This window comes from Actinoplanes sp. NPDC020271 (genome assembly GCF_044388125.1).
Lineage (GTDB): Bacteria > Actinomycetota > Actinomycetes > Mycobacteriales > Micromonosporaceae > Actinoplanes.
On record NZ_JBIRWQ010000027.1, the window covers coordinates 1 to 57671 of the forward strand.

Consider the following 57671-nt stretch of genomic DNA (forward strand, 5'->3'; position numbering starts at 1 on the left):
CAGCCGAACACGAGGCATCACACGCGATGACCCAGCCGATCACCGCACCGCTGGAAACCAGCTAATCAACTCTCCACCAAACCCGGGGCTTGACACTCGGGCTGGCCACCGTGTACGGGATCGCGACCGCCGCGGGCGGCGACGTACACCTGTACTCCGAGGCGGACATCGGCACCACCGTCACCATCATCCTGCCCGCCGTCGAAGCACCCAGCAGCGAACATCCCGCACCCGTAGTTGTTCCGGCCGCCGCGACGACCGCCGGAACGGCATCGCACCAGACCATCCTCATGGCCGAGGACGAAGACGATCTGCGCCAGATCACCGCCCGCGTACTGGCCCGTGCCGGCTACCACGTTCTGGCCGCCGCCGGTGGCGCCGAGGCGATTCACCTCGCCCAGACCTACCCTGGTCCCATTCATCTGCTGCTCACCGACGTGATCATGCCCAAGATGATGGGCAACGAAGTCGCTGCCCAAGTCGAGCAACGGCGGCCCGGCATCCCGGTGCTGTACATGTCCGGCTACGCCGAACCCGTCCTCACCGAGAACGGCACCCTTCCCGACGGCGTCACGCTCGTGGAGAAGCCGTTCACCAGCCGCGAACTGCTCGACCGCATCCACACCGTCCTGCACTCCGCCACGGCTGCCCGATCGGATCTCCCGCAAGCGCCCCACCCCGCCACGAAGCAACACAATCCCGTCGTCTGATGTCGCACGGGTCGTCACCGCGCCGGGGTACTCACGAGAAGGCCGCTGCTCAGCCCGGCTGACGACTGCTTGCGGGGTAAGGGCCAGAATGGGTATCTGAAGCATTGCCAGCGATGCCGGTGGGGTAAGGGCAGCGGCCGGAGTGAGGGGGCGCGGTGAACCCGTGGAAGCCCGCAGCTAGCGAGGCCGTCGACAAGACCGATCTTCCCTTGGCAGCCGTGCCCGCCCCGAGGCGAACGACTCAGGACTTCACCGCCCAGGAACTACCATCCCTCCGACACGCGGTCCACGACAGCGCTCTCGCCTACGGACTCACCGGGGACGTACTCGACGACTTCGTCATCGCGGTTCATGAACTCGCCACGAACGCCGTCCGTCACGGCGGCGGCCGCGGCACGATCGACCTACACGTTGACGGCGACACCTTGCTCTGCGACATACGCGACCACGGACCAGGCTTTCCCGACGGCGTACCGGCAACCGCGGAACCGCCGTCACCACAGACGCCGGGCGGCCGCGGCCTCTGGCTGGCCCGGCACCTCACCGACACCCTGATGATCACCGACGGCCCGGGCGGAGTGACCGTCTCCATCACCGCATGCCTACCTGCTCCCCAACACCACGGCATGCCAACCGCCACGGTGGCCGACGAGCAGAGCAACGCACAAGTGGAGATCTCGCCCGGCGTGATCATCCAGGCCACATCGAACTCCGTTCCGGCGCCACACCCGCTGATCGCCGCCGGCCCGGACACTGCCGAAAGCACCGCGGAAGCAACCGGCTCACTCGAAGGCTGACCGCAGGAGGGCCGGCAATCAACACAACCTGGCAGTACCACAGCCACCTGGACAGCGACGCATACCTCATCAGGCTCAGCGGCGAACTCGACTACGCGGTAGCTCAGGAACTCACCGAGGTACTCGCCGCGAGCACCGGCCGATCCGGGGTCACCGCGATCCACCTCGACATGGCCGCCGTCACGTTCCTCGACGCCACCATCATCACCGTGCTCGTCCACGCCCATCAGGCCGCCGCCCGGACCGGGCGGCAACTTCGTGTGCACGGACCGCAGGGCCGCGCCCGGCGGGTACTCGACCTGACCGGAGTGCTGCTCTTCCTCAGCCCAGATACCGCCACCCCGGATACCGGCCCCCGATGACAAACCCCGTCCGCGGAAGTCTCGATTTCTACGCAAGCGACCGCGAGGACGTAGCCGAGGCGGGCCGCGACGAAATGCCGCACGTCAGCCCGCACCGCAGCGTGATCCCGATTCGCCCGGCCGATCACGTCCTGCGTGCCGCCGGGGCCGCCGTCACCGGAGTAGTGCACCTCGGACGGGCCGGGGGACGACCGCCACTACAGCACATTCCAACTTATGATGACGGGCACCCCATTCTCGTAACCCAACGAATTCATCGAACCTGGATGGGGGTGCCCGAACCGCCGTGCCGATGACGCATCGAGCCCGAGCCAGCGCGCAGCGATGACGCGTGATAGGTGGCCGTGCGCGACAACGGCCACGTCGCCCTTGTCCAGCGCCGGCCGGACCCGGCCGAGAAAAGCGTCGACCCGCAAGGTCACTTGCCCGAGTTCCTCGCCGGCGTCGACGCCGTCGCGCCACAAGTCCCAACCGGGCTTGAGCTGCTGAATCTGCCCAGCGGTCAAACCTTCATAGCGCCCATAGTCCCACTCGACCAGGTCGAGGTCAGGCTCCGCGCCGCTCAGCCCCGCCAACTCGGCCGTCCGCACGGCCCGAGTCAGCGGGCTGCTGTAGACAGCGGCGAACTCCCGTCCGGCCAGCCGAGGGGTGAGCGCACGCGCCGCTTCCTCTCCCGCCTCGGTCAGCGGCAGGTCGGTGCGGCCGGCATGCTGCCCCGTCCGGCTCCACCCGGTCTCGCCGTGCCTGATCAATATCAACTCACCCATGGCCAGGACCATATCCGACATAGAAAAGGGCAAACGTAACGGAGCACTGCCGTGAGCTACTTACCGCAGATCGCGACTCAACGGTGGTCAGGACGGATCTCCTGCTGGAGTACTAAGCAATTTCACGGCATCGGCTCCAACTCCACACCCCGTGATAACGAATACGACTTTCTGGAATTCGTCGAAAGCGTCAGACGCGCGGATAGAACCGGCTCCGTACTCTCATGGCACCCCGCTGTGTCAAGGGGCGGCCAGAAGTGGTGTTCTGAACCGGGTTCGGCGGGTCCGTCACCGCGGTGACGGTCAGTCCGCCCGAGACGGCGCCAAGATCAACCGAACAGCGGAGCGGGACGGATCGATCGTCGCTCTAGGCTTCGATGTCGACGGCTCAACCCGCTGTGGCTGTGTTACGGCACGTCAGACCGAGGAGCGCAGTGCCCGATTCGTCCAGGACCCGGTCGGCCTCGGAGGTCAGGCATGGTGAGAAAGCGGCATCGGGGCCGCCGCCCGATGAGCGCCGGCATGCGTGACGCCCCGCGGACGGCGCCGGCGATGGCGGCCCTGCTCGCATCGTTGAGCTTCGCTGTATGCGGGTCCGCGGAAGCCGGCCCCGCCGCACCGGCGGGTTCCCCCGCTGGACCATTGGACCCGATTGCTTTGGTCGGCATGTGGAAGCCGGTCGGTAGAGGCGCAGAGCCCGCCTCGGTAGTGGGCCTGACCCCGCGGGAACTCACGGTCTACCAGACTTGCGGGGAGTTGCAGGCTGCTTGGAAGGCCGATTCTCAGGGCCTGTTCGTCGCCGACGTCGTGAGCAGCACCGGCGGATGCGACCTGGACGTTCCCCTCCACTGGCTGGACAGAGCCGCCGGCTACCGGCTCGACGGGCGTACCGTGGTGCTGGTCGACGTCGACGGCGCGACCGTCGCGCACCTGGTTGCCAGCGGAAAGCCGCCGCGGCCCGACCGGGAGTCGTTCACGGTGACCGACGAGTTCCGCCGCTCCGTTGCCCCGCCTGCCGTGCTGCCCGCCGGTCTGACGCCGGTTACCCGGCGCGACCTGCCCGGCCGATGGATACCGGTCGGTGATGGACCGAAGCCACCCCACCAGCCGTTCCTCAGGTTCGGCGCTGATGGCCGCTGGGCGGGCTCGGACGGGTGCAACGGGTCCGGGGGTGGCTGGCTCTCGGGCCCGGCGGGCACGATCTTGACCACGAGTGGGATGACGACCCTGGTGGGCTGTGACAACGTACCGGTTGACGGCTGGTTGTCGTCGGCGCGGCGGGCCGGATTCGACGGAGCGATCCTCGTGCTGCTCGATCAGAACGGCGCGGAACTGGGGCGCCTCCGTCGTGACGACGGCGACCCGGGCATCACCACAACGCCATCCGGTGACTGACCGGTCACGGGGTGCGGCATGGTCGTTCTGTCAGGAGCTCGATCGCGGGAGGCATGAATGGGATTGTCAGGCCGGGACTGCCCTGACTGCGGTCGCCGTGTCCGCGAGCCGTTCGAGAAGACGATCACTGGGCGCGAGGTGTGCCCAGACTGCGCGAACGCCCTTTTCATGGGCTCGGCTGCGGGTGCGATCACCGGAGATGTCGGGTCCGGCTACGGGGTCTGGGCGATGCTCATGCGCAGGATTCGGCGCTCCGGCTGAGCGGGGCGATTTTCCCCGATGGCACGGCGGGGGTGGGCGGCCGGCAGTGGCAGCGCGGCCGGTGGGCGGCCGGCAGTGGCAGCGCGACCGGTGGGCGGCCGGCAGTGGCAGCGCGGCCGGTGAGGCGCAAGCGGCCGCGCGGAGAAACGCCCCGACCGAGCTCGCGGGGAGGCCGGGAGCCGGCACCGCGACAAGGATCGGACCACGTCTCGCCGGGAATGCCCCGGATGCTGCGGGTCGGCCTGGAGTGGGCCGCAGCGTCGCGCTGCTCGGCGGGCGTGGGCAAAAAACGTACTATATAAGCTTTTGATCTGGCAGTGTGAAGATCACCTGAGTGCCGCCGCCCGGATTCTCGGCGACCCGGATGGTGCCGCCGTGGCGGTCGACGATGCGCATGCAGCTGGAGAGGCCGATGCCGTGCCCGGCCGCGGAGGTGCCTTCGAGGCGGGTGAACATGTCGAAGACGCGGCTGCGCTGTTCCGGGGGGATGCCCATGCCGTTGTCGGCGACCGTTATTGCCCAGCAGCCACCGTCGCGGCCGGCGGTGACCTCGACGTGGGGCAGGCGGTCCGGGTGGCGGTATTTGATCGCGTTGGCGACCAGGTTCTGCAGGAGCTGGCGGGCCAGGACCGGGTCGCAGGAGACCTTGGGGAGCGGGTCGGGGGCGATGACCGTGGCGGTTCCGGCGCTGATCTCGGCGTGCAGGTCGGCGACGACGCTGTCGAAGACGTCGCCGAGGTCGGCGGTGACGCAGCGGATCGGCGCGCTGCCGGCCTGGGCGTATTTGAGCAGCGAGCCGATCAGGTCGCGCATGCGGGTGACCGCGCGGGAGGCGGCGTCGACCCAGTTGCGGGGCTGGCCCTCGACGACGTCCTCGAGCAGTTCGAGGTAGCCGCCGACCGCGCCGAGCGGGGCGACCAGGTCGTGACTGACGGCGCCGGCGAAATTGGTCAGGTCGGTGTTGGAGCGGCGCAGTTCCTCGTTGGCGGCGGCGAGTTCACGGCGGGCGTTCTCGATCACGCGTTGCTGGGCGCGGTCGGTGGTGACGTCGTTCATCGCGACGACCGCGCCGATCGGGGTGCCGTCGGGGGCGATCAGGGCCCGCCCGCTGACGGTGGCGTGGATCGGTGCGCCGCTGTGCCGTCGGATGATGATCTCGGCGTTGCTGACCGTGCCCTCGTGCAGGGCCCGGAGCAGCGGGATGCGTTCCGGGGCGAGCGGGGTCTCGCCGTCGGCCTCGAAGAGCGCGTAACGGTCGGAGTAGTCGGCCGGATCGACGCGGGGGTCGGCGTCCACGCCGTGCCACTCGCGCGCGGTACGGTTGAAGAGCGTGAGGTGCCCGTCGCGGTCGCAGGCGACCACGGCCACGTCGATCGTCTCCAGCAGCGTGTCGGTCCAGCGCTGCCGGGCCTCGGACATCGCGGCCAGCTCGGCGTTGATCCGGGCCTGGCGCCGCCGCTCGAAGAGCGCCACGATCACCTGGGCGAGATCCTTGAGCCGGGCGACCTGCTGATCGTCGAGCGTCGCAGGCTGGTCGTGGAAGACGCAGAGCGAGCCGAGGGCGTAGCCGTCCGGCGTGATCAGCGGTGCCGACGCATAGAACCGGACGTTGGCGTGCACCCCGGTCACCCAGGGATTTTCGCGGTACGTGTCGTCGACGCTCGCGTCCGGGATGTAGGTGAACTCCCCGGACTCGAAGCGGATCGCGCACATCGAGTCGGAGCGCGCCGAGTCGCCGCCCTCGAACCCGACCGTGGTCAGCTGGCACTGCCGGTCCTCGTCGATCAGGTTGAGCGTGGCGGTCGGCACCCCGGCGACGGTCGCCGCGACCCGGACGACGGCCTCCAGCTCGTCACCGGCCGGCGAGTCGAGCAGACGGTACTCGTGGAGCGCGGCCAGTCGCCGCTGCTCCCGCTCGTCCACCGGGGTGACCAGGTCCACCTTCACCCTATCGGCGGGTGGCGGCGGTACCTGAAGAACGGGTGGCCAGCGCGTCCGCGAGCAACCCGTCGATCACGTCGCGCATCCGGACCACCTCGGCCGAGCCGGCCACCGCGTCCGGGTAACCCTCGCAGGCGAGCAGGTCCAGGTAACCGCCGACCGCGGCGAGCGGCGCGATCAGGTCGTGGCTGACCGCGGCGGCGAAGTTGGTCAGGTCCGCGTTCGAGCGTTCCAGTTCGGCGTTGGCCGCGGCGAGCCGCTCCCGCGCTTCCTCGATCATCTGGCGGCGACGGCGGTCGGCGGTCACGTCGATCTGGGCCAGGACCGCACCGACGATCTGGTCCTGCGCGCCGCGCAGGGGGCTGGCGTTGACCCGTACGTACACCGGGTCGCCGTCCGGGCGACGGATCACCATTTCCTTGCCGGTGACGACGGACGCGCTGCTCAGGGCGACGCGCAGGGGTAGCTCGTGGTCCGGGACAGGGGTCACGCCGTCGGCCTCGAACAGGCCGAACCGGGCGGCGATGTCGGACGCTTCCCGGTCGCCCTCGCCGGTGCGCCCGTGCCAGTCGCGGGCCGCGCGGTTCCAGAGCGTCACCCGGTAGTTCTCGTCGCAGGCGATCACCGCGGCGTCGACGGTGTCCAGGAGCGTGTCCATCCACTGCTCCTTGGTGTGTGCGGCGACGGCCAGATCGGCGGTCAGCCGCGCCTGGCGGCGGCGCTCGAAGAACGCGATGACGATCCCGGCCAGGTCACTGAGGTGCTCCTGCTGCTGCGCGGTCAGCTCGTGCGGCTCCTCGTCGAAGACGCAGAGCGTGCCGAGCGCGTGCCCCTGCGGGGTTACCAGGGGCGCCGAGGCGTAGAAGCGCAGCCGGCCCTGACTCCCGTCGACCCACGGATTGTGCTGGTAGAGCTCGTTCTCCGAGGCGTCCGGCACGTACACGAGCGCGCCCGACTCGAACTGGACGCCGCACATCGAGTCCTCGCGGGCGCACTCGATCGGCGCCCCGCCGACCCGGATCAGCTGGTACTGCCGGTGCTCGTCGATCAGGTTCAGGCTCGCCGACGACACCCCGGCGATCATGGCGGCGACCCGCAGCACGGCCCGCAACTCCTCCTCGGGCGGGGTGTCGAGAAGGCGGTACTCGTGCAGGGCCGCCAAGCGCTCCTGCTCCATACCCCTTCCTTTCGCCCGCCCCCACCGGAATCTGAGGAACGTTAAACTCCGTCGATGGAATTCCTGAAGCCGTTTGTCCTTCCGGTCGAAGCCCGCACCCCGGAACGTCACGAGTTCCACGACCTCTACCTGCCCGACGACCTCGCCACGCCACGGCCGGCCATCCTCGTCGTGCCGGGTGGACCGCTCCCGGCCGAGGTCAAGCCGGCCCAGCGCGATTGGCCGGTCTTTCAGGGGTACGCACTTCTGGCCGCCGGCCGCGGAGCGATCGGCGCGATCGTCGATCATCGTCTGTACAGCCCCGAGGCGTACGCGGAGGGCGCCTCGAACGTGGAAGCCGCGCTGGAGACGCTGCGCAGTGATCCACGAGTGGACGAGAACCGGCTGGCGCTCTGGTTCTACTCGGGGAGCGCGCTGTTCTCGGCCGACTGGTTCCGGGAGCCGCCGTCGTGGCTGCGGGCCGTGGCGTTGAGCTATCCGCTGCTGGCGCCGTTCCCGGGGTGGCCGGACCTCGGGGCGCGGTTCGATCCGATCGCGGCGGTGGCCGAAGCCGGGGAACTGCCGATCGTGTTGACGCGGGTGGGGCGGGAGAATCCGTTCATGGCGCAGGCGGTGGAAACGTTCGTCACCGCGGCGGCCAAGGCGAATCTCGAGATCGTGGACGTGCCGGACGGGCAGCACACGTTCGACGCGAAGGATGACACCGATGAGTCCCGGGAGGCGATCTCGCGGGGGATGGAACTGGTGTTGGCTCAGTTGGCGTGAGGGTCGATCGAAGCGGCCGGCCGGAGTTCCCGGCCGGCCGCTTCGTTGCCGTCAGACGGCTACGGAGTCGTCGTTGGTTTCGGGGCCTTCGGCGCCGGCGCTTTCGACGGCGTCCGGCTTTCCCGGCATTGCTGACTCGCCCTGGGCACGGGAGTCATCTTCGGCGCGCGTTTCATCCTGGTCGCGCGTCTCGTGCTCGGCGCGCGCGTCGTGGTGGTCGCGCGTTTTGTCCGGTTTCTGCGTCTGCCGGGCTGTGTGCTGGCGGTGCTCGCGGTGGTGACGTGGCCGGTCGCGCTCACCGGTGCTCCCAGCGCTGCGCCCCAACTCGTCGCCCCAGCCGAAGACCCCGTCGTCGCCGAACAGCCCGTCATCGCCGAACAGATCGGGACCGCCGTCCCCGGGCTCGAAGCCGTCGTCGCCGTTCCAGCCGCTGAACGGGAACGACTGCGGGAACGGGACATGATCGGCCGAGCGCTTCATCGCGATCGGCATCCCGGCGTGGCTGAGCCGGACGATCTGCGAGTCCATGTCGTCGAGGCCGGGGTCGAAGCAGAAGTTCGAACCGGCCGTCCAGCCGAAGTCGGTCGCGCCGCTGCAACTGCGGTCGGCGTTGATCGGCCGGTCCAGGTCGCGGACCCAGGCCGGACGGTTCCGGGTGGCGTGGTGCTGCGCCGGCCGCTGGTGCCGGATCGGACGCTGTTGCGCCGGATGCTGCTGAGCCGGCCACTGCTGAGCCGGCCACTGCTGAGCCGGCCGCTGGTGCTGCGCCGGGCGCTGCGGGGCGGGGCGGTCGTCGTCCTGCGCCGGGCGGTTCGAGCTGACCTGCGGCCGGTCGACGCTCACCGGCGGTTCCACGTGCGGCCGTACGGCCTGCGGCAGGATCACGGCAGGCATGTCGCGGGACGGCGGCTGGTTCTGGGACGGCGGCGGGTTGTGCGCGACGATCGGCCGGGCGAACACCGGCCGCTGCTGGGCCGGACCGGCCGCGGTCAGCGTCCCGGGCCGGGTGACCGTCGCCGGGCCGGCCGGGGCCGGCTTCTGCGGGGTGCCGGCGGTCGTGCCGCCGAGCCCGGGGCTACCGGCGCCACCCATGACGGGGCCGGTCACGCGCGGGCTGTCGACAGTGGTGCCACCGAGGCCGAGACCACCACCACCGACGGTGGTGCCACCGAGACCGAGGCCACCGCCGCCGTGGTGGTGATGCCCGCCGGCCCCCGGGGCGACGACGGTGCCGCCGGGACCCAGCGCGTGCATGCCGGAGCCCTGCTGCCACTGATCGTCCGCGCCGCCGACCGCCGTACCGATGCCGCCGGATCCGGTGCCGAGTCCGTCGCCCTCCAGCGGCTGATCGTCCTCGGCGGTCGCGTCGGGCAGCTCCGGGGCGCCGTCGCCGACGGTGTCCGGGTGCGGCGCCTCCAGGGTCGGCCAGATCGCACCGGGTGGCGGCAACTCACCCGCGAACGGCTTCTCGTCGTCACCGGTACAGCCGGCGACGGTGATCAACAGGGCCGCTCCCAGGGCGGCACCGATCCGGCGCGAGCCTGCGGGCTTGAATTCGGCGCTCTGCATGAGTGGTCCACTCCCCCTACGTGGACGCCATGATCAGCATCCGGGCGGGGATCACTATCCACGGTCGAGCGGCGGTGACCCGGGCGTTCGATCCTCGACACACCCAGGCCGGGGACCCATTCCAGCCGCTCGGGTGACCGGCCGGAATTGCCCGGTCGCCCGGTCGTTAACCGGCCTTCAGCGGTGCCATCGCAGTGGTCCGGGGTGAACGTTCCACCAGATCTTGCGCCACCAGGAGCGGCGTTCCCGCAGAGCCGCCGCGTACGCCAAGGCCTGCGCGCCGGCTCGATCCGCCTGGGTGGGGTCGGCCGCGCCCGGCGCGAACCCGACGGTGTTCAGCGCCTCGACAAGCTGATCAAGGGGTGGGAGTGGTGGAAGCGGCGCCGGCGCGCTGTCCGTCCCGGCCGCCTCCCCGCGGCTCGCCTCAACGGCCTGCGCGCTGCCCGGCCCGGGCGCAGCCGCCGTCTCCGACACTGCCCCGCCCGCCGCCGCTTCCGGAGGCTTTCTGTCCGCTTTGTGCGGCGCTGCCCGCTCCAGCACCGCCACCGCCCCCGGCGCCGCCCGCCGCAGCAACCCACCCCGCCGCGGTGCGGGCGGCTCCGCCGCGTAGGACGCCATCTCGGTCGCCGACAGATGATCCGGCACCGGCTGCCCGGCCAGCCGCAACGCGTCGGTGAACTCCAGCCAAGCCCCGGTGATCCGCTGGTCCGGGCTCCCGTCGTACAGCCGTCGCCGCCGCAGCCCGCGGCGCAGGTACGCCACCACGAGCGCCGCCACCACCAGCAGAACGAGAAGCGTCCCGGACGTCCCGCCGGCGACGACGCCCGCCGACACCCCGCCCGCCGCCTCGACCGGCGCCGCCGACGCCGCCGCGGACTCCGACGGCGGGTCCACGGTCGCGCTGGTCTGCGGCGGTGTCGTCGGCGGCGTGGTCGGTTTCGGCTGGAAGTCCTGCTCGACCGGGGTCGGGTCGTCGCTGGTCGGCATCGGGTCGAACGCCACCCAGCCGAGGTCGTTGAAGAGCACTTCGGGCCAGGCGATGGCGTCCCCGCCGGTGACCTCGCCACCGGCAGCCGGCGCGTCGAACCCGACGACGACCCGGCTGGGCAGACCGGTGAGCCGGGCGAGCAGCGCGAACGACGCCGCGAACTGCTCCGACGTGCCCTCCTGGCCGCCCTGCCCACGCGGCCCGAACAGGAAATACGCCAGGTTCGGGTAGGCGTGCCCGCTCGGCGCGTCCGCGGTCTCCCGGTAATGCTCGGCGAGGAACTCCTGGATGGCGAGCGCCCGGTCGTAGGACCCGCCGTTGCCCTCGGCGAGTTGTTCGGCGAGCCGCCGCACGGAGTCGGGGACGCCGTCGCTGACCGCCAGGTAGCGGATGACCGCGTCCCCGGACGGCGACTGCGCGCCCGGCAGCATGTTGAGGTCGGGCGCCTGCACCCGCGAGGTGGCGGTGTAGGTGAGTCCGCTGGTCAGGCCCTCGGGGCGGATCAACGTGCCGGTGCTCGCGTCGTAGGCCACGCGGGCGCCGGACACCGCGGTGGGAGTCGCGACGGCGGGCAGGAGCCGGCCGGTCAGACCCTCGATCACGATCTGCTGCCGTACCTCGGAAAGGTCCGCACCGGCAATGGGGGCCTGTTCCGGCAGCACCCGGCCGGCGTTGCGGTAGACGCCGCCGACCCGCCACGTCACGCCGTCATAATCGGACAGCACGGCGAGCCGCACTTTGACCGTCTTCGCCTTGCCGGTGTACGCGGTCTCCGGCTTGTAGCCGAAGAGCTGCTGTTTCGGCGCGAGCATCCACCCGGAGATCCGGTTGAGTGGGCTCTCGTCGAGGCTGTCCACCTGCGGCGGCTCGACGTAGCGGCGTGGGTCGACCGGCGCGGCGCCGACCTGCCCGCTGACCCAGGGGCCGACGACGGCGGCCAGCCCGATCACCGCGACCAGTCCGGCGGCGCTGCCGACGAGCGTTCGAGCGCGGGCATTATCGGACACGTCGACGGGTGTGCCGGCGCGCCGGGCGGATATCGCGAGCGCGATGACGGCCAGTGCGGCGAAACCCAGGGTCGGCCCGGCGGCGGCGCCCTCGTTCGGCCCGACGACATAGAGCGCGCCCGCGTAGAGCCCGGCCGGTGCCAGCGTGCCGAGCAGCACCCGGCGAGCGCGCACGCCGACTTCGACCGCGGCCAGCCCGGCGAGCCAGGTGGCGATCATCGGCACGACCACGGTGTCCGGCGTCGACTCGACCGGGATCATCGCCGTGAGCAGCCGTGGGATGCCGTTGACCAGGGAATCCCGGACCATGGTGGCGAACGGGGTGGTCACGGCGGCATGCCCGGCGGCGACTTTCAGACCGAATCCGACGTACGCGATGAGCAGCACCGTGGAGACCGGCGCAGCGCTCCACGACGGCAGCCGCCGGGTCGCCAGCCCGGCGCCGACCGAGCCGATCGCGGCTCCGGCGACGAGTTGGACCAGCAGTGCGTCGGCATAGATCCGCCCGAGCACGACCCCGGCCAGCGCGAGCATGCCGGCGAGCGCGGCGGCGACGACGTAGGGGCGGGCCCTCACCATCCGCGGACCCCGTCCCACGCGGCGGCGAACTCGGCCCCGTCGGCGGCCTCGATGACGATCAGCCGGTCGCCCGCGCTGACCGGGGCGGCGTCGCGGTCACCGAACAGGGCGGCGAGCACCACCGGGTACGTCCCCCGCAGTGAGCTGAACGTGCCCAGATCCCCGCGTCCGCCGGGCCCGGTCAGGAACACCAGCGTGTCGCCGAGCCGCTGGGCCCGCAACCGGCGCAGTGTTCCGTCGAGGTCGCCGTCGACCAGGGTGACCTCGGTCAGCACATCCAGGTACGGCCCGGTCGCCACGGTCGAGACCAGGTGCAGGCCGACCGGCAGGTCCTCGCGCACCGCCGCGGCGACGATCGAGGCGGCCGCCTCGCACGCCGACTCGAACGCCTCCGGATCGGGGTAGGCGCGGGCCCGGTCGTCGAGCAGCACCACGATCGTCGGCTCGGAGGTGTCCAGCTGTTCGCGGACCATCAGCTCGCCGACCTTGGCCGAGCTGCGCCAGTGCACACGGCGCAGTTCGTCGCCGATCACGTACTCCCGGAGCGCGTCGAACGTGATCGTGCCCTGCGGAACCTTGTCGATGCGGCCGTCGAGGCTGCGCGCCATGCCGGCCGGGACCGCCCGCAGCAGGTGGATCGTCGGGTGGACCCAGACCTTGGCGACCTCGCCGTACGTCCGGTTCAGGGTGACCAGGCCGAGCGGGTCGCCACGGGTGACCCGCAGCGGGCCGATCGGCACGATGCCGCGCCGGGTGGTCGGCACCGGGTACTCGACGGTGGTGTCCATGCCCGGTCGCAGGCGCAGCAGCGGGACCGGCACGCTCGCGCCGCCGCAGCGGTCGGAGGCGACCATGCTGGCCGCGCGCATCCGGCTGGTGTTGCTGACGGTCAGGCGCATCCGCGCGGGTTCGCCGCGGGCCACCCGGTCGGGTTCGGCGACCCGCTGGACGCCGAGCTGCGGGCGCCAGTAGGCGAAGACCAGCGCGCAGCCGACCGCGACCACGGCGGCCGCGCCGAGCAGGGCAAGATCCGGGTAGCCGTACGCGAACCCCGCGGTCAGCAGGGCAGCCGCCGCGGCCAGCAGGCCGATGCCGCGAGCGGTCACGCGCTCGCCGGCAGCGGCACCGGCACCGAGTTGATGGCGTCGGCGAGCACCTCGGTCGCGGTGACGCCCCGCAGCTGGGCGTCGGCCGAGAGCAGCACGCGGTGCGCGAAGACCGGCTCGACCAGGGCTTTCAGGTCCTCCGGGAGGACGTAGCCGCGGCCGTTGATCAGGGCATAGGCGCAGGCCGCCCGGGTCAGCGCGATCACGCCACGGGGGCTGACGCCGACCCGGACCTGCGGATGGTTGCGGGTGGCGGCGGCGAGCCGGACCGCGTACGCGTAAAGGGGGTCGGCGACGTGGACCTGCAGCGCCATCTTGACCATCTCGCCGACGGTGGCGGTGTCGGTGACCGGTTCGAGCGAGTCGGGTGAGCGGCCCGCGGCGCCCCGCAGCACCTCGATCTCGACCTCCTCGTCCGGGTAGCCGACGCTCAGCTTGACCAGGAAGCGGTCGAGCTGGGCCTCGGGCAGCCGGTACGTCCCGTCCATCTCGACCGGGTTCTGCGTGGCGACGACCAGGAACGGCTGCGGGACCGGGTGCGGCACGCCGTCGACGGTGACCCGTCGTTCCTCCATCACCTCGAGCAGCGCCGACTGAGTCTTCGGCGACGCGCGGTTGATCTCGTCGGCGATGACGATGTTGGCGAAGACCGGGCCGGGATGGAACTCGAACGCCCGATTCGCCTGGTTGAAGATCGTGACGCCGGAGACGTCGGAGGGCAGCAGGTCGGGTGTGAACTGGATGCGCCGCCACTGCCCGCGGATCGACGCGGCGAGCGCCCGCGCGAGAGTCGTCTTGCCGACGCCGGGCACGTCCTCGAGCAGGACGTGGCCCTGCGCGAAGAGCGCGGTCAGCGCGAGCCGGACGACCTCCGGCTTGCCCAGCACGATGGAGCCGATCCGGTCGGCGAGCTCACTCGCGACCTGGGCGAAGCCGGAGACGTACGACGGCGGCAGCGGTTCGGATGTCACGTGGTCCTCATCAGCAGGTGGGCAGGTTGTCCAGGTCGTCGCCGCCGTCGAGGTTCAGCCATGCCCAGGGAATGTAGGGCTTGCCGCCGTTGTAGGCGATCTGAATCCACCAGGTGCTCTTCTTGTGGTCGTTGTAGACGTACGAGTCGACGTCGTCACCGGTCTTCTTGCAGTACGCCTTCAGCCGGGTGCCGTTCTTCACCCAGCCCGCCTGCTGGGCGTTGTCCTGCTCGGTGACCTTGAAGATCTCGTTGCCGTTGCGACCGCTGACATCCTTGTCGCAGTACGTCTTCTGATCGCCGGTGGTGCCGTTGATGCAGGTCGCGGTGCCGTAGAGATCCGCCGTCGTGCCAGTCGCGTTCTTGGAGACGGTGCCGGCCGCGTTCTTGGCCGTGATCTTGAAGGTGTAGGCGGTGCTCGGCTTCAGCTTCGTGGCCTTGAGGTTGTTGCAGTTGCCGTCGGATCCGGTGCCGTCCGTCACCGTCAACGCGCAGGTGGCGGTGCCACCTCCCGCGTCCACGCTGAGGCCGACCGTCGCGCTGTTGAAGGTGGTGTCCACCCCGGTGACGGTGATCGTCGGCTGGGCGACCGTCCGGGCCGTTGCCGTCGCCGGGTCGCTCTCCCCGCCCTCGTTCACGGCGATGACCTGGACCTGGACGCTCGCACCGGCACCGAAGCCGGCCAGCGTGGCGGTCGTCGCGTCGCTGACGTCGGTGCTCTTGTCGCCGGCCTTCACCACGTACTTGCTGATGGCGCGACCGTTGTCGGCCGGAGCCGCCCAGGTCACCTTGATCGTTCCGGCCTTGTCGGTGACCGTGGTCGCCGACACGTTCTCCGGCTTCTCCGGCTTGGTGAACGGCACCACGCTGTTGCTGACCCCGGACGCCTTCGACCCGGCACCACGCTCGTTGACCGAGACGACCGTGAACGCGTACTGCTTGCCGTAGTCGAGCTGCCCCGCCGGGATCGTCATCGACGCGCCCTTGATGTCACCGACCGGGGCGCTGCCGCCCTCGGTCACCCCGGTCACCGTGTAGTGGTCGATCGCCAGGCCCTGCCCGTTCGCGGCCGGCCAGGTCACGGTCACCGTGCCGTCGCCCTTGGCCTCGGCGACCGGCGTGCCCGGCGGGTCCGGCACCTCGGCGGTCGGCTTGACCGGGTTGCTCTCCCGATCCGGGCCGGCGCCCTTCGCGTTCACCGCGTGGACCTTGAACGTGTACGTCTCACCGTTCGTCAGCCCGGTCACGGTCAGCGCGCGCTGGTCGGCACCGACGTCGAACGTCTTGTCGTTGCCGGTCACCACGTACTTCGTGATCTCGGCGCCGTTGCCGGCCGCCGCCTGCCAGGTGACCCGGGCCTCGGCGTTGCCGGCCGCGGCCCGCACGTTCTTCGGCGCACCCGGCTTGGAGACCGCCGGCTTGGTCGGCTTCTTCTTCTCCGGCGGCGGGATGACCGGCGGCGTCTTCACCGGAGGCGGGTCGCCGCCGAGAACGTCATCCGCGTACTTGTCGACCGGGCGCACGCCGTGCTGGTTGTCGACCACCTGCGCGACCGGGGAACCGGGCGCGTTGATGAACAGGTAGTTCTCCCGGACGTCGAGCTCGACGGAGCCGCCGGGCCGGTCGAACGTGATCGGTTTCTGCTGCGTGCCGCCCTGGTCGAAGACGTGCACGGTGCCGCCGTCAGCGTCCGCCGCGTAGTAGAAGCCCTCCCACGCGATCGCCGGCTGCAGCTGCGACTCGCTGCCGGGCACGGTGAACTTCGCCTTGATCGCACCCTGCGGGTCGACCCCGATCACCTCACGGGTCGCCGGCACGGTGACCGCGACCGTGTTGCCGTCGGTGTGCGGCGCCAGGACGCCCGGCCCGCTCAGCGGCAGCGTCGCCTTCGTCGTCGCGGTGTCACCGACGCGGGACAGCTCGTTCGTCGTCCGGTCCAGCACCGCGATGCCGTCGTCCAGGGTGGTCATCGCGAAGTCGTGGCTGGCCCCGCCGACCTGCTCGGTGCGCACCCGCCGCGGGTCACCGGCCGGGCCCTGGGTCGACGCCGGCGCGGGCGAGATCGCGGTGGCCGTGCCCTCACTCGGCGCGACGATCCAGAGCCGGCCCTTGCCGTCGAAGTCACCGCCGGTGATGCCCGGCGGGAAGCTGACCGCCTGCCCGATCGCCTGCAGGGTCTTCGGGTCGACCTGCTGCACCTTGCCCTGCACCGAGTCGACGACGAACGCCGAGTCGTCGTGCAGCGCGACGCTGACGCCGATGCCCGGCGACGACTGCTGGTTCCAGAACGCCTGCAGCTCCTTGAGGTCCATCGAGCCGATCGCGCCGGTGTTGACGTCACGCAGGATGACGAATCGGTCGCTCTGGCTGACCTCCAGGCTGTGGCCGCGGGCCTGACCCACGTCGACCCGGGTGTCGATCTTCGCGGTCACGCCGTTGACCCGGGAGATCTCGCCCTTGCCCTTGCTCCACACCCAGGACGCCGCGTCATAACTGGCCACCGCCTCGTCGGCGTTGGCGAGCCCGAGAACGGTCGCGCCGAGACCAGCGGCGAGCGCGAGCACCGTACCCATCGTGACCAGATAGCCACGACTGGGCAATCGACGCTTCCGAGCACTCTCCGGCGCGGCGTCTGTGCTGCTCACAGCGGCTGTCCTCCCCGTTCGCAAAGCCTGGCGTGCCAAGGACGCAGGCCACCATACCGGGATCGCAGTGGCAGTCGATACCCACCGTTCCCGCCTGTGGACAATCAGCTAGATCACTTCTTGGTCCGTTCGGTGCAGACCTGTGGCGAAGTGGCGAACTTGTCGGTCGCATAAACGGCCACCACCGCGAAGCAGTAGTTCAGCGTCGGACTGAGCCCCTCGATGCGTCGCGAGGTCTGCCCCGGCCCCACCGTGCTGACCGGTTTCAACTGCTCACCCGGGTGCGCCATGGTGATCATGAAGCTCACCGAGGCATCCGTCGGATCACTCCAGCTCACGTCGATCTTGCTGCCCCCGTCGGTCAGCTTCACCTCACCGGGCGGCGCCCCCGACAGCGTCGGCGAACCCGACGGGGTGTCACCCTCATCACCCTTGCGAGTGCCCTGGGCCAGCGTGAACACCAGCGCGGCAACCGCCACGACAGCCGCGAGAGTGGCAGCGATCACCGCGAAGAGCGCCATGCCCCGCTTCCGGTTACCACTTTTCCCGTACGTCGTGAGCACGCCCGCCCCGACCTCCGGCGCGGGCGCGTCAGCGGCGCCGCCCTGCCAGGTCCCGTCCGAGCCCTGGTGATAGACGCCTGGCTGTTGCTGCTGGTAGACGCCGGGGTGAGCGGTCTGCTGGAAGCCACTGGGCACGACGTCCGGCGGCGTGTAGACGCCCGGGTGCCCAGCCTGCTGAAAGCCGGTCGGAACGGCATCCGCCCGACCGGCCCGCTGGAAGCCGCTCGGCGTGACGCCCTGCTCGAAGCCACTCGGTGTGACGCCCTGCTCGAAGCCGCTCGGCAGCACGTCCTGCGGTCCGGCGTCCCGGACCGGACCGGCCTCCTGGAAGCCGTTCGGTGCCGCGTCCGCCCATCCGGGGACGCCTGAACTTCCCGCTTCCGGCAGGTAGACGGTCTGCTTCCGGGAATCCGGAGTGAGCTCGGCCTCGCCCGGCCAGCGGTTGAAGTCGGGCCAGGCGGTGAACGGCTCCTCAACGGCCGGCTCAGGGACAGTGGCAGGTTCGGGGGCGGCGGCCGCTTCGGGGGTAATCGCCGGGAACGGGGACGTGGCCTCGTCCACGGGAGCTTTCATCGGCGTGGACGCGGCTTCCGGCCGCACCGGCTCAACCGGTTCTGGACGCACCGGAGCTGCCGGCTCCGGGCGCACCGACTGAGGCGGTTCTGCGCGCACGCGCTCCACTGGTCCTGGACGCACCGGCTCGGCCGGGAACACCGGTGCGATCGGGGCGGGCGGAGCCGACACGCCCGGGGTGACCGATTCTGGTCGTGCCCCGGGGGAGGCTTCACGACGTACCGGAAAATCGATCTGAGCCGGAACCGGACCGCCTGCAGTGATCGAATCCGGTCGCGACGCCGGCGCGGGCGACGGTTCCGTGCGCAGCGGCATGACCACCGGATCGGGGCGCTGAACGACCACAGCATCGTCGGAACCGCGATGGAAGAGCGCCGGAGCCGCCTCGTTCTTCGGCACCCCGAACACACCGGGTTTGAGCTGACGGAACGGGTTTTCCTCAGGCTCCTCGTCGGTCCAAGGCGCGGGCCCCCACGGCGACTGCCCCCGGCTCGTGTCCTGCGTCTCTTTCTTCCCCACCGGCTGCTGCGGCACCGTCTCGGCCTCCGGCTGCAGCCGCACCCCGTCGGCCTCCGCCTGCAGCGCCGTTGCCTTGCTCTCCGCCGGATCGGGCCGGCGGGGCGCCGGAATCGCCGATCGCGGCTGCTCTTCCCCCGGAGCACCAGGCCGGGTCGGCGCCTGCGCCCACGGGTTGCCCTGGCGCGGCGCCGGAAGACTCTGCCACGGCGACTGCTGCGGCGACGGCGCCTGCTGCGACGCCTGCGGCTGCGACGCCTGCGGCTGCGGCTCGGTCACGGCCGGACGGGGAATCGGTGGCGGCGGCGGAAGCTGGACGCTCGGCTCCGGCCGGAGCACCGTCGGGTGATTGTCAGGCGGCAGAACGCTCGGCTGCACGGCCTCGACCCGTACCCCCGAACTCTGATCTTGTCCGATATAGGCCTGTGCCCGGACGACGGCCCAGTGCCCCGCCCCCAACATCATCGGCCCGAAGTCCGCCACCCGCCCGAACGCGACCCGAGCCTCGTCCCGGCGCCCGAGCTCCTCGGCGAGCACCCCGAGGTCGTAAGAAATCTGCAGCATCAGCGGGTCATCGTCCCCAAGACTGAACTGCCCCGCCTCGTGCGCCGCCTCCAACACCAGCTTCGCCGCCGCCGCGTTCCCCGCCTGATGATGCAGCGACGCCAACTCCCGCTGCGTGGCCAAAACGTCCGGATGATCATGGCTGAGACTCGCCTGACCGATTTCGATCGCACGTTCGAGCAGCACGGCCGCCCCCGCCAGATCACCAGCGGCGACCAGCGAGTGCGCCCTTTCCAGGGCCGGAGTCAACGGGGAGGGGTGGGACACCCCGCCATGCTGCCCGCTACGCCCCCGCAAAACCAGGCCGGATCCCCGTTCGCCCTTATACGCCCCCGAATGTCCACTCACCCACCCCTCCTGCAAGCCCCTCCGGGGACCGTGTACTGTTCTGACCTGTGCGGCCGACAAGGCAGCCGAAACCCCCGGCAAACACGGGGGAAACGGGTGCCGCTAAGCTGTACGAGCAAGTCCGGGTGGCGGAATGGCAGACGCGCTAGCTTGAGGTGCTAGTGCCCGCAAGGGCATGGGGGTTCAAGTCCCCCTCCGGACACAAACTATTGCCCCAACGGTGCGTGCTGAGATCAACATCAGCCCGCACCGTTGCTGTTTCCGGGGTGTACGTCAGCCGTAGGCCCATCTGTCGGTAGATCTCGGCTTTGTCTTCCGGGCTGGCTTGCCGCAGGACGGTTCCGATGTCCCCGATCGACTCGACGAGCGCGCGGATCTCATCGGTCCCCATGCGGGGTGCCGGTTCAGGGACTTTCGCGATCTCCCGCTCCAGGCGCGCACGTTCGGCCTGCGTCTCCGTGATCCAGCTCGTGACGACCACGGGATCGGCGCCGGCTTCGAGCGCCGCCCGGTGCTGCCCGAGTTTGGCGTCGCAGGCAGCGATTGCCCGCCGTAGGTGGCTGGTGCTGGCCTCCGCGACGTCCGGCGGCTGGGCGTCGACGAGCGTGGCGATGGTGTGGTTCAGGTTGGTCGGCGAGAAGGCGGATGCGAGCCACGCCTCGATCGGTCCGGCGATGACGTCTTCACGAAGGTAGACGTTGGCCGGGTGCTCGATGTGGTTGGAGATTGCGTATTCCTTCGGGAAACGGCATCGGTAGTAGGTCAGACCGCCGGTCAACTGGCCTTGCATCCGACGCTTGCACACTCCGCAGTAGACGCGGCTGCGGAACATGTACGGATTCCGCGTGCGGAGCTTCTGGCGAGGAGTCCTGTATCGGGCTCGCGACTTGAGGAGTTGCTGCACTTCGTCGAAGGTTTCGCGGGTGATGATGGCTTCGTGGCTCGGGTCTTTCGAGGTGACCCATTTGCTGTCTGGGTTCCAGCGCATGATGCTTTTGTGGCCGAGCGCGACGTCGTTGACGTCGAGCAGGATTTCGTCGGTGCGTTGCTTGTTCCACACCTGGTATCCGGTGTAGCGGGGATTGGTAAGGATGGCGCGCACGGCGTGCTTCGACCAGGCGATGCCGGAGCGATGTTTGTTGCGGGCCCGGTCGTAGGCTGATGGTGAAGGGATTCCCTCCGATGTAAGTAGCTCGGCGATCGCGAAGAATCCGTATCCGCCCAGGAAGTGGGCGAAGATCCGGGCGACAACCGGAGCGGTGACCGGATCGAGGACGAGGCCGCGCAGCATGCGTCCGGTTGAGGCTTTGCTCGGGTTCGGGTGTCGGCCGAGGTCGACCACCTGGTAGCCGTAGGGTGGCCGGCCGCCGAGGTAGCGGCCCTCCAGTTCGGTTTGTGCGGCCATGGCGGTGCGGACCCGGACCTTGATGCGGTTGCGTTCGCCTTTGCTCATGCCGCCGTAGACCTGCATGACCAGTTCGTGGGCTTCGTTGTCCGGGTCGATGGGTCCGCCGATCTCCGGCACCCACAGCTGGATGCCGAAGTGAGTGAAGACCGGCATGGTCATGCCGAACTGGTTGCCGTAGAAGGCGCGGTGCGGTTCGCCGATGACGACCGCGTTGAAGCCACGGTTCGGGTTCCGCAGTTCGGTCAGCAGCAGTTGCGCCTGTTCGCGGCGCTGCCAGGGCAGGGATCGACTCTGACCCACGTCGAAGAACTCTCGCACGATGCGGCCGCCGCGGGGCTCGACGAGCGCGCTCGCCCGGGTCAGTTGCCAGCCTCGCGATGAGGTCGGGTCCTGGTTGTCCTCGGTGGAGACGCGACCGTAGAAGGCAAAGGTCAATTCGTTTGCGGTTTCTATCATTCAGACTTCATCTCCCGATGACTTTTCTGCCTCTACAGACAGGCTTGACTTGACCAGCAAGGACAGCAATGCGCGTGCGGCCCCGCCATTGATTTCAGGCGGGCGGCCGGGAACAACGACGTGCAACCGTTCAACGGCGTCCGTTTCGGCACATTTCGGTCGTTCCAATTCGTTTATATCAACCGTGTCAAGCCTGTCTGCATTCTCGGGTTCAGCCATATAGCACCCGACACCGGTCGAATATGTGCGTCGTCAAGCGACGCCCTCCCACGAAGGGAACAAGAGAACCTCGGTTCGCGATGTGAAACTCTTGCGTCTCCGAAATCATCATTTCCTCCTCTGCTCGCCCATGCGGGCATAAAAATTTGGCCCGGGGACTCTCCCCGGGCCAACACTCACAATTTCGTCCGCATGTTACCGCTCGGGATTCGTTCCCCTCGCAAGCTCGCGCAGACAAGAATCGGCTTATGCCGGCGAGCCGAGCCAGCGCTTGAACCATGCGCCGAGCGGGGTGCCGGCCGAGATTGCTGTGACTGTCGTCGTCGCGGCCCACCAGATGAGGACGGCGACGTACGCGCTGGTCAGGTAGCGGGCGGTGAAGAACCCTGTGACCAGGGCGTAGCCGATGCCGAGGACCACTCCGGCGATGACGCGTAGCAGTGGCTGGCGGGTCGCGGTCAGGGCGGTGGCGACGCCGAGCATGGCGGCACCGATGGATTGGAAAAGACCCGTCATGTTGAACAGGTATGTGGGGGATGTCGAGACGGCCAGCTGTTCGAGGAAGACGCCGGCGGCGGCGAGGGTGATGACGGATACCGGTGGGCAGGCTCGGCGAAGCCATTCGGGTAGTGCTGGTGCCGGGATACGCGGGGACGCGACAGCGATGATGGCCGCCCCGGCGGCGAAGGGCGCGGCGGTGGCCAGGGCGACTTTCAGGTATGGGTCCGGGGTGTAGTGCAGGCCGATGCCGACGCCGAGTCCCCATAGCCCGGCGATGGCGAGGCTCAGCGATGCGGCGCCGAGGTAGCCACGGCGCAGCAGCGCTCCGGTGGTGACGTCGTCGTCGGCGTGCGAGGAGAGGATCCAGGTCGTGGGCGTCAGCTGGGCCGCCGCCCAGCCGGTGAGAGCAGCGAGCGCCGCCGCAAGGGCGATGTTTTCCCGCGGCAGGTAAACGGACGTGACCACACTTCCTGTCTTCCACGTGAGAGCGGTCCGGATCGTCTGGAGCAGCAACGCGACCGAGCAGACGGCCAAAACGGCCGTGCGTGCGAGGTTGGCCAGCGTCAGCCGGGTCCGAGGAAGCCGCGTCGTGGCTGCTGTGCCGTGGCTTGCAGCATGCAGCGGCTGGGTGAGCAGGAGGGCGCCGACCGCGATCGCATGTGGGTCCCGCAAGACGACGGCCGGCGCAAGTCCCGCGGCGGCAAGTTCGGTCTCCAGGGCCGCGATGACGGCATCGTCACCGACGAGTGCCAGCGCGCCGATCTCCGAAGTTTCCAGCTCGGCCTCGGCGACCAGCCGTTTGACGCTTTCCTCGACGTGACCGAGGTGCGGGGCGGCGGCGGCAGCCACGTCCTCACGGCTCAACGCCACGGGCGGATACGGTTCGGGCAGCAGTAGCGAGGTCCGGGGCTGCGTGGCGAGCACGGTCCGCGCCTGTTGCACCTCTCGCATGACGCGCCAGCCCGCCGGCAGGTCGGCGGAGTCCGCGGCGACCCGCTCGACGGCTTTCACCAGCAGCGCCTGGTCGACGCTGTCGGCGACGGGATCGCTCACGTGTAGGTTGGCGAGCTGCTGGTAGTCGGTCGGGCAGTCCAGGATCGCCAGCTCGAGTCCGGCGGTGCCCACCGCGACGTATTGAACGGGGCCGTCCGGCCCGGGCCGGTTGACCGCGCTCGCGGCTGCAGCGGCCACGGTGACAATGTGCGGGTCCGGCAGGCCTGCGCTCACGGCTGCCTGCTGCAGGCGTTGGCGGGCTCGCGGACCCCAGGCGCGGGCGGTGACGACGGTCAGTCCGGTCACCCGGCCGGTGGTCTGCATCGCCGCGACGTTTGCCACGTGGGCGAGGACCGCTGCCACCGCGGCGAGCGCATCGAGGCCGTCGACGGAGGATGTACCGGCTTGCAGTAACGCCATGGGATCTGGCTCGTATCTGGCGGGGTCGTCTATGCCGGCGGTGAGCGCGGGGGCTCCGGTGAGTAGAGCGCCGGTTTCCGGCTGGCGATAGACGCCGCTGGGTAGGCGTGCTTGTCCTTCGAAGTAGAGCGGCGATGTGGTGTCGCTATGCGCGTAGACCGCGGTGGTCCACCATGCGCCGATCTCTACAGCCAGATGAAGATCGTTCACGGCCATGCCGGGCAGTGTCCCAAAAGGACAGTAGCGAGGTGGTCTCATGCTGATGTTCTTCGGATGGTGATAGATGCGCACAAATGCGCTGGAGTGGCAGGTGAATTCCCCGGTAGAGATCGAGGCTCGGCGCAATCCTGAGGCAGGCATATGAGCGACGGCAATGAACTCGACGAGGTGCAACGCAAGGCCGCGGCCTTTGCCCGGCAGCCCTCCGTCTGGGCCGCAACGACACCTGCCCACCCCGAACCGCGGATGCGTTCCCGGCGAATCGTGGCTGCCGGGCGGGCGTCGACCGGAGTGCTCGCGCTATGTCTTATCCCGCCGGCGCTGCTCACCATGGTCTTCGGGGATCCCCGCCACGTCGTACCGTCAAAAGAAGTTCTGACCGGATTCTTCGGGAGCCAGCGGTCGCAGAACGCCACGCAGGTAGCTGTCGCGGCGGTCGCCGTCGGCCTCTGGCTGCTCTGGATCCTGACGATCATCCTGCTGGTCGGCAGCCTGCTCACCGTGATCCTGGGCTGGCGCCTCCCGCGATGGCGTCTACCCGCTCCACTGCACCGCCTGCTGTTCGGGCTCGCCGGCACCGCGGTCATCGCGTTCGTCACGACTCCACACGCTGGCGCGTCGACCGGGCAGCCATCAGCAGCGGGCCCTGCCACGCCGGGCGCCGACCAGCCGGGCGCGAGCGCGCTGCGACAGGGCGGGACCGTCACGGTGCTGGTCGGCGAGACCCAATTCGAGTACGAGGTGAAGCGCGGCGACACCCTGTCGAAGATCGCCCGCCGGTGGCTCGGGGACGCCGACCGGTGGCCTGAGATCTGCCGGCTGAACCGGCATCAGCACCAACCCGGAGGAGCTGAGCTCACTGACTGCGATCTGATCTATCCCGGCTGGAAGATGCGACTTCCGCACGACGCCCGGCCGCCCGCCGGCACCGCAACCAAGCCGCCGAAGGCATCCAGGCCGCCGAAGAAGAACCTGCCGTCACCGAGTACCCCGGAAAGCAACCGGCCGGGCTCGACCAATCCCCCCACCGAGACGCCAGGTCCTGAACCATCGGCCGCCAGCCCCGCGACCACTGAATCACCATCAGCAACGGTCACCGACGAGCACGGGGTTCGACTTTCCTCCGGGAACTGGCTGCCCTGGACACTCGTCACCGCGATCGCCGCCGCCGCGACGATGGTGTGGCGCCAGCGCCGTCGCCGCTACACCGGCGAACCCGACACCGCGACGCCGACGCAACTCCCGCCGACCGTGGCCGAGGTCGACCGCGTCGCCAACCGGCATCCCGAGATGACGACGAGTTCCGGCGACCAAGCACCTACTCCCTCGGGCCCTGCGGACCTTGTCCCTTGGCCGGCCGGTGGAGCTAGCCTTGTCGGCGACGGTGCGCCTGCTGCTGCCCGCGCGGCGCTCGTCGCGGTCCTGGCCTCCGGCGATCCGGACCACCCGGCCGCCCGCGGAGAAGTCATCACGGACGTCGCGACGCTGTCCACCCTGCTCGGGCCAGACGCTCCCGCGCCCTCGCCGTGGCCACGGATGCACGTCACGCAAAACCTCGACGACGCGCTCGCCATGATCGAGGCCCAGCTGCTGCACCGCAGCCGCATCCTCGACGAACACGACCTCACCAGCCTCGAACAACTTCGCCAAGCGGCCCCGGACGAAGAAGCCCTTCCCCCGGTCATTCTCATCGCCCAGACGCCGGCCACGGGCAGCCGCATGCGGACCAGAGCCGCCCTGACACTGGGCCAGGCACTCAACGTCTCCGCAGTGCTGCTCGGTAGCTGGGATCATGGTGTCACCGTCGAGGTCGCCGCAGACGGCAACTCTCAGGTCGTATCCGGAGGCGAGATCGACGCGCTGCCGCCCCGCCTGCCTGTTCTCGAGCCGGCCGCCGCGCTCGAAATCCTTGACGTGCTTCGCGAGGCACACACCGGCGAGCCACCAGCCGCCACGCAGACCACGTCCGCGACGACCCCGCCTTTGGACCCTCGTGCTGACGAGGCGGCACCTGAAGAAACGCCGGTCACGCCTACAGCTACTGCCGCATCAGGGCGAGCGCGCCTGCGAGTGCTCGGTCCACCGCGCATCGAAGGCATCACCGGGGAAGGACGACCGCTGCGAGCCAAAGCCCTGGAACTGGCAGTCCTGCTCGCCGTCCACCCCGCCGGCATGGCCACCCGCGACATCGGCGAATACCTGGAGCCCGACGCCCGCATCAGTCAGGCCGACCAGCGCGTCCACACCAACGCCTCGAACCTGCGCCACGTACTCGGCCGCGCCGGCGCCGCCGAACCGAAGAACTCCTACGTCATCAAAACCGCCGGACGCTACCGACTCGACCCCACAACCGTCGACGTCGACATCTGGACCCTGCGCGACCTCGTACGCAGCGCCCACATCGCCGCCGAACCCAACCGCCGCGAAATGCTCACCACAGCATGCGAGCTATACACCGCACCGCTGGCCGAAGGACGCGACTACGACTGGATCGGGCCACATCGCGAAGCAGTACGCCGATGGGGAACCGACGCCCACCTCATGCTCGCCGAGGACCTGATGGAGCACGATCCCCAAGCCGCATCCGACCTACTCGACAAAGCCATCGCCCTAGACATCTACAACGAGATGCTCTACACCAAAGCAATGCGAGCCCGGTATGCCCTCGGCGACGCCGACGGGATCCGTACGCTTCTTCGAGGACTGACCAAATCCCTGGCTGACCTCGATGCAGAACCCAGGGAAGAAACATTCACCTTATCCGAAAATCTCAGAGAAGACCTCGTGGATAGCTAATTGCCGGTCGGCACGCCCTTCCAACCGCCAGATTTAAAGCAGTCCATCCGCCACTCGAACGCTCACCCATCTAATCCGTAGTCAGATGACTAGTGGTTGTGAGTACACTCTAGTAGCTTCCGGGCTCAAAGCCGTTTCCGAGGACATATTAGCAGCTCAAGGCGACTCTACGTTTCCGCAGTTCGGGGCCGGGCCCATGATTGACTCGCCTCCCGCACTGATCGCTAGTGTCGCGTGTCTCATTTCGTTTGACGGTTAGCATCGTCCTCGTGAGTAGTGACGTGGCGTTTTGGAGGGTCGCTGAGGGCGATGCAGGTGACATCTTCGATGCACTGGCCGACGGGGTCACCGAACGGCTTGAGCCGCACTCTGACGTCTCGTGGTTTCGCGGAGAGTTGCTGTCACGGTGGCCGGACCTGGTGGACGTGCTTGAGCCGACCGAAGATGCTCTACTCGACGTGCCCGAAGACGGCGCGAAGTACGTTCTACTCACCTTGCCGGTGGGCATGCTCGACCGGCTTGACGGCATCTTCGATTTAGCTCAGCAATATGGGTTGAGCGGCTACAGCGGCGTTGCCAGCCAAGCCTTCTGATTAGTCGCGCACGGCCTTGGCGAGGATCTGATCGGCGGTTTTGGTCCAGCGGAACGGCTGGCAGCGCTGGTTTCAGCCGTCGATGAACGCGCGGATCGCGCCGATCAGATCCGGCACGCTGGTGAAGCTGCCTCGGTGATGGCCTGGCGGCCGATGATCCCGAAAAAGATCTGGACCATGTTCATCCAGGAAGCCTCCACCACGTCCGTGATGTGACTTCCGTGAAGACCTGCACCAAGCCCGGACCAGCAACGGACCCGCGGTCATCGCGACCCTGCGTAACACCGCGATCGGCTGGCATCGGATCACCGGCGCGACCAACATCGCCCGCGCCACCCGGCAGGCCAACCGCCGGTCACACGACCTGATCACCGCCGTGACCAGCAGTTACCCGAGAATGCAATGACCCTGGCTGTGCTGTCTTACCCTGCTGCCGATAAATCTTTCCGGTGAGACCGTATGGCCACCCTTAAACGTGGCAGCCACACGATCGTCTAGGTGTCTGGCGAAATGCAGGAACAATCTTCTAGATAATTCCTACCGGCACATCCTCTACCCGCTATCTTCCGCCTACGTTGAACGCTCGCGCGACCAATTTCGCCGCAAATTCTCTAAAAGTCTGCGAATAGACATCCTGCGCACCTCCCACGCGATCCAATTCCTGTCGGATCAGCAACTCAGCAGCGGATCGATCTCCGTTGATTGCAGCTATAAGGGGAAGGATAAAGAAACGCTGATTGTCAAGCAGGAGCCCCGAGCCGGCAACCCCAGCAGAGAAATCCTCCCAGATCGCCCATTTGTCAATGAAAGGCTGCCCATAGACCCCAACGGCAGACGCCAAGTCCTCAGCTGACGCAGTCAGATCGCCCTCCGCCAAGAAGTCCCACTGTACAAACGTGTTCTGCGGCATGAGGTAGCCCAGTGGTTTCGAGACGCATGCTACTGGAGCTTTCCAGCCCGCCAGCTCCACCAACGCCTTCTCAAGCTGAACATACCTAACGCCGACCACGGGGTTGACCTGCAACTTAGCCGGCAACCCCCATGTTGCAAGGTTGAGGCCAAGCCACCCTGAGACCTCCTTCTTGTCGCGAGGTTGCAAGAGAAGGCCTCGACGCTTCACCGTGTAACCGTACTGCCTCAAGGCAGATGCGCAGGCGTCCTGGCTGTCCCGCTCCAGGTTGCTCATTTCATCACCTCTTCCAGTCGTCAGCAATGAGGATAGCCGCCGAAGCCAGCAATGTTCACGCGTGTGGGGCCAAGGACCGTTCCGGCAAGACCTGCCTTCCGCGCGTTGCGCCCGTAGAACGTTCCTCCGTTCGTTTCTACCGAATTATATCCGCCCAGCTTTCCTTGATTTTCAGTATACCCGGCAGAAGGCCCATTCTTGGCGTCGTAAACTGAAATTACACCGTTCTTTTCGGCCACAACATCAAACCGCACCTTTACGCCGTTAGCAGCCTTGAAGCTGATCTCTGTGCCTCGAATGACGTACCCCCGGACGGTCAGGTCGTCGATCAGCATCTGCGTGCCAGCGGCCCCCTTTGACGGGCTAGAGGACCCGCCAGCATTGTGTACGAGAACCGGCGTCGTGCCGACAATTACATAGTACGTGTGAATGTCAGCAACCGTGAGATTAATCATGTGCCGACTACCTGAATAAATGACGCGGCTCGCGACCTCTGCACTGCCCTTATTGGTTGAGCGCAGGTACGTGCCAATGCTCAGGGAACCTGCGTTAACCCATTCGTGATCACTTTCGCTCCAGAATGGATGTTCGCTCGTTGTATGAATAGTTTCCAGGTGACCGGTGGCGTCAATTATGTTCAGGTCAACGAATTTTGAGTCAACGTTATCATGAACCTTTGTTACCGCTTTTTGAGACGTTTCTCCAGTTTCAGGATTAGTGGCAACAACTTTGTCACCGACGCGTACGGATCCGATTGGTTTCGCTGTCCCATCGGCCATCAGCACAGGGGTATCGGCGGTAAAGCTGTTACATGACGGCTGCTCCATCGGCGCTCTAGCCGGCGGGGCCTCCGCTTTTCCTCCGAAGAATGGCGAGTGACCTCCGAGTCCGGCTCCCGATTGTTCACCGGCACCAAGAAACATTCCATCGGCTGCGGCAGCCTGAATAAGGGAATCTAGCGAAGTTATTTTGTCAATGGCCTCGCCGCAGCCACCCTCGGAGTGACACACATCTTTGAGTAGCGCTGTGAAGTTGTATGCCATCAGATTCTCGGCATCGTCGTAACAGAATCCGCTGGGCATGCAGAATAGGTATCTGTATCCCTTCCAGAACTTGGCGATAATCCGGTCCTGCTTCTCCTTGCTCATCGAAGCGGGTAGAACAATCTTCTTGTAAAGGACCTGCTGGCCGTCACACGTGGCGTAACAGGAGTCAGATCGCTTCTCTGATGAGTGCCCGCGACCGCCAGTCACGCCTGATTTCGGGGTTCCGCTGCCGTTGATTTCGGTTCCGGTGGTGCTGTTTTCGGCGGCGTCAGCGCTGTTCTTTTCTTTAAGGCTGGCGCCGGTTGATCCGTAGTATTGGTCGTCGCCGCGCAGCCCAGTTGGGTCGCTCATGCTGGCCGGATTGTTGTTGGCGTATGCGTAGCCATTCCACTGCTGTGGATCGGACAGGTCCTGGACAGGGTCGACTGAGATGAATCGGCCTATCGCCGAGTCGTACTCGCGGGCACCGACGTGGATCAGGCCCGTTCCACTGTTGATTGTCTTGTTGAGGAAGCCACGATTGTCGGGGATGTTGATGGTGGCGCCGCGGTTGTCGCCATATGGGGTGTACATGCGCCAGGTTGGTGTCTGCGCAGTACTGTCCAGGTAGAGCGTTGGCGAGCCGTGTGCGTCGGCGATTGCGAAGGTGTAGGTGCCGTTGGTGCGGATTGCGCTGCCGCCGCCGGGTAGGGCGTAGTAGCGGGTTCCGGTGACTGCGTTCGTGCTGGTGTTCAGCGCGAACTGCTGGCTTCCCACGAAGAGGGTGGTTGTTCCGGGATCTTTCTGCAGCAGTAGCTCTCCGTCGGGGCCGTAGACGTTGCTGCTGCTGCCCTTATTGGTGACAGCGCCGGCCAGGTTGCTGTTGTCGTCCCAGCTCAAGGTCTGGTCACCGGTGCCAGGGTTGCGGGTAATGGTGTTGCCGGCCGCGTCGTAGGTGTAGCTCGTGGCGCCGGTGCTGGCTCCACTAGTCGTGGTCGTGGTGACCTGGTGCGGTTTAGCACCGTACGTGTAGTTGGTGGTGGTGTCCGTAGTGCTGGATATCGCATGCTGGACCTGACTAGTGCGGTTGCCGAGGTCGTCGAAGGTCCAGGTGGTCCAGTAGGCGCTGCCTGCGCCGATGGTGTTGCCGACTGTTGTGTGATCGGTGGTGGTCGGGGTGGCGGCGCAGCTGTCGGTGGCGGTCCAGGCTTGGGTCAGACGTCGGAGTTCGTCGTAGGCGAAGCACTGGGTTTCTCCGATGCTGCCTGAGGCTAGGCGGGTGCTGGTCTGCCGGGTGAGGTTTCCGGTCGGGTCGTAGGTGTAGTCCTGCTGGTCTACGTCGGCGGGGGTGCCGGGGGTTCGGGTCACCAGTTGTTTGGTCAGTTGGCCGGTGTGCTCGTCGTAGTAGCTGCTGACGTTGGCGAGGTTTGGTGCCGCGCCCAGGGTTTGGTAGTTGACTCGTCCGTACGCGTCCTCGGTTACGCCTTGGACGTAGCCGTTGACGCCGCTGAGGGTGTCCGGGTTGTCGAAGGCGTCGTAGTGGTGGACCAGTGTTTCGGCCGGTAGGTCGTGTTTAGCCGGGTAGACGTCCTTGAGCAGCAGGCCGTTGCTGGTGGTGTATTGGTGGCCGACGGTGTAGTCGCCGGCGAGGGTGCCTTCGCTTGCGGGAATGGTGATTGTTTCGGCGATTGAGGCGCCGAAGACGTTGAATCCGCGGGCTTGGAATTTGTAGGGCTGGCCGCCGTTGTAGGAGGTCGCTGAGGTCAGATGGCCCTTCGGGTAGGTCATGTTTGTGACGGCGTTGTCGCTGTTGTCGTACACCAGCTTGGTCAGCTGGTTGCTGGCGCTTTGTGCGCCGGTAGTTGCCGCATATGTACCGGTCGGCCGGTTCAGTGCGTCGTAGCTGGTAGACACGGTCTTGCCGCGTGCGTCGGTGGCCTGCAGCAGGTTGCCGTTGCTGTCGTAGGACATCGCGGTCGTGGTGCCGGCGTCCGGGTCAGTTTTGCTTGTTGTCTGGCCGAGCAGGTTGTAGGCAGTGGTCCAGGTGTTGTTCTTGGTGTCGGTGACGGTGGTCCGGTCGCCGCGGGCGTCGTAGCCGTAGGTCGTGGTGATCATTTCGGTGGCAGCCGGTTGAGCGATGCTGTAGCTGCCGGTGAAGGTATCGGCCGGGATGTTCACCGAGGGGCGGACCTTGTACTCGATCAGGGCGTTGGTTCGGCCGATCGGGTCGGTGGTCGCTGTTGTGACGGTGCTGCCGGTGGGCGGGACCACGGTGGTCCGGTCGCCTTGGTAGATGGTGGTGGTCCGGGAAACCTCGACGTTGTTTTTGGATTGGCGCACCACGACCGGCCGGCCGAGGCCGTCGTAGGTGGGGAACGTCTGGCTCGGTACGTTCAGTTTGAGGTCAGTGGCGCTGACGGGGGCGCCAACTGTCGGGCTGGTCTTGGAGTCCCACCAACCGTTGTAGGTGGCGCTGATCCACCCTCGGCTGTCGTAGAAGTTGTCGGTGATCATCCGGCCGCCTTGGGGGGTGACCGTCTGTGTCTGCCGGACGCGCTGCATTGCGTCGTAGAGCGTGACTGATTTGATGTAGCCGCCGGCGTCGTTCGCGCGCTCGGTGGTGGTCGCGGTGATGCCGGTGTTGGAGATGGTGTAGGTGAACTTGTAGTTGGCGGGACTGGTGACGGCGCGGTTGTTGAGCCAGACCCCGGTGGTACGGCCAAGCGCGTCGTATCGGTGGCTGTTCACGACGCCGTTGAGGTCGGAACCGCTCAGGACGAGCCCACGCATCGGGCTGAAGGAGGTGGAGCTGGTTTGCCCGAGCGGGTTGGTGACGGTGATGCCGGTAGTCAGCCCGGCCGTGTTTGCGGTGAAGTCGGTCTTGGTCAGATTGCCGTTGGCGTCGTAAGCCTGAAGTTCTCGACCGTAATCGTCGTAGGCCTTCTTGCTGATGGTCTGGTAGGTGTAGGTGCTATTGGCGTAGTCCTTGGCGGTTTGCGTCATCGTGACTTCGCCCTTGGTGGGCACGCTGGTCTGCGGGAATGTGGTGTTCCAGGTTTTGTCGTCGTAGAACGTTCGCGTCTGTGACAGCACCTGCGCTGGCCGGGTCACTGTCGTCGGTGCGGTCAGCGAGTTCGGGCTCACCGGTACCGAGGCAGGGTTGCCCTGGGTGAATCCGCCGCAGGCCACGGCGACTGTTTCGGTCTGTGACACCAGGCCCACCAGCGCGCTGGCAGTTCCGGTCGGCGCGAAGGTGTTGGTGGCGCACCGGTCGAATTTGGGGTCGGCCGGAACCGTGTGGCTGTAGCCGGTTTTCATGACACCGAAGGTGGGCGAGCTGATGTTGGCGTCGTAGGTGTAGTCAGCCTCCTGATATCGCCAGGTCGTTCCACCGCTTCCGGTCACTCGTTGGCGTGTCAGTTTGAGGACGGGTTCTATCCAGTTGGCTGTCAGCGCGGGAAGGCCTGTGCGGGTACGTGTCGCGGTGGCTGCGGACACCCAATAGGCGCTGATCGTCGAATTGTCGACGGCGCCTGACTCACCCTGGTATGTGGTGGTTTCCAGCACGGAACCGGCAAGTTCGTTCAGGTCCTCGTGTGTACCGCCCTGCGAGTCCGTCACGTTCACCGTGGTGGTGTTGTTGTTCTTCGACATGCCGCGGTAGAAGGTGTTTTCTGACATGGTTCGCCGGTCGCTGACACCGTCACCGGTATAGGTGCGGACCTTGGCGTAGCCGCGGAACTGCCCGTAGGTGCGGTACTTCGGCTTGACCAGTTCGTCGTTGTCGAAGTGCCATGCCGCGCCGCCCATGTAGTCGTAGCTGGTCGATGTAGCAACAGCTCCGCCGGTCGGGTCAGTGGCGGTCACGCGGGTGACGGCGTACTTGTTGAACCAATCCAGGATCGGATCGGTCAGCCCCGCCGGCGTCCAGCGCACCGGGTAGCAGGAGTTCGTGTTCGTCGCCGGGTCGAGGCCGCTGGTCGCCGGGCATGCCTTGGGCAAGTCATAGTTGGCGGTGATAACCGAGCCGGTCTCGGTAGTGATCGACTGCAGCCGCTGCCGGTAGTAGGCCGGGAACCCGTCGCTCACTGCGACCCGGTTGGGCAGCTTGACGCTGGCGAACGACACCGGTGGCAGCGTGACCGCCGAGCTCCCGCCTGATGTGGTGTCCGAGCCCGTCCGGACGATCGAGGACAGCCACAGGGTCGGTGAAGTGCCGTCCCCCGTGGCTGGCATCGCCTGGGCGAAGGCGTAAGTGTCAACCGCTTGGTAGGCGCTCGAGGTGTACTGCTTGGTGGTGATGGCGGTTAGCCGGACGGTCGAGAAGAATGACGGTCCCCATGACTTACAGGTGGCACCAGAAACGCAGATCAGGTCGTAGGGAACGTCGGGCCAGTTCGCTTTGTTGGTCGTGTTGAGCGGCTGGCAGGTGCCGGACACGCAGCGGTCACCGGTGGTGAATTCAACCTTGTTCGGAACCGTGCCGTAGGCGCCGCCGGCGCGGAAGCCGTAGTCGATGTGGTCCAGGTAGCTGTCGCGGACATAGGTGTCCATGGTCTTGCCCTGGTTACGGCCGTAGTAGTTCGTGGACTGCTTGTAGTAGTACGACATGGCGTTGCCGTGCACGTCCGTGACGTAGTCGAGGTTCCACCGGCGTGCCATCGTGCACGAGGACGAGTCGAAGCCGGACGTGCTGTAGCACGGATCGCCTGCGTGCGAGCCGTACACCGGTACGGTGTCGACGGAGTTCGTCGTTGCTTTGCCCGTGGCCCAGCCAGGGAGTTTGTTCAGCCCAAACTGGTAGACGATGCCGTCGCGGGTTGTCACCTGCCAGGTGCCCGCGTCGTATCGCAGCGATTTGTCGTAGACGTGCTGGATGATCTCGCCGCTGTCGGATTGCGCTCGGAACACGTCCGTGGCCTTGTTGTTGACAACCGTGCTTTTGGCCTTGTCGTAGACCAGGGCGTTGGAGGCACCATTCATTGACATCGTCAGGATGAGGCCGTCGTAGCACAGGTCGTCGGTTTTCGACGGTGAAGCGGTGCCTTCGGGATCGTCCTTGCAGGAGATGAAGGACTGTTCGATGTACGAGCGTGGAATGCTCCAGCCATCACCGATCCAGGAGGCCTGTGCCTGAGTCGATGCGGTCTGCCCGTCCACTGCGCTCGAGTCGTAGGACAACCCGACGGTAGGGATAAGCGAACTCGGGGACGGGGGCATGGCGATCGGGTAGTTGTAACCAAACGAGCCGGCGCTGCCACCGCCCGCCCAGGAACCGGACGCGTTCAGGTCGCTAGCACTGTAGGTGCCGGCCTTGCCACCGTTGCTGTCGGTTCCGGCGGTCGCGGCCAATACCACCGCGGAAGTACTGACCGCAGCCGACCGAGAAACGGCCGAGGACGAGCTGGATGCCGCGCTCGGCAGGGTTACGTCGGCGGAGACCGCTTGAGACTTGGCGTCGTTGGCCGAGTTCAGGGGGGTGCGAGTGCGGCACTCGGCCTTAGCCGGTGTGGTCAGTACGCACTCAGGCATTTGTACGAGCTGTAGCCGCGAGCCGTAGTTGCCGCCGTAGGCCTCGGCGAACGTACCGTAGTCCACGCCTACCTTGATCCGGCCTGCGTTGCCGCTCTTCGGAGTTAGCTTGACCAGTACGCCCGACACGCCAGCACGTTCAGCCGCAGCTTGATCCAATACCTGCACATCCGCCTGCGCTGTACCGGCGTAGCTTTTGGCCGCCGGGCGTGCCCATACGGGTGTGCCCGCCACGCGCCCATATTTCGAACCCGCCAGGGTCAGCGCACCAGTGGCGGCTGTGGGCAGCTGAGTCGCTGTCGGCCGGTAGCTGCTCTTGGCGTCGTCGTGTGGTTTGGCAAACCGGAACGTGGTCGGTTTGACGCCCGATACCGACCGGCCCGGTGATGGCTTCGGCCTGGCCTGAGCTGGCGCGGCCAATGTCGGGACCGCGACGGCGGTACTGACGCCGCAGACCACCGCGGTCACGAACGCCAGGGCACGGCGAGATAACCCCATGGCGGATAAACCCCCGTTGAAGTGCAGAAACAGGTCGCGGTCGGCAAGATCGCCAAACCCTGGGGCGGGAGTCTGCCACGACCGGCGGCAAATTCACAGAGTCTTCACAACAATCCGGCCACGTGCCAGCGCGGCGAGTTGCGCAGCTGAGACGATCATCACGCCTCCCCACGGGCGTGGCATGGACGACCGCCTGGCGATCGGCGCCTGCTTCGAGCGCGGCAACAGCATCCATAGCCAGAACCGCCGCGCGCACCGAGGTCGGAGTTGGGCGGTTGGCGGGCTTATCGGGATTGTCGACTACTTCCGGAAATGGGGCACCGGAAACGGCACCCTGGTCACCTTCGGCTGTCCTCAGAGGCCCTAGACATCGCAGGAGGTGCCACAGCTCAACAAGGGATTCGTCAGCCGGTCAGCATCAAACCCCAATGCCATGATGCGCGCGTACATGACTCCGGCGGGCTGGTCGCACACGCGTTCGGACCTCACCTGCAATGGCCGTCGTAAGCGGCACCGACGGGCCATGCGTACAGGAACGATCCGATATCAGATTCACTTATCCTGCGCCCTGTGGCGCCCTATGGCAGCCTCACCGAGAGGCTCTACCCCCGGACGTGTCGTGCTTTCGTCGACGAAGCAAACCGCGGAACGTCTGCCAGGACCGTGTTCGACTGGGGCCGCGAGGCGTCGGCGGTCGATGCCGGGGGCCTCCCACCGAAATGACGTGGGCGTCCGATCAACCCGCGTTTAACACCAGTCATCTAGGTCGAGGCGGCGAAGTCCGTCTCCGGATTCACCTTGCAGGCAGTCTGCCCCTTGCAGATCATCCGCTAGGGCAATAGCGCTTCACACAAGACGCCCGCGGCGTTTGTGGATTCGGCTATCTTCTTGTCATCGACGAAGATCCTGCAGGTGGCATCACCAGAGCCGGCCAGATCAACAGCCAAGGACAGCCTTTTACCCCGGTTCTTGAAGGTGACCGTGGTTGACCACGGGATGCTGACCGTCTCACCGAGTGAGGTAGGCGCCTTGGCTAGACCTTCGCCAGAGTCAACCGCCCAGGTAATCATCGTGGCCATATTGTTTTTTGACTCTACCTCGTAACGCACTTCCTGATCGCCGTTAAATCGCCAAATGGCGAACCCCGCAGTAACGAGCGCAACAACGAAAGCTACAGAAAAAGCGATGAGGTAAATCCGCAAGCGAGACGGCGGAATCGATGGATTAATCGCAGACGAACTCACGGCTTTCTCCCTACAATAATTGACGAAGCCGACGGGTTGATAAAATTCGTAGTTAAGGGAAGCAGGCAGCGTGGGCCCGCGACTTCGAAGGGCGGATTCTTCGATGGCGCCATCCGGGCGGGCTCGGTATGCGTTTCTACCAATGGTAGAACATAGGGCAGAGAAGAATCCTGCAACCAGTCAACACCGGACACCACCAGTTGGAAGCGAAGTCTTGCAGCAGAGCGCGTATAGCTGCGCCGTAAAGCACGCACTACTCAAGCCTGGTAAGCGCATCCCACCTCAAATTTCCTTCAGGTACGGTCACGATTACTCCTGTCGCCCGAACGGCCGACAACCGTTCTGGTCGGCTCGGCTTCGAAAACTATCCAGCTCAAGCGACGGCGCCGGCCACCGCTTGAGCCGGTACGCAAGTGTCGGAATCACGGTTGTTGACGCCGACGACGCGGACCATCGCGGTCACGTGCGCCAGAGCACGACGAGATAACCCATGGCGGATGTGCCCCCATTGAAGCGCAAACCAAGTCACGGCTCAGCCGGACCACCGAACCCGGTGCGGGAGTCTGCCACGAGCCCGGCGAAATTCACAGAGTCTTCACAACAATCCGGTAACCAGCAAGCGCGGCAAGTTGCTAACTGAGACACCAGTCACCATCCGGATGATGCGTTCGGGATGTTGCCAGGCATAGAGTGCCCCGCCGTAAGGACCACTCCACGAACCTGGAGAAAACGTGCTCAGAGCGGGGAAATCAGTCAGCGCGAGCAGGCGCGCGCTGTCGTTAGCAGCAGCCGTCGGCGTGCTGACAACCTTGGTCGCGGGGCCGGCCTTGGCGGCGCCGGAACCAGCGGATCCGTCCTCGGCAACAGCGTGGCCACCACTGCCAGCAGACTCTCAGCAACCGGCAGCTACGGGCATAAGCGTCGATGACGCCATCGCACAGGCGCGGCAGACCGGCAAGCCGGTCGATGCGACAAGCGCCACTACCGAAACCTCAACCCTGACGGCGAACCCGAACGGAACGGTGACGCTGAACCAGTCCGCACTTCCCGTCCGCACCAAGGTCGGCGACACCTGGCAGGACCTGGACGCCACGCTCGTACGCAACGTGGACGGGACGTGGTCACCGAAGGTCGCGCAGACCTCGCTGCGGATCTCCGGCGGTGGCAACTCCCCCATGGCCGTGCTAGGCGACAGCAAACTCGGCACCACCATCGGGGCACCGATGACCCTGCCCGAACCGATCGTAGCCGGACCGACCGCCACTTACGCCAATGTGCTGCCCGGCGTCGACCTCCAGGTCACCGCCCGCACAGTCGGCGGTTTCTCCGAAGTGTTCGTCGTGCACGACGCGACCGCAGCGACCAATCCCGCCCTGTCGAAGCTGGCACTGCCGATGGCCCCCACCGGCATGACCATAGCCACCGACAAGGCCGGCAACGTGACCGGCAAGGACCGGCTCGGCCGCACCATCTTGTCCGCGCCGGCACCAACCATGTGGGATTCCACCGAACCGGCCAAGCCCGGCCGCGCCTCTCTCGACGGGATTGACCGCGACCCCGCCGGCCAGCCGATCCGGTCCACGCTGCGCGGCCCAGGCGCCGGCGCCAAGGTCGCCAAGCTCGGCGCAGCCATCCGATCCGGCCGACTCGAGTTGACCCCAGACCAGAGCCTTCTCTCCGGTGCAGCGACCAAGTACCCGGTGTTCATCGACCCGACAGCTACCTGGACGCCGGTCGCGGGCGGGTTCAGCGGATGGGCAACGATCAGCAAGAACTTCGCCGGCACCAACTACTGGAAGAACACTCCGGATCCTGACGGGCACATGCAGGTCGGCTACTCCGGCGAGATCACCGCCCGGACACTGATGAACTTCTCGGTGCCGACCTCGGTGCTGTCCGGCGCGACGATCAACAGTGCCCTGCTGAAGGTCACCCAGATCTACGCGTACTCCTGCACCGCGAGCAAGGTCAACCTGTTCGCGCCGGCTAACAACACCCTCACCTCATCGAACGCGACGTGGAACGCCTGGTCTGGCGTGAGCCTGGGCACCGCCGTCGACTCTGCAACTACCAACTACGGCTACAACTCCAGCTGCCCGGCCACCGCCATCCCGTTCGACGTCAAAAGCACGATCACCGCTGATGTGAAGGCCGGCAAGAAACTCCAGACGTTCGCGCTGGTCGCCAGCAGCGAAACCGACACCGGAGGCTGGAAGAAGTTCCTCGAGACCAGCCCCACCCTGGCCATCACATACAACCACAAGCCGAACACTCCGAGCGGCCTCAAGACGTCGCAGTCCAACGACTGTGCCTCCGCGGCGCTGGTCAGCCAGGGCTCGATCTCGCTGTACGCAACTGTCGCGGACCCCGACGGCGGAACGGTCGGCGCCAGCTTCAAGGTGTGGAAAGACGGCACCAACACGATGCTCGTCGACCCCGCCAAGACCTCGCCGCTGGACGTTACCTCCGGCAGCACCACCGTCGTCAGGCTCAACGCCGACGACCTCACCAACAACACCCCTGCAGGTGGAACCCAAAAATTCAACTGGGCGGTCCAGGCCTCTGACGGGTTGTCCACCAGCGATTGGGCCACCTGCAGCTTCGTCTACGACACCACACGAGCCGGACACCCCGACATCGAGCAGGTCGCAGCCGGTACTGCTCAGATCGGGCAGTCAATCTCGATTGCAGTGACCCCGCCCAAGGACGGCGCCTCCGCACCGACGGAATACCTGTACCAGCTCAACGCCGGCCCCTACGGCACGATTGACGCGACCACCGCTACCCAGATCGTGGTCACGCCGACCCGTTTCACCAACACGCTGACCGTCACCAGCCGCGGTGCCAGCGGCAACATCGGCTCCTCCTCGTCCATGACGTTCAACGCCAAACCGGCTAACACCGCCATCGACGGCGACCTCAACGGCGACAACCTCACCGACCTGGTCACCGTCGGCGGAAAGAACAGTGTCGCCGCCGGCGTGTGGCTTGCCCAAGGCAAGGGCGACGGCCGGATCTCCGTCACCGCCACCAACGTCGGCGCTCACGGCAACGGCGTCACCAGCCCCGGCCAGAGCGGCAGCCCCACCAGCTTCAACGGCGCCCAAGCCATCACCGGGCACTTCGCCGGAACCGGCCTGCAGGACGTCCTGGTGTACTACCCCGGAGACTCCACCCCCGGTGAGATCACCGGCGGAGCGGTCATCCTGAACGGCAGCGGCGACGGATCGGCATTCCAGACCCAGCGCGACGGCACGTTCACCAACATCGCCAGCGGCAGCTTCACCACCACCGACTGGAACGACTTCCAAGACATCAAAAACCCGAAACAGGTCGTCAACGCGGGCCTGTTCAGCGGCAGCTATCCCAGCTTGCTCGGCATCGCCTCGAAACCTGATGCGACCAGCTTCCTCACCTACTACCCGACCACTGCGGTCGGCGGCTACGGCGAAGTGAACATGCTGTCGAACAAGACCCCTGCCGACGGCACGGACTGGTCGACCTGGACCCTCGCCAGCGCACAAACCGCCACCGGCACCGCCCTGTTCCTCTGGCAGGCCAGCACCGGCAAGCTCTACCTCTGGAACAACATCAAGTACAACAAGGAAACCGGCGCCCTCGACTCCTTCACCTCCTACCAGCTGTCCACGACGTTCAACACCGGCGCGAACATCTCCCTGTCCGCCGCAGACATCAACGGTGACACCATCCCTGACCTGTGGACCGTCGGTGACGGCGCCGCAGCCACGGCCTGGCTCGTCACGAACCTGACCGACACCGCCGGCACCATCACGGCCAAACCCAACCAAAAAGTCCTCACCGGCACCCACGCCTGGATGCTCAACGACTACGTCGCGCCCGGCGCCGGCAGCGGCGACACCACCACCAAGGTCGTCTGGAACGTCGACGCCGACCGCCCCGCCAAGGACAGCATCACCAACGCCACCGGCCTGCAGGCCGTCGCCACCCAGAAGGCGACCTGGAACAACGGTGACCTGTTCGAACCCGACGTCGCCTTCGACGGCGGCAGCCTCGCCACCACCTCATCGGCGATCAACACCAACGGCGACTTCACCGTCGATGTCTGGGCCAAACCCACCGCCCTCGGCGGTGTCGTGCTCTCCCAGGACGGCACGAACACCACGGCATTCAAGCTCTGGTCCGACACCGCCACCGCCAGCTGGCGATTCGGACTCACCAGTAAGGACGACACCACCGCGACCTGGGCCGTCGCGACCGCACCCAACAACAGCGTCAAGCTCGGCGTCTGGACCCACCTGACCGCCACCTTCACCAAAGGCACTGGTGTTCTCGACCTGCACGTCAACGGCAAGGATGTAGCCACCGCCAACCAGCCCTACCCGTGGGCCTCCACCAAGGCCTTCCGCATCGGCGCGACCCGCGAAGGCACCAGCCCGTCCGGATTCTTCACGGGCCAGATCGCCGAGGTGATCACCTTCAACCAGGTCGTCGTCCCCGACGAAGGAAACCCCGCGATCCGCGACTTCAGCGGTGACAACCGGACCGACGTATTCACCAGGGCCTCCGACGGCGGCCTGCGCCTGTACCGGGGCAACGGCGGCGGCGGATTCACCTCCGGCTACAGCGCCATCGGCAGCGGCTGGAACAACTACACCATCGTGGTCACCGGCGACTTCAACCGTGACGGCAACGTCGACCTCCTCGGCCGTAACACCGCCGGCGAGCTGTACCTGTACCGCGGCAACGGCACCAATGCCTGGCAGAACGGCGGCAGCCCGGACAAGATGGGCGTGGGCTTCAACAGCTACAACATGATCGTCGCCGGCGACTTCAACCGCGACGGCAACACCGACATCGTCGCCCGAAACAGCGCCGGGGAGCTCTACCTGTACCGCGGCAACGGCAACAAGTACTGGCAGAACGGCGGCAGCCCCGACAAGATCGCCACCGGCTTCAACACCTACAACCACCTGTTCACCGGCGACTTCAATCACGACGGCAACACCGACATCGTCGGCCGCAACGCCGCCGGCGAGCTGTACCTCTACCGCAGCACCGGCAACAAGACGTGGCAAAACGGCACGAATCCGGACAAGGTCGGGACCAGCGGATTCAATAACTACACCGCTATCTTCTCGCCCCAGGATTTCGACGGCGACGGCCTCGACGACATGATCGTCCGCAAGGGTGACACCGGCGAGCTGTACCTGTTCCGCGGTAACGGCGCCAACGGCTGGCTTAACCCCAGCCGGCCGAACTACATCGGAACGAGCATCTTCAACAGCTACACGATGATTTTCTGACCGTCCCGCTCACCTCGTACCACCTCGGCGCCTGCTGGAACCAAATCCAGCAGGCGCCGAGCTTCATCACACAGTCCAAGCACCATTCCCGGAACATCGCTGAAGCCGGCTAAGCTGGATGCGCTGGCAAGATCCCTTGTCAAGCGGCACCGACCATCGCATCCACGCCGGGCGAGGCACCGCGATCGGTGACTACATCCCCTTGTGCAGCCAGTACGCCCGACCCAAACCCGACCGGATTGCTGTTTAGACAAGGCTGACGTGAACGTGGTTGGTGTGCCAGCCGTATGGGTCATTGCCTCCGTACGGGTTGTTGTAGGCATACCATCCCTGTTCTGGCGTCCAGATCATCCGGAACCAGATGACGTACTTGATGCCGAGCTGGTTTGCATTGGCCACGACCCATGTCGCCATCGCGTCTCCTCGTGCCTTTTGAGCTCCACTGGCTTCTTCTCCGGCGGTCATCATGAAGTCGCAGGCGCGTCCTTGCGGATGCTCGCCATGGTCGTCAATCCGGAAGCAGTCGGGGTCCGGCCAACCGGCGGCGGTGGCTTGTTGGACGAGGTGGAGGGTGCGCGGGGTGATGCAGCCAGTGCCGGTCGTCGGGTCGGGGACGATGGAGCAGGTCTCTTCGGGCCAGGAGCCGTCCGGGTTACGAGGTGCGGGATCGGCGTTGCCGAACGACATGCCTGTGCAGTCGAGCAGCACTTGGCCAGCTCCGTATCGGTCGACCAAGGCGATGGCATCGTTGGTCCACTTCGCGTATGCGTCCGGGTACGCGGACACCTGGACGGCCTGAGCCGCTTCGGTGAGCGGCATCGTCTGCCAACCGGAGATGGCCTTGAGCTTGTCGTAAAACTTGCCGGCCTGGTAAGCCGGTTGAGCTAGCTGTTCGGGCGTTCCCCACCCTTGGCTCGGGCGCTGCTGGAAGATCCCGATGGAGTCGTGGTCATTGGCCTCACCGAGATAGGGCAGGTTCCGTAGGCCGGACTCCTGCATGCCGACCGCGAGCGCGATGGCCTGCCCCCAGCTGCCGACGCCTTTGGCGGCCCCGACTTGGATGATGGTCATGGCGATGTTGAGCTGCTCGGCGTCCCACTGCGCGGTGCTCGCCGGCTGGCTGGCGATATCGGCGCTCGGCGCGGTGGTTGAAGTGCAGGCGCCGGTGGCGCCACTCATTACGGCGGACATCAGCAGAGCGGGTAGGCCGAGGCAGGCGATGATGACGAGGGTGACGGTGCCGAGGACGGCTTTGAACATGGAGTGTTTGGCCTTTCGCCGCAAAACACAAAAGGGCCGGACTTCGCGCGTGTGCGCGGCCGGCCGGGCAACGGTGCGGTCGTTCAGAGGTCGTGAGTGAGGTAGCGCAGCCTCGCGTGTGTTTCGCGGAGCAGGCTGGGTGATCAGTTCGCCGGCGTCACGGAGCCGATGTTTGGCGTCGACCGGGGCGGCGTTGTGCCAGTCCCAGTGGAGGGACTTAAGGCCGGACTCGTACCAGAGCACGTCGTCGTGGTCGAGGAAAAGCGCGCCGTTGATTTGCGGGTTGAAGAGGGTCACGGGTTGGCTCGCGCAGTTGGTCAGGCGGTGGCAGTCGGGATTGTCGTCAACCGTTCGCCGCTGGCCGTGGTGGATGCGGCGGCCGCAGTTGCAGCATCGGTCGTAGGCGAGGCTCGGATGTGGTTCATCGCTGTCTCGCTTGGGGGTGAAACGCAAAAAGGGCCGTGGGCCGCCCTTTCCAGGACGGCCCACAGATGAATGTCAGGGGTAGCGCCTGATGATGCTCGTGTGGCCGGGGCCGAGGAGTTTGCCGTGCTGGATGAGGAGGGTTTCCTCGGAGGTGAGCAGATGGGCCGGTAGCTGCGGGACTCCTGTGCGCCAGGCGTGGTAGAGGCGGTGTACGCCGTCGATCAGCATGGCGGCGGGTTGCTGGTCGCCGATGTGGACCATGCCGAGCAGCACCAGGTTGGTCAGGTCGGTGCTCATCGCGTAGAGCCGGTCGAGGCCGTCTGGTGTGGGTCCGATGAGGCTGGCCGTGGTGGGCTTCTCATCGTCGAGGTGGGTGAGGCCGTACGCGGTGGCCCATGCCGTGACGTCCAGGTCGTGGGTGTCGCGGGGAGCAGCGGCGACCAGTGCTGTCGCGGCGCTGATGTCGAATACCCACGGCCCGAAGTGGAACCACTGCTCAAGCTGGCCGGTCATCGCTCACCGCGCCGGGAGATGAGGTTGGTGTAGATCCGGACGCACCGCAGGATCAGTTCGTGTGACGGCAGCGTGAGAAGGCGTTGGCGTTTGTCCCCGTGAAGCTGGCCCCAGATGAGGACGGTGACGGTGGCCGACCAGACGTCGACGAGGACGCCGTCGATCTTCTTGTAGTGGTTGTCGGCGACGATGCGCCGGAAGGTGTCGATGAGGATCGCATCGTCGATCGGGTGGTTCGCGTCGTCGGCCCGAACCGCCTCATCGTACGGGGTGAGGCAATCCTCGCAGGTGTGGGCGCGGGGCGGGTCTTCGGTCTCCCATCGCCGCACTTCGGCGGCGGGGATGCCGCAGACCGATTGGCGAGGGTCGCGGGGATGCAGCAGGTGAGGGGTCACCGGCTCGGCTCCTTTCGGGGCTATGAGCCGGGGCCCGCTGACCCGCGCAGGCCAGCGGGCCCCGGGCGGGTTGATGTGGTCAGAGCTTCAGCAGGTCGAAGGCGAGCAGCTTGATGTCGCCGGTGGTGCCGGTCAGGACGCGGTTGGCGAGGACCAGGTCGTTCATGGCGGTCGTGCCGTCGGCGAATCGCTCGAGTTCGTGTGGCACAGGGTTCTCCTCTCGGATACGGGGTGTAGGGCTGAGCTGACGCTCGGCCTCGCGATGAACTGCGTGGATGATCAAGACTTCAGGGCGCCGCCTTGCGTGGCCGGCCTGGTCGGGAAGGCAAACGTGACCGGCGCTTCAGCGACTTGAAGGAGGCGGCCGGTGGACGCCAGCAGCAGGCAGTAGTTGCGGACGGCGTCGTCGTCCAGGGGACGCCCAGTCGCCGCCGTGATGCCGCGGGCAATCTCGCCCGGTTCCAGCGGCTGGTCGGGCTGCGCTGCGCAGTAGGTGCTGATCAGGTCGGACAGCACCATGTCAACCTGGCCGTTGTTCCTTGCCAGAGTCACGCCATCGTCGCGACGGTGCGCCAGATCCGCACGTTCCAGCAGGTGCAGCCGATGCAGCACGATGCGCAGCGGGATCCCGGTTCGTGCTGACAGTTGCGCTGCTCCGGCGGTGACGTTATCGGGCATGGCCGCCATTATCTGAGCCGACTCGTTGTCGAGCTGGTCGTAGGACTGCCGCAGATCGCTACCTGCTGATGTGTAGCGTTGCCCAGTCACGTCCTTTGCTTCGGGTTCGTCGGCTGCATTGCTCGTACCGGTTTCGCGGGAATCAGTCATTACTGTCGCTCCTGTCTCAGGACGGGTATGGGGGCCGAGCGTATTGCGCTCGGCCCCCATGAGAATGAAATCGGTCAATAATTATGGTCGGTCAGAATTGCCAAGTGCCGTCAGCGTTTCTGGTGCTATTGCTCCCTTCTTCGGGGTGCAGCAGGGAGCGGACGGCCTCCGGCGTGACGCCATACTCGATTGCTTCGGCAATCAGCGGAATCAGCGGGTCCATCGGTGCGGATTCCTTGGCTCGTTCGATGGCCAGGCGGGCCAGAAGCCCTTGTCCGCTCTGGAGCGCGGCGAGCGCGAGCAGGGCGGCAGGAGCAGCGGCGTGGTCGGGGTCAGCACGGCGGGTCAGGTCGGTCCAGAGGCGGATGTCACGGTCTTCGCCGTTCACGCGTGACAGCACTCCGTCGCCCAGCAGGCAGACGCTGAGGACGGTAATGAGCAGCCCGGCGGCCTCGTCGGTGAGGCGCTCGGCTTTCTCGTAGGTGGCGAGTGCCGCGTCGAGAAGCTGTTCGGTGAGCTGGCGAACGCGCGTCCGGATTGGTTCCTGACTCGTGCCGGCGAAGAGGTCGCTGAGGTGTCGGTGCGCTGCCGTCAGGGCGGTTTGCATGCCCTTTCGTTCTTCTCCGGTGACCGGGTTGAGCCTCGCGATGTAGGTGTATCTGTCTTCGACGGCTACGAGGCCGGTGAAGGTGGCTTGGGCGGCTGCTTCGGTTGTGCTGGCGTCGAATGCCATGCCCGTTTGGCATTGCGCGTTGTCGCAGTGCAGATGCCAGAGCCAGTCGTCATAAGTGCAGAATGCGGCCAGAACGGTGACGTTGAGATTGGTGAAAGCGTCGGTCGCGCGGTCGATCAGGGGGATGACGGCTTCTCTGGGGCCGTACCCGACGAGAATGACCTGGTTCGGGCCGTGGGCTGTAAGGCGGACCGCGATGTCGGTGGCGCCGCCGGCCATGTTGAAGTGCGGCAGGGTTGCGGCTGCGGCAAAGAGGACTTGGAAGTTCTTTGCCGCGACGATGACGATCTGGTCATGTGGGTGGTAGCCGATTAGGTAGGGCACGGAGGCAACAAGGTTTGTGGAGTCTTTGAGATTTAGATGTTCCGGGTATGTCATGGTCACTTTCCCAGTGAGGTAAGGACCGGGAAACCCGGACACACGTCTGGCCCGGTTGCGCCGGGAAACGTGGTTCGGGTTTCCCGGCAGGGAATGAGGTGCGAAGTGTCAGCGATCGTGATCGTTGACGTTGGATCCTTGCGATTCGTCTCCGGCGGTGGACGGCCAGCGGTCAGCTAGACCTGTCGCCGTCATCACCGCTGTGCGGGAGGACGTTCGTTCGGCCGAGCTTCGGCCGGCCGACGCCAGAGGCGGGTTGGGGTCTCGTCGCTGCGGCGACAGGTCAGGACTCGTCGGCGGCGGTGGTTTCTTGCTCGTCGGCGTCATCAGCAACACTGCGGCCAGTGCCGGACCCGTCCGCGGCCGGCGCCTTCTCGGGGGTGCTGTCCGGGACGGCGGGTGCCGGGAAGACGAACGTCAGTGGTGCTTCGGAGATCATCCGGATGGTTCCCGCGGCGGCGGCCTTGGTGCAGTTGTTGCGGATCGCGCCGGAGCTGACGTTGCGGCCGTTGAGCTTCGCGCTGATGGCGGCGGCGATCTCTTGCGGGTTCATCGGCCGGCCGGGGTTGGCGGCCAGTTCCGCGACGGTCAGTTTTTCCAGCTGCCCTTTGGCGAAGGGTTGGTTGCCGTCGCCGTTGGCGGCTGCGGCGTTGCGGTACGCCCCGGTGTTCGGGGTGTTATTGAGTGTGCGCGGGGGCAGCCGGGTCGGGAGTTTCACGACGTGGACCTCGTCGTCCGCGGCGAGAATCTGCAGGGTCCCGTCGGGGCGGATCAGGCTCTGCACCGCCGCCACGGCCGCCGGGGTGCTCGTGACGCCACGGATCACCTGGAAGCACAACGCGCAGCGCGGCGGCTCCGGATTGGGGTCGACCTCGGAGGCTTTGGTCGGTCCGGCGATCCACCGCTGCGGCAGGCCCGTCTTGGGCGGCAGGCGGCGGGCGGCGTCGGCTTGCTCCATCGCGGCCAGCAGCCGGATGGTGGTTGCCTCGCTGATGCCGGTCTCGGCGACGATCACCTTGACGCTCGCGCCGTCCTCGCCGGATTCGGCCAGGACGCCCTTGATGGCCATGACCCTGCGGTCAGCCGGTCGCGCCGGTGCGACCACTGCTGTTCGCGGCTCGTCGTTGGCCGTGGCGTCGCTGCCGTTCTGGGCCGGGGTGGGGCTGCCGTCCTCGTCCTGGTCGCCGGCCCCGGTGTCGGCTTGGTCGCTGGCGTCCTCGCCGTCGCCGGGCTCCTGATCGCCGGGGCCACTGGTTTCGGAGGTGGGACTTTCGTCGGCGCTGGTCTCGTCGTCCGGGTCAGAGGGCAGCTCGTCGTCGGCCTCGTCCGAGCCGGCGCCGTTCTGGTCGCTGAGGTCGGCCGAGTCCAGTGCCGCGGTGGCCTGTTCCGATAGTGCCCAGCGGGCCGGGGTGCCCTCGGCCGCGTCCGCGCCGAGGTCGACTTCGACGATCAGACCGGCCTCGGCCAGGATCCGGAGAGCCCGGTCGATGGTGGAGCGGGCCTTGCCGGACTTTTCGGCCAGCTCGACGATGTTGCCCTGGCCGAGTTCGGCCAGGGCGTTGAGGACGGCCTGGGTCGCGGGCGTCAGGGACTGCAGTTGCATCAGGGTTTCCCTCCTCGGGAATAAGGGGTGTAGGCCCGGCACCGGACGGTGCAGGGTGGTCAGCGGCGACGTCGCCGTCTGTCGCCGGCGGGGCGAAGGTGGTAGAGGCGGCCCTCGATCCGGTCGCGGTAGATCCCGGCGGTGGAGTGGTCCAGCCGCACAGGGCTGGCGTACTGGGCGGGGTCGAGTTCGACGCTGGTCTCGTTGATCCGCGCGCGCACGCGCTTGCCCGCCAGTTTTCGTTCGCGCAGGTATTGGTTGTCCGGTAGCACGAGTTTGACGATGTCGCCGGGGTTGACGTAGCGCCGCTGGACCGCCTGGACGGGGTTCGTGGCGGCGTACGCCAGGCGATCGGGATCGTTGATCAGCTGGTCGAGGTGGAAGCGGGCGATCTCGTACTCGCCGACGTGGCTGCTGATCTCGTCCAGGGTGCTGGTGAGCGCCGTGGCCGCATTGGTCAGGTCGTCGCCGTTGATCAGCTGGTATCGGAACTCGTCCACCGAGGCCAGCAGCGCCCCGCGGGCGACGTTGAGCTGGTCGGCGGCTGCCCGAAGGTTCACGGCGGCCGGGATGGGATCGGCGGCGTGTTGGTCGAGGGTCCGGCCGGTGGTCCGGACAATCCACCTCTCCACCAGGTCGAGGTACATCACGGATTCTCCTTTCAGATGGTTGGGACATGCCGAAGACCGGTCGCAGCGGGGCTGCGACCGGTCTTCGAGGTGCGAAGGGATAGAGGTGGGGTCAGGCGATGGCGACGGCGCACAGTCGTGCGCGGTTGCTGAGGGTGCGCAGGTACGTGCACGCCTCGTTGAGGAATCGCAGCCGGTCCGCGACCGTGTCGGTTGCGGGCCGCATGATGCGTCCCTCGGTGGTGATCAGCGCGTCGCCGACGAGAGCGGCTCGCCAGTAGAGGCCCGCGTAGGTGGCCTCGCCGGCCTGGTAGAGCGACAGCTCGTAGGGGTCGAAGACGTGGTCGCCGTGGTAGGCGAGCATCGCCAGCACGCGCGGCTGTTGCTCGAAGCGGCGACGGGCCTCGGTCAGGCTGACCTTGGCCGGAGCGGCGTGGTGCTGGGCGAGGAAGTCCTCCCAGAGTCGGGCGGGCTTCGTCGTCGCGTTGATGTGCATGTTCCAGGCGCGCCAGCGAGCGATGGCCTCGTTCGCGGCGAGCTGGGACATACCGGGGAGGTCGAGTCGACTCTTGCGACCTCCGGCGGCCTGGGTGATGGCGCCGAACTTGCGGGCGGCGTCGAGCAGGTAGTACCCGAGCCAGCGGGTGAACCAGCCGATGAACTTGCGGTGCCGCACGCGGAACCGGCGGGCCGGGGTGCCGCTGGCGTTCATCAGGTCGTTGACCTTCTCGCTGGCGGCGAACCAGTCGGCGTCGTCGCCCGGGTTGAAGCAGACGGTGACGACCTGGTCGGTGAGGGGGTGGTTGGTGGGCATGGCGGTGCTCCCTTCGCGAAGCGGGCGGGGGTGGGTGTGGTGCCACCGGATCGCGGCGTCGGGACCGGCGGGAAGGCTGCCGAGGAAGATGCGCGGGGCGCAGGTCACGAGCCGACCGGGAAGGTGGGCTGTGGGTGAGCTGGGCCGGGCGCGGGCAGTCCCGCGAGGCGGGTCGAGACGGGCGGCGGTGCGAACAAATGAAGAAGTCGCACCGTAGCTTCGTGACCTGACATCTCTACCGTTGTCAGGATTCGTGATCATGCTCGTGACCTGCGCTGACAGGTTGCGAGTGGAGAGCTGTCAGCGGCTGTCAGAGCAGGAATTCGCCGTCGTCGTAGTTCGGGTTCTCGGCCACGGGTTCGCCGTGGTCGCTGGGCAACTCGGCCAGCGTGAGTCGGCTGGTGGCGCCGCGCAGGAGCCAGACGCGGGCGGCGGGATCGGCGGTGTGGGTGGCGGTGGCGACCGGGACGGCGGTGTGCTGACCGGGCAGCAGCCGGTGCAGATGTTCCTCGCGTTGCTCGCTGCCGAGCCAGAACAGCACCGGGTACCGGGCGCCGCCACGGCGGATGAGGTCGCCGTACTTCTTGAGTTTGGTCACCACCCGGCTGCCGAGAGCTTCACTGCCGGTGTCGGTCTCCAGGAAGAACCCGACCGTGCTACCCGTGTCGGTCCACAGACCGTGCCCGTCGGCGGTGATGGTCCAGAACCGTTTGGCGGTGATCTGCTCGGACCACCACCGGTCGAGGCTGGCGCCGTCGTACCGGCGGGCGTGCTCGCAGAGGCGTACGAAGAATTCGTTGGTCAGCACGAGGTGAGCCAGACGCGGGTTGGCTGAAAGCCGTTGCACGATCTGGTTGCTCGATCGGGCGGTGGGTTCGGGCCGTCCGTGGGCGGCGGCCTGGAAGCGATGCCCGTTGTGGCCGAGCGTCCAGTGCCACGGCTGGCTGCCGCCGCCGTCGCGGGAGAACCGGAACCGAGCGATCAGGCCCAGCGCGGCCAGCTCGTTGAGCCGTAGCTGGCAGGTGCGCCGCGCGGCGAACAGCATGCGGTGGATCTGGCCGGTGGTCAGGACCTGATGGTCGTCGAGCAGCTGGAGCAGGTGCCGGTCCCGGTCGGTGATGTGCGGATAGATGGACAGCAGGCTGGCCGGCCGCGACAGCGGCATAGTGCTCACCCCCTGGTGGAGAAGGACACCCTGTAGGGAGTCTGGACTTGTCGATCTTGTTCCCGGGGTCGCCGACAGGCAGGTTTTTCCAGCTCACCTACCTGACAGCCGGCGTGCGGCGGGCTCGTCCGGGGCCTCGTGTCGCAGACACCCCCGAACGAGCCCCCGATGACGCACCCAACCGAGCCCCCAACCGCAGCACCCTGGTCAGCGGTTGCGGTCGGCCCGGCGCCGCTTCATCGCCGTGCGGGCGAGCTGCTGCAGCGCCGGCTCCTCCCCCGCGGGCGTGTTCGCGGCGGCACACGCAACCCGGATCGCGGTCGGATCTCCGTCAGGCGCCGCAGGCGGGTTGGTGACGAACGTGAACGCCGGCAGTTCGCGATTGCCGACCAGCAGCCGGGCCGTGGCGGTGAAGACGTCGAGGTGGGCCAGGTCGTGCTCGTCGACCTCAGGTTTGGTGTGCCGGGACAGTTCCCGCGCGTCGGCCGGATCGACGTTGAAGAACACCTTGGACCGGGCGTTCGCGGACACCGCCGCGGCGACGTCCTTGGGGAGCTGCGCGAGGTCCTGGTGAGCGAACACGGTGCCGAGGCGGTAACCGCGGGCCTCGGCCAGCATGTCCCCGACGCTTCCCGGCAGTGTGAGGAAGTTCTGGAATTCGTCGAGGTACAAGGTGGCGTCCTTGCGCTGATCCTCGTCGATCGCGGCGCGGGCGATCGCCGCCTGCCACACCCGGGCGACGATCAGCGAGCCGAGGATCCGGCTGGTTTCCTCGCCGAGCTGGCCCTTCGGTAGCCGGCACAGCAGCACGCCGCCGTCGAGGATCCTGCCCATGTCGAACGACGAGTGGGCGTTGCCGATCACGCTCTTGACGAAGTCGCGGAGCAGGAACGCTCGCAGCCGGGCCAGCACGGGGGCGATGACCTGGCCGCGGAACTGCTCGTTGATGCCGTCGTACCACATCCAGAACCCGCCGAGCCCGTCCGGGTCGTCCAGGCCCTGGGTGAATCGGGCCCGGAACTGATAGTCCTGCAGCAGCGAGGGCACCAGGCTCAGGGTGGGTTTGGCGTGCCGCATCAAGGTCAGACAGGCCACGCGCATGGTGTCGTCCATCCGCGGCCCCCACTGGCCCTGGAAGATCTGCGCGAAGATCCCGACGAGGTTGTCCACCGCCAGGTGCGGATCGCCGGCGTCGTCGAGGGGGTTGAAGCAGCCGGGATTCTCCTGGTCCGGGTCGATGATGACGATCTTGTCGGCGAAGGAGGCGGGTAGCCGGGCGAGGATGTCGTTGATCAGGTCGCCGCGCGGGTCGATGACCACGGTGCCGCGCCCGGCCTTGATGTCGCCGACGATCAGGTTCAGCAGCAGCGTGGACTTGCCGACGCCGGTCTTGCCGACGATGTGCATGTGCTGCCGGGCGTCGGTGACCCTCAGGCCGACGCTGTGGTGCCCGACTTGGGAGCGGCCCAGGATCTTCACGCCGCGGCCGCCGCTGGGTACCTGCACGGGCGCCGGCACCGCCTTGGCCCGAGCCCGGTCCAGGCCGGGCACGGCCAGATCCTGCGGCAGCGCCGCGAGAACAGCAAGCTCCGGCACGGAGGCCAGGAAACCGCGCCGCAGACGACGTCCGGCCAGGGTCGCCACCGGGTGCGTCATCTTCATCCGGCGCAGCCGGTTCGGGCCGGTGTACGCGGCGGCGGCCGAGGCGAGCGTGTGCCCCAAGCCTTTGAGGCGTTGCTGGAGCTGCGTGGCCCGTTCCGGGGTCGGCGGTGTCTTGTCCGCTTCGGCGGCGACGGCGAAGCGGATGGCGATCTCGTAGTGCGGCACCCGTACGGCCTTCTCGACCACCGTTCGGGCCTCGGCTCCGGCGACCGGGTCCCGTTCGGCCGGCCGCGCGGCTGCGGTCCTTGCCGTGGTCCGGGTCCGGGACGGACCGGGCAGGAAGACCTCGAGCAACCACAGCAGCGGCTCGATCGCCAGCCGGGCCGCGCCTGCCGCGACGCGGGTCGCCGGGTCGGGACGGCCGTGCGGATGGTTGGCCGAGGTGGCCGCCGACCGGCGTGCCGCCCGCACGCGGCGCGCCGACGCCGGCCGTGCCAGAACCTGTACGCAGGCGTACTCGCGGTGCCAGACCTCGGCTCCGGCCGACAGCAGCGCCCGCAACGGGTCCGCGTCATGCTCCACCCGCAACGGCAGCACGTCGGCATGCTGGGGCCAGTGCGCCCCGCCCGCCTGCTCCCCCACCGTCAGGGGAATCGGTGCGTGTGCGTCCTCGACGGTGAGGGTTGCGGCGGGCCAGGCCGCGCGGACGGCGGCCTCGACCGAGCCGGGTGGCACGGTGCCGGGTACCCAGACCCGGATGGCCAGCGCGCGGCCGGTCCAGGTGTACTCCCAGCCGACGTGCGGAGCGCCGTAGATCCGGCGCCGCCACACCGACGGCGTGAGCACGCCGACCAGGGTGGTCCAGAACGCGGCGGCGGCCTCCGGGCTAACCGCCGGCGGCGCGGCGATGGTCACCCAGCGCGCGCCGACGGCGAACCGGCGGTGCCGCCAGTTGAGGAACTGGTCGTGGCCGAAGAGCGCCGTGACGATCAGCGCGACGGCCACGAACCCGAGCCACGGCCGGACAACCACCCAGTGCACGAGATCGGCGGGCCAGGTTGGTGCGGTGCTCATGCGCTCACCTCGCCGATCCCGGTCACGGCGATGCGGTGCTCGGCCGCCGAGCCGACGCTGCGGAACGGGATCCGCGACCGCCCGGCGACCAGCAGGCCCTCCCCGCGCGGGGCGGCCAGCAGCATTCGGGCTTCCCCGGCCGTGAGCCCGAACGCCTCCGCGACCGCGTCGATCGACTGGGTGGACTGGCGCATCAGCACTTGGGTCGCGGCATTGGCGACCACGGCCAGGCCAAGATCGGTCGACAGGACGTCCGCGGCGTCCTGGGTAATGACGCACAGCCCGGCGCGACGTTTACGGGCGGCCTTGGCCATCCGGAACAGAAACCGTGCGCCTTCGCCGGCGCGCATCAGCAACCACGCCTCGTCGACCACGACCAGCCGCCGCCGGTGTCCCCCGGTGTTCGGGGCGTCGATGCTCGACCAGATCGCATCCAGCGCCAGCAGCGTCCCGACCGTGCGTAGCTCGTCCGGCAGATGACGCAGCGACCACACCACCAGGTGGCCGCCCGGGGCGGTGGTGGTCGGGCCGTCGAACAGGCTGGAGAAGTTCCCGCTCGTCCACGGGGCCAGCCGTGCGGCGAGCTCGGCGGCGGCCGGATCCGAGTCGCCGGCCAGCGTCGTCGCGAGGTCGCGCAGCAGCGGTGCCGGCCGGCGCCAGGTCGCTGGGTCGGCGTTGATCCCGGCCCGGGCGTAAGTGGCGGTGATCGCCCGGTCCAGGGCGGCTCGTTCGGCCGGCGGTGGCGTCGCACCGAGCAGGACCGCGATCAGCGTGTGCAGGTAGAGACCCCGCCGGGTCAGCGTGTCGGGTCGGCCGTCGGCCGGCAGATCAAAAGGATTTACCCGTACGCCCGGTGCGCCGAGCTGCACCACGGTCCCGCCGACGTGCTGGGCGAGGGACGCGTACTCGTCCTCCGGGTCGATGACCGCGACATCGGTGCCCTGGTAAAGGTTGCGCAGCACTTCCAGTTTGACGAAGTACGACTTGCCCGCGCCGGAGCGGGCCAGGACGACGGAGTTGTGGTTGTCCTGCGCCCACCGGTTCCACAGCACGACGCCGTTGCTGGTGGTGTTGAGTCCGTAGAGCACGCCGTCCGGTGCGGTGACCACGCCGGGTGCGGGGGCGGCGAGGTCGGCGGAGGCGAGCGGGAACGCCGCGGCCAGGGCGGTGGTGTCCAGGATCCGGTGCACACGAAGCGGGTCCACTCCGACCGGCAACGTGGCAATCCAGCCCTGCTGGTGACGAAACGTCGCCGGTTGCAGGTCCAGCAGCACGCTCGCGGCGGCCGCCTTCACCCCGGCGGTGATCGCACCCAGCTCCTGCAGGTCGCGGGCGTGGGTGGTGACGTAGATACCGGTCTCGAACAATTTCGCCGCGCCGCGGGCGATGCGTTCGGCCAGGTCGGCGGCGTCGGATGCCGCCGCCTCGGTCATCGGGTCACCCAGCCGTCCCTGGTGGGCGTCCAGGCGGCGCGACGACTCGAAGCGGGCGCGCTGGCGTTTGAGCATCGGCGCGGCCAACGCGGGTGCGACTGGGGTGATGTGGATCGCGACGTCGACGCGGCCGGGATAGGACAGCAGCGGGTCGAGCCAGGCCGGGCCGACCTCGGCCGGGAACCCGCACACCACGAACGTGGCGGCATAACCGTCGCCGACCTTGACGTGCGCGGGGGTGATCGACAGCGCGGCCGGGGAAGGCATGCCCTCCCCGGCCGCGACGCTCCTCTTGGATGTCAACAGGTTCACGGTGTGCTCCGCAGGGCGATGGGGACACCGGGCACCGCACGGGGGCCAGGCGCCGCAGGATCGAAGGGGTCGACCGCGCCGGCCAGGGCCGCAGTGACGGCCGGCCCGTCCAGCACGGCAGCATCGACCCCGAGACTCGACAGGGCGCGCACCGCGGCATCGGCCTTGTGCTCGCCGGTGACGACCGCGATCACCTGGCGTCGCAGCGGATCCCGGGCGGCGTCGAGATCGAGCAGGAACGCGGCGTAGTCCTCGGCCGCTGTCTGCAACGCCGGATGCGGCAGACGCGGAGCAACATCGGCAGTCGCCTGCGCATACACGCTCAGGTCATGCCGTTGCGCGGCCACAAGTAGTTGCACCGGACCGGTCAGGGAGTTCAGGAACCGGCCGAACCCGTCCAGCAGCGCGCCTTGTTCCTCGCCGGTGCGCAGATGAATGTTCGTGGTGCCACACGCGATCAGCACCTTCGCGGTGCCTTCGCTGGTGAGCACCCCGGCCGGGCTGATGCTCGTGACCGGCGACCGCAGCGGCGCCGGGACGGCCGGCTTACCGTCCACCACCGCGATCGAGCTGGCCCGGGCCGTGCCGGGGGTGAAGGTGCGGGGGCTGCGTGACAAGGCGAAGCCGTGCCGCAGCCACACATCCAGGGGCTGGCCGTCACGGCGACCGATGGCCACGACCACCGCCACGGCGAACCCGAGGCATCCGGCACTGATCCAGGCTGCCGGGGGCAGCAGCGGGCCGAAGCTGCGGTAGCAGCCGAACCCTGCCAGGGCCGGGACGCCGATGATGGCCAGCTGCCGGAAGGTCAACCCGAACGCGATCCGGTCCGGCTCGTTGATGTTCGCCGGGACCACGGCACGCGGTGTGGGGTCCTGATCGGTCATCGCATACCTCGCAAGAACGGGATGCGACGGGCGATGCCCTGCACGACCACGACCCGCAGCAGGAACCCGCCGAGGTTGGCGGCGCCCTGCCTCGTCACGTACCGGCCCACCAGCGCCGGAATGCGGATCGTGAGCCAGAGCATCACGACGACCAGCACCAGGTTGAACGTGTCCGAGCTGGCGACCCCCAACACGATCGGCAGGTTCGCGTCCGGGTTGATCACCATGTCGATGCCGGCGGTGAACGCGACGGCCTGCAGCGTCGGGGTGGCCAGGCAGGCCAGCAGCGAACGCCACCACAGGCCGGCCGCCGCCTGCGTCCACGGGGTCGCGTAACACGCCAGCGCGACCGGGGCGATCCCGGCGAGAACCAGCAGCACGCCCACGCGCACGAGCCAGGTCCCGACGAGCATGCCCATCAGCACGACGATCAGCAAGCCGATGATGGCGACCAGCAGCGCGTTGCTGTCGTCGGAGAGCGCCACCTTGATCCGGGCCTTGACGAAGGCGACCGTTTCCGTGGTGGGTGCGGTGGTGCCGCTCATCGAGACGGTCAACGCGTTCGCGATGGTGATCAGCTGGCCGGTCAGCGGGACGGAGAACGCGGAGAGCACGAACCCGACGACCAGACGCGGAACAAGTTCTTTGATGCCGTAGCGCATCTCGACCGAGTCCCCGGCCATGATCGCGATACCGACGACGATGATCGCGAGAACAAAGCAGGAGTCGACGACCAGAGCACTGCGGCCGGCGATCGACTTGACCTGCGGCAGGACGGTGACGTCCGGCGATGCGAACAGTGTGGAGGCCAGCAGGGCCAGCAGACCGCTGAGAAGGTCGACGACCTTCTCAGCCAGCCAGCCGACCAGGCCGTCCATCAGCCAGTCGGTCATCAGCGCTCAGCCGCCCAGGATGCCCTGCAGCACCTGCAGAATGACCGGTGCCAGGACGGCCAGCGCGTAGCCGATCAGCGCGGCCTTGAAGTTGCCTTTGGCCTGCTCGATCTGGGCCGGGTCACCGCCGGCGGCCATGTAGCGCAGGCCGCCGATGACCAGGAACATCGTCGCGACCAAAGCAATGATGCCCATGATCCAGCCGGTGATGCCGTCGATGACCTGCGGGATGCTCTTCGGGGCCGCGAGCGGCTGCACGGCAGCCGCCACGGCGAAGTGGGACAGAAGGATGAGGTTGGTGTGCATCGCGGCGCTCCACAGCAGTTCTGCGGGACCGCTACGGTGGGGACCGGGCGAAGAATCGTGGCGGGGTCCGGTGGGGGCGCTCCTCCTCGCGTGAAGCGAAGGGCTGCGGTGTCAGTGCGCCGCGCCAGCCGTGCCGGACCGTCGGACTTCACCACTCGTGGTGGTCCCCACCGAGCGGGCATGCCGTGAATGACATGCACAGCTCAGATCCGCGCTGTCAGACCGATCGAACTCGATGAACTCCTGTCACACGCTGACAACCTCGATCACGGAGTTGGGTCGCTCGATGATGTTCGACTTGGACGGCTCCAGGTCGGCAGCCAATGCGGCTCATGTCGCCTCTTGGGCGACAAGCCGACGGGGCTCATTGACAGCGCTGGTCGGCGGCTCGGACGAGGCCGATGTCTGCCGCGGCACCGTCCGAAACATGAAATGGACAATC

At 67.4% G+C, this 57671-nt stretch carries 37 protein-coding genes, 1 tRNA gene and 1 pseudogene; 9 read left to right on the forward strand and 30 right to left on the reverse strand.

Translation table 11 applies throughout. The features are described 5' to 3' along the window. Nucleotides 1–89 precede the first annotated feature (89 nt). From ACH442_RS38675 to ACH442_RS38685, 3 genes are all read left to right on the forward strand, one after another. Nucleotides 90–710: a response regulator gene (locus ACH442_RS38675; protein WP_396343085.1), complete on the forward strand. Its 621-nt coding sequence runs from the start codon at nucleotides 90–92 to the stop codon at nucleotides 708–710. A gap of 155 nt (nucleotides 711–865) precedes the next feature. Continuing rightward, nucleotides 866–1507 (forward strand): ATP-binding protein, encoded by a 642-nt coding sequence (locus ACH442_RS38680; protein ID WP_396343086.1) that lies wholly within the window; start codon nucleotides 866–868, stop codon nucleotides 1505–1507. Nucleotides 1508–1554: 47 nt separating this feature from the next. Then, the gene (locus ACH442_RS38685; protein WP_396343181.1) at nucleotides 1555–1869 is read left to right on the forward strand and encodes an STAS domain-containing protein; all 315 of its coding nucleotides are present in this window, start codon (nucleotides 1555–1557) and stop codon (nucleotides 1867–1869) included. Nucleotides 1870–2066: 197 nt separating this feature from the next. Here the strand turns inward: ACH442_RS38685 and ACH442_RS38690 are convergent, their stop codons facing one another. Continuing rightward, entirely contained in the window at nucleotides 2067–2636 is a 570-nt protein-coding gene (locus ACH442_RS38690) for a histidine phosphatase family protein (protein ID WP_396343087.1), read from the reverse strand. 552 nt (nucleotides 2637–3188) lie between these two features. Between ACH442_RS38690 and ACH442_RS38695 the strand changes: the two genes are divergently transcribed. Then, the gene (locus ACH442_RS38695; RefSeq protein WP_396343088.1) at nucleotides 3189–4031 is read left to right on the forward strand and encodes a hypothetical protein; all 843 of its coding nucleotides are present in this window, start codon (nucleotides 3189–3191) and stop codon (nucleotides 4029–4031) included. 555 nt (nucleotides 4032–4586) lie between these two features. Here the strand turns inward: ACH442_RS38695 and ACH442_RS38700 are convergent. Beyond that, the gene (locus ACH442_RS38700) at nucleotides 4587–6233 is read right to left on the reverse strand and encodes an ATP-binding protein (protein WP_396343089.1); all 1647 of its coding nucleotides are present in this window, start codon (nucleotides 6231–6233) and stop codon (nucleotides 4587–4589) included. A 7-nt stretch (nucleotides 6234–6240) separates the two neighbouring features. Next, nucleotides 6241–7410, reverse strand: coding sequence for a GAF domain-containing protein (locus ACH442_RS38705; protein ID WP_396343090.1), 1170 nt, complete (start codon nucleotides 7408–7410; stop codon nucleotides 6241–6243). A gap of 54 nt (nucleotides 7411–7464) precedes the next feature. Between ACH442_RS38705 and ACH442_RS38710 the strand changes: the two genes are divergently transcribed. After that, the gene (locus ACH442_RS38710; RefSeq protein ID WP_396343091.1) at nucleotides 7465–8175 is read left to right on the forward strand and encodes an alpha/beta hydrolase; all 711 of its coding nucleotides are present in this window, start codon (nucleotides 7465–7467) and stop codon (nucleotides 8173–8175) included. Between the two features lie 51 nt (nucleotides 8176–8226). Here the strand turns inward: ACH442_RS38710 and ACH442_RS38715 are convergent, their stop codons facing one another. From ACH442_RS38715 to ACH442_RS38740, 6 genes are all read right to left on the reverse strand, one after another. Further along, nucleotides 8227–9744, reverse strand: coding sequence for a hypothetical protein (locus ACH442_RS38715; RefSeq protein ID WP_396343092.1), 1518 nt, complete (start codon nucleotides 9742–9744; stop codon nucleotides 8227–8229). A 177-nt stretch (nucleotides 9745–9921) separates the two neighbouring features. Further along, nucleotides 9922–12318, reverse strand: a complete 2397-nt coding sequence (locus ACH442_RS38720; RefSeq protein ID WP_396343093.1) for a DUF3488 and transglutaminase-like domain-containing protein — start codon at nucleotides 12316–12318, stop codon at nucleotides 9922–9924. Then, nucleotides 12312–13424, reverse strand: coding sequence for a DUF58 domain-containing protein (locus ACH442_RS38725; RefSeq protein WP_396343094.1), 1113 nt, complete (start codon nucleotides 13422–13424; stop codon nucleotides 12312–12314). Before ACH442_RS38725 ends, ACH442_RS38720 begins: the two co-directional genes overlap by 7 nt. Further along, nucleotides 13421–14395 (reverse strand): AAA family ATPase, encoded by a 975-nt coding sequence (locus ACH442_RS38730; protein WP_396343095.1) that lies wholly within the window; start codon nucleotides 14393–14395, stop codon nucleotides 13421–13423. Before ACH442_RS38730 ends, ACH442_RS38725 begins: the two co-directional genes overlap by 4 nt. 10 nt (nucleotides 14396–14405) lie before the next feature. After that, nucleotides 14406–16967, reverse strand: a complete 2562-nt coding sequence (locus ACH442_RS38735; RefSeq protein WP_396343182.1) for a fibronectin type III domain-containing protein — start codon at nucleotides 16965–16967, stop codon at nucleotides 14406–14408. A gap of 185 nt (nucleotides 16968–17152) precedes the next feature. Further along, the gene (locus ACH442_RS38740) at nucleotides 17153–19603 is read right to left on the reverse strand and encodes a hypothetical protein (protein WP_396343096.1); all 2451 of its coding nucleotides are present in this window, start codon (nucleotides 19601–19603) and stop codon (nucleotides 17153–17155) included. 119 nt (nucleotides 19604–19722) lie between these two features. On the opposite strand from ACH442_RS38740, the gene ACH442_RS38745 reads away from it, so the two are divergent. Beyond that, nucleotides 19723–19805: transfer RNA gene (locus tag ACH442_RS38745), tRNA-Leu, on the forward strand. 738 nt (nucleotides 19806–20543) lie between these two features. Here ACH442_RS38745 and ACH442_RS38750 read toward each other — a convergent pair. The 3 genes and pseudogenes from ACH442_RS38750 to ACH442_RS38760 form a co-directional block, all read right to left on the reverse strand. Next, nucleotides 20544–21467, reverse strand: a pseudogene (locus ACH442_RS38750) (recombinase family protein); the annotation flags it as partial. After that, nucleotides 21468–21686, reverse strand: a complete 219-nt coding sequence (locus tag ACH442_RS38755) for a hypothetical protein (protein WP_396343097.1) — start codon at nucleotides 21684–21686, stop codon at nucleotides 21468–21470. A 246-nt stretch (nucleotides 21687–21932) separates the two neighbouring features. Further along, entirely contained in the window at nucleotides 21933–23816 is a 1884-nt protein-coding gene (locus ACH442_RS38760; RefSeq protein ID WP_396343098.1) for a hypothetical protein, read from the reverse strand. Between the two features lie 144 nt (nucleotides 23817–23960). On the opposite strand from ACH442_RS38760, the gene ACH442_RS38765 reads away from it, so the two are divergent. Both ACH442_RS38765 and ACH442_RS38770 read left to right on the forward strand, forming a co-directional pair. Further along, a complete protein-coding gene (locus ACH442_RS38765; protein WP_396343099.1) occupies nucleotides 23961–26615 on the forward strand; it encodes a BTAD domain-containing putative transcriptional regulator in 2655 nt (884 codons plus the stop codon). A gap of 269 nt (nucleotides 26616–26884) precedes the next feature. Continuing rightward, entirely contained in the window at nucleotides 26885–27208 is a 324-nt protein-coding gene (locus ACH442_RS38770) for a hypothetical protein (protein ID WP_396343100.1), read from the forward strand. Nucleotides 27209–27767: 559 nt separating this feature from the next. Here the strand turns inward: ACH442_RS38770 and ACH442_RS38775 are convergent. The 3 genes from ACH442_RS38775 to ACH442_RS38785 form a co-directional block, all read right to left on the reverse strand. Beyond that, nucleotides 27768–28394 carry a hypothetical protein gene (locus ACH442_RS38775; RefSeq protein WP_396343101.1) on the reverse strand — a complete coding sequence of 209 codons (627 nt, stop codon included), beginning with the start codon at nucleotides 28392–28394 and terminating at the stop codon, nucleotides 27768–27770. A gap of 20 nt (nucleotides 28395–28414) precedes the next feature. After that, nucleotides 28415–35419, reverse strand: coding sequence for a polymorphic toxin-type HINT domain-containing protein (locus ACH442_RS38780; protein ID WP_396343102.1), 7005 nt, complete (start codon nucleotides 35417–35419; stop codon nucleotides 28415–28417). An 860-nt stretch (nucleotides 35420–36279) separates the two neighbouring features. Further along, nucleotides 36280–36693, reverse strand: coding sequence for a hypothetical protein (locus ACH442_RS38785; RefSeq protein WP_396343103.1), 414 nt, complete (start codon nucleotides 36691–36693; stop codon nucleotides 36280–36282). Between the two features lie 1022 nt (nucleotides 36694–37715). Between ACH442_RS38785 and ACH442_RS38790 the strand changes: the two genes are divergently transcribed. After that, nucleotides 37716–41978 carry an FG-GAP-like repeat-containing protein gene (locus tag ACH442_RS38790; RefSeq protein WP_396343104.1) on the forward strand — a complete coding sequence of 1421 codons (4263 nt, stop codon included), beginning with the start codon at nucleotides 37716–37718 and terminating at the stop codon, nucleotides 41976–41978. Nucleotides 41979–42224: 246 nt separating this feature from the next. On the opposite strand, the gene ACH442_RS38795 is transcribed toward ACH442_RS38790, so the two are convergent. From ACH442_RS38795 to ACH442_RS38865, 15 genes are all read right to left on the reverse strand, one after another. Then, nucleotides 42225–43535, reverse strand: coding sequence for a hypothetical protein (locus ACH442_RS38795; protein ID WP_396343105.1), 1311 nt, complete (start codon nucleotides 43533–43535; stop codon nucleotides 42225–42227). A gap of 201 nt (nucleotides 43536–43736) precedes the next feature. Then, on the reverse strand, nucleotides 43737–44177 hold the full coding sequence (locus tag ACH442_RS38800; protein WP_396343106.1) for a hypothetical protein: 441 nt from the start codon (nucleotides 44175–44177) through the stop codon (nucleotides 43737–43739). Further along, complete coding sequence (locus ACH442_RS38805; RefSeq protein ID WP_396343107.1) at nucleotides 44174–44572, reverse strand: hypothetical protein; 399 nt, start codon at nucleotides 44570–44572, stop codon at nucleotides 44174–44176. Before ACH442_RS38805 ends, ACH442_RS38800 begins: the two co-directional genes overlap by 4 nt. Nucleotides 44573–44651: 79 nt before the next feature. After that, nucleotides 44652–44780, reverse strand: coding sequence for a hypothetical protein (locus ACH442_RS38810; protein ID WP_396343108.1), 129 nt, complete (start codon nucleotides 44778–44780; stop codon nucleotides 44652–44654). A 71-nt stretch (nucleotides 44781–44851) separates the two neighbouring features. Beyond that, the gene (locus ACH442_RS38815; RefSeq protein WP_396343109.1) at nucleotides 44852–45400 is read right to left on the reverse strand and encodes a hypothetical protein; all 549 of its coding nucleotides are present in this window, start codon (nucleotides 45398–45400) and stop codon (nucleotides 44852–44854) included. Between the two features lie 91 nt (nucleotides 45401–45491). Next, on the reverse strand, nucleotides 45492–46511 hold the full coding sequence (locus ACH442_RS38820) for a DUF4192 domain-containing protein (protein ID WP_396343183.1): 1020 nt from the start codon (nucleotides 46509–46511) through the stop codon (nucleotides 45492–45494). Nucleotides 46512–46794: 283 nt separating this feature from the next. Beyond that, a complete protein-coding gene (locus tag ACH442_RS38825) occupies nucleotides 46795–48114 on the reverse strand; it encodes a helix-turn-helix domain-containing protein (RefSeq protein ID WP_396343110.1) in 1320 nt (439 codons plus the stop codon). Nucleotides 48115–48173: 59 nt separating this feature from the next. Next, a complete protein-coding gene (locus ACH442_RS38830) occupies nucleotides 48174–48761 on the reverse strand; it encodes a hypothetical protein (RefSeq protein ID WP_396343184.1) in 588 nt (195 codons plus the stop codon). A gap of 94 nt (nucleotides 48762–48855) precedes the next feature. Beyond that, nucleotides 48856–49557: a hypothetical protein gene (locus ACH442_RS38835; protein WP_396343111.1), complete on the reverse strand. Its 702-nt coding sequence runs from the start codon at nucleotides 49555–49557 to the stop codon at nucleotides 48856–48858. 310 nt (nucleotides 49558–49867) lie between these two features. Next, nucleotides 49868–50722, reverse strand: coding sequence for a replication-relaxation family protein (locus ACH442_RS38840; RefSeq protein WP_396343112.1), 855 nt, complete (start codon nucleotides 50720–50722; stop codon nucleotides 49868–49870). A gap of 207 nt (nucleotides 50723–50929) precedes the next feature. Beyond that, on the reverse strand, nucleotides 50930–53398 hold the full coding sequence (locus ACH442_RS38845) for a type IV secretion system DNA-binding domain-containing protein (protein ID WP_396343113.1): 2469 nt from the start codon (nucleotides 53396–53398) through the stop codon (nucleotides 50930–50932). Continuing rightward, nucleotides 53395–55098 (reverse strand): VirB4 family type IV secretion system protein, encoded by a 1704-nt coding sequence (locus tag ACH442_RS38850; RefSeq protein WP_396343185.1) that lies wholly within the window; start codon nucleotides 55096–55098, stop codon nucleotides 53395–53397. The genes ACH442_RS38845 and ACH442_RS38850 overlap by 4 nt, the downstream gene beginning before the upstream one ends. 41 nt (nucleotides 55099–55139) lie before the next feature. Beyond that, a complete protein-coding gene (locus ACH442_RS38855) occupies nucleotides 55140–56030 on the reverse strand; it encodes a PrgI family protein (protein WP_396343114.1) in 891 nt (296 codons plus the stop codon). Beyond that, entirely contained in the window at nucleotides 56027–56923 is an 897-nt protein-coding gene (locus ACH442_RS38860; protein ID WP_396343115.1) for a hypothetical protein, read from the reverse strand. Before ACH442_RS38860 ends, ACH442_RS38855 begins: the two co-directional genes overlap by 4 nt. A gap of 6 nt (nucleotides 56924–56929) precedes the next feature. Further along, complete coding sequence (locus tag ACH442_RS38865) at nucleotides 56930–57229, reverse strand: pilin (protein ID WP_396343116.1); 300 nt, start codon at nucleotides 57227–57229, stop codon at nucleotides 56930–56932. Nucleotides 57230–57671 lie beyond the last annotated feature (442 nt).

Excerpts from the sequence above, each read along its gene's own strand:
- ACH442_RS38690 (WP_396343087.1), bottom strand. The coding sequence starts at position 2,636 with ATGGGTGAGTTGATATTGATCAGGCACGGCGAGACCGGGTGGAGCCGG.
- ACH442_RS38695 (WP_396343088.1), top strand. The coding sequence starts at position 3,189 with ATGGCGGCCCTGCTCGCATCGTTGAGCTTCGCTGTATGCGGGTCCGCG.
- ACH442_RS38705 (WP_396343090.1), bottom strand. The coding sequence starts at position 7,410 with ATGGAGCAGGAGCGCTTGGCGGCCCTGCACGAGTACCGCCTTCTCGAC.
- ACH442_RS38710 (WP_396343091.1), top strand. The coding sequence starts at position 7,465 with ATGGAATTCCTGAAGCCGTTTGTCCTTCCGGTCGAAGCCCGCACCCCG.
- ACH442_RS38715 (WP_396343092.1), bottom strand. The coding sequence starts at position 9,744 with ATGCAGAGCGCCGAATTCAAGCCCGCAGGCTCGCGCCGGATCGGTGCC.
- ACH442_RS38720 (WP_396343093.1), bottom strand. The coding sequence starts at position 12,318 with ATGGTGAGGGCCCGCCCCTACGTCGTCGCCGCCGCGCTCGCCGGCATG.
- ACH442_RS38735 (WP_396343182.1), bottom strand. The coding sequence starts at position 16,967 with ATGGGTACGGTGCTCGCGCTCGCCGCTGGTCTCGGCGCGACCGTTCTC.
- ACH442_RS38755 (WP_396343097.1), bottom strand. The coding sequence starts at position 21,686 with ATGGCTGAACCCGAGAATGCAGACAGGCTTGACACGGTTGATATAAAC.
- ACH442_RS38760 (WP_396343098.1), bottom strand. The coding sequence starts at position 23,816 with ATGGCCGTGAACGATCTTCATCTGGCTGTAGAGATCGGCGCATGGTGG.
- ACH442_RS38765 (WP_396343099.1), top strand. The coding sequence starts at position 23,961 with ATGAGCGACGGCAATGAACTCGACGAGGTGCAACGCAAGGCCGCGGCC.
- ACH442_RS38775 (WP_396343101.1), bottom strand. The coding sequence starts at position 28,394 with ATGAGCAACCTGGAGCGGGACAGCCAGGACGCCTGCGCATCTGCCTTG.
- ACH442_RS38800 (WP_396343106.1), bottom strand. The coding sequence starts at position 44,177 with ATGACCGGCCAGCTTGAGCAGTGGTTCCACTTCGGGCCGTGGGTATTC.
- ACH442_RS38815 (WP_396343109.1), bottom strand. The coding sequence starts at position 45,400 with ATGACTGATTCCCGCGAAACCGGTACGAGCAATGCAGCCGACGAACCC.
- ACH442_RS38820 (WP_396343183.1), bottom strand. The coding sequence starts at position 46,511 with ATGACATACCCGGAACATCTAAATCTCAAAGACTCCACAAACCTTGTT.
- ACH442_RS38825 (WP_396343110.1), bottom strand. The coding sequence starts at position 48,114 with ATGCAACTGCAGTCCCTGACGCCCGCGACCCAGGCCGTCCTCAACGCC.
- ACH442_RS38830 (WP_396343184.1), bottom strand. The coding sequence starts at position 48,761 with ATGTACCTCGACCTGGTGGAGAGGTGGATTGTCCGGACCACCGGCCGG.
- ACH442_RS38835 (WP_396343111.1), bottom strand. The coding sequence starts at position 49,557 with ATGCCCACCAACCACCCCCTCACCGACCAGGTCGTCACCGTCTGCTTC.
- ACH442_RS38840 (WP_396343112.1), bottom strand. The coding sequence starts at position 50,722 with ATGCCGCTGTCGCGGCCGGCCAGCCTGCTGTCCATCTATCCGCACATC.
- ACH442_RS38845 (WP_396343113.1), bottom strand. The coding sequence starts at position 53,398 with ATGAGCACCGCACCAACCTGGCCCGCCGATCTCGTGCACTGGGTGGTT.
- ACH442_RS38850 (WP_396343185.1), bottom strand. The coding sequence starts at position 55,098 with ATGCCTTCCCCGGCCGCGCTGTCGATCACCCCCGCGCACGTCAAGGTC.
- ACH442_RS38855 (WP_396343114.1), bottom strand. The coding sequence starts at position 56,030 with ATGACCGATCAGGACCCCACACCGCGTGCCGTGGTCCCGGCGAACATC.
- ACH442_RS38860 (WP_396343115.1), bottom strand. The coding sequence starts at position 56,923 with ATGACCGACTGGCTGATGGACGGCCTGGTCGGCTGGCTGGCTGAGAAG.
- ACH442_RS38865 (WP_396343116.1), bottom strand. The coding sequence starts at position 57,229 with ATGCACACCAACCTCATCCTTCTGTCCCACTTCGCCGTGGCGGCTGCC.